Origin of the sequence: Kutzneria sp. CA-103260 (genome assembly GCF_018263855.1) — a bacterium.
Classification (GTDB): Bacteria; Actinomycetota; Actinomycetes; order Mycobacteriales; family Pseudonocardiaceae; genus Kutzneria.
Genome location: NZ_CP073318.1, coordinates 8,196,957 through 8,254,054, shown reverse-complemented (window position 1 = coordinate 8,254,054; position 57,098 = coordinate 8,196,957). Strand labels below are relative to the sequence as shown.

Sequence of the window (57,098 nt, the reverse complement as noted above, 5' to 3'; positions counted from 1 at the left end):
CGGTAGTTGTCCTTCGCTCGGGGTTCGTGTCCGAGAGACCGCCGAACAGGGTTTGGCGCTTCGGTCTCTCGGGTACTGCTGGTCGTTTCGGGTTCGACCGAGAAGCGACACTAGGTAACGGCGGCGGGAACGCCAAATGCTGAAGCGTGTGACCGTCATCACAGTAACGCGACGCAACCCGGCCCGATCCCGGGTGTTTCCGCAGGTCAGATCGTCGTTATCTGGCCGTTTCCAAGTCGAGATCGATCACCCAACGTGAGGCCTGTGTCACGTGGTTTAGGCCAAAAGCGATGGGTATTGCGCAACCGAAAAGTTGCCCGGAAACCCCTTGCGCGCCATCGGTCTGTATCGATCCAGGACGCCGCGGCGGACCGCTAGGCTCTCCTCAAGGGGACCGACGGTCGAGGGGAGGGGGCGGGCTGGATGGCGGCCGAGATCGAGTTTCGTGTGCTCGGCCCGCTCGAGGTCCTGATCGACGGCGTGCCCCGGCCGCTGCCCGCGGCCAAGCAGCGGCTGCTGCTCGGCTCCCTTCTGCTCCGCGCGAACCACGCCATCCCGGCCGCCGAGCTCATCGACGTGGTGTGGGGCGAGCGGCCGCCCGCCGGCGCCCGCAACACGCTGCGCACCTATGTCATGCGCCTGCGCCAGCAGCTCGGCCCGGCCTGCGCCCTGCGCACCGCCCAGGACGGTTACGCGCTCGACGTCCCGGCCGGCTCACTGGACGCCACCCGGTTCCGCGAACTGCTCGTCGCCGCCCGCGCGGTCGACGACGTGCCGACCAGCTGGACCCTGCTGACCGAGGCGCTGGCCCTCTGGCGCGGCCCGGTGCTGGCCGACCTGTCGCTGGATCCGTTGCGGCACAACGAGATCAACCGCCTGGCGGCGGAGCGGCTGGACGCCCGCGAGCGCCGCATCGCCGCCGGCCTCGCCCTCGGCCGGCACGAGGAGCTGCTGCCGGAGCTGCGCGAGCTGGCCGACGCCAACCCGGCCCGCGAGCAGGTCTGGGCCCAGCTGATGACCGCCCTCTACCGCTCGGGCCGCCGCGCCGACGCACTGCACATATATAGAGAGGTGTACGAGTACCTCACCGACGAGCTCGGCGTGGACCCCGGCGCCGAGTTGCTGCGCGTGCACCAGGCCGTGCTGTCCGACCATCCGAGCCTGCGAACCCCGTTGGGGGCCAAGACATCCGTGCCGGCGCAGCTGCCGCCCGAGGTGATCAACTTCGTCGGCCGGGAGGCGACCGCGGCCCTGGTCGCGGAGCGGCTGGCGCCGGCCGAGCCGCCGGCCGCCACCCCGGTGGTGGTGCTGACCGGTCCGCCGGGCACCGGAAAGACCGCGCTCGCCGTGCATGTCGCGCACCGACTGCGCGCCCGTTTCCCCGACGGACAGCTGTTCGTCGACCTGCGCGGCCACGCGCGGGGCCCGGCGCTGGGGCCGGACCAGGTGCTCGCCCGGTTCCTGCGGGCGCTGGGCGTGGCCGCCGACGACGTGCCGACCGAGCTCGACGAGCAGTCGGCGGCGCTGAGATCCCTGTTGGCCGGCAAGCGAATGCTCATCGTGCTGGACAACGCGGCCCGGCCCGGCCAGATCCGCCCGCTGCTGCCCGGCGACCCTGGCTGCGCGGTGTTGATCACCAGCCGGGACGCGCTACGCGGACTGGTCGCCGAGCAGGGCGCGAGCCGCGTGCACGTCGGCGGCCTGACCCCGGCCGAGTCGAACACCCTGCTGTCCCGGATTCTCGGCGACGAGGTGGTCCGGGTGGAGCCGGCCGCCGCCGCGGAGCTGGCCGAGTTGTGCACGCATCTCCCGCTGGCGCTGCGCATCGCCGCCGCCAACATGATCGGCGACGACCAACCCCGGCTGGCCGAGCAACTGGCCCGGCTGCGCGAGGGGAGCCGGCTGGCGGCGCTGGCCGCCGACGGGGACGAGACCGTCACCGTGCGCGCGGCGTTCGACCTTTCCTATGAGGCGTTGGACGAACCGGCCAAGCGGGCCTTCCGGCTGGTCGGCCTCGCGCCCGGCCAGGACCTCACGCCCGAGGCCATGGCCGCCCTCGCCGACTGCCCGCCGCCGCAGGCCCGCCGGCTGCTCGACCAGCTGTCGGCCGCGAACCTGGTGCAGCAGCTGACCCCCGGCCGCTACCAGGCCTACGACCTGCTCCGCGTGTACGCGCACGAGCGGGCGCTGGCCGAGCCCGAGGACCAGGCTCTTGGTCGTCTCCACACCTATTACTTGCACGCCGTCGCCGAGGCGGCCGATCTACTCGGCCCCGAGGTGCCCAGCCTGGTGCCGTTGCCGCCCCGCCCGGGGCCGGACCGGTTCGGCGACCGGGACCAGGCGCTGGACTGGATGGCCACCGAGCTGCCCAACCTGGTGCCGCTGATCCAGCAGGGCGCCGGCGAGATCGTCTGGCAGCTGGTGGACTCGCTGCGCGGCTTCTTCTACGCCCAGCGGCTGGCCACCGAGTGGCAGCTGGTCACCCAGGCCGGCCTGGCCGCGGCGGCCGCCGCCGGGGACGAGGTCGCCGAGGCGGCGATGCGCTACAACCGGGCCGCCCTGGACTGGAGCCGTGGCCGGGCCAACGAGGCCGCCGACAGCTATGCCCGCGCGCTGGAGGTGTTCCGCCGGGCCGGGCTGCGTGTCGGCGAGTACTCGGCGCTGACCAACCTGGCCATCGCACTGTCCGAGATGGGCGACCTGGACGGCGCGGCCACCCGGTTCGCCAACGCGCTGGAGATCGCCGAGGGCGACCCGACCCGGCAGGCCCCGGTGCTGTTCAACCTGGGCCTGGTGCAGGTCAGCCTGGGCGAGACCGAGGAGGGCTTCGGCTACCTGGCCCGGGCCCGGGCCATCTGCGCCGACCTGCGCATCGAGCACGGCGAGGTGACCTGCCTCAACAACCTGCTCAACTTCAGCCGGCACATGGGCCGGTTCGAGGCCGTCGAGGAGTACTTCGAGCACGGCGTGGCGCTGAGCCGCCGGCTGGGCAACCAGGAGAGCGAGTCCGGGCTGTTCAACGCGATGGCGCTGGTGCGGCTGGACTTCGGCCGGCAGGAGGAGGCCGAGCGGATGGCCGCCACCGCGCTGGAGCTGGCCGCCTCGCCGAGCCTGTTCCGGTCGCGGATCGACGCGCTGAACACGCTCGGCGACGTGGCCCTGGTCGGCCACCGGGTCGAGGACGCCATCGAGCACTACCGGCACGCGCTGGGCCTGAGCCGCCAGCGCGACCTGCGGTTCGGCGAGGTCGAGGCGCTGATCGGGCTGGCCCACGCGCTGCGCGACGACGATCAGGCGCTGGCCCACGCGGTCGAGGCGGTGGCCCTGACCGGCCATCACGAGCTGCGGCTGTCCCAGGGCCGGGCGCTGCTCGCGCAGGCGCACGTCCACCTGCGCCGCCAGCAGCACGAGGCGGCGACCGACTTCGGCGAGCGAGCGGTGGCGCTGCTGCGCAAGACCGGCCTGCGGCTGTGGGAGGCCCGCGCGCTGCGCCTGCTGGCCGACGCCTACCGGGCCGCCGGCGACGGCGAAGCGTCCACTCGCCACATTGCCGAGGCCGCCACGCTGTTGTCCGGCATGGGACTCCCGGCGTCACCGAACTAGACTGGCGGATCGCGGTAGCAAGTTCGTTTTTCGCTAGTGGACGCTCCGGGACACTCCTAGGCTGGAAGGCCACGAATGCACGGCCGAGAGGAGGCTGGCGTGTCCCCTGACATGCGCTTCCGCATTCTCGGCCCGCTTGAGGTGTCCAAGGCCGGCCGGCCGGTGCCGATCCGCGCGGCCAAGCACCGCACGCTGCTGGCCAGCCTGCTGCTGCGGGCCAACCGGGTGGTTCCGGTGGACGCTCTGGTGGAGCGGCTGTGGGCCGGCAACCCGCCGGCCCGGGCCCGCGGCACGCTGCAGACCTACGTGCTGCGGCTGCGCCAGACCCTCGGCGACCCGGCGCTGGTGCGGACCGCGCCCGAGGGCTACTACATCGACGTGCCGCCGGGATCGGTCGACCTGGAGCGGTTCCGGGAGCTGTCCGACGAGGGCACGCGGGCCGGTGACGCCGGCGACCTGACCGCCGCGGCGGCCGCGCTGGACGAGGCCCTGCAACTGTGGCGAGGTGCCCCGCTGGCCGACGTGCCGTCGGACTCGTTGCAGCGCAACGTGGTTCCGCAGCTGGTGGAGCAGCACCTCCAGGTGCTCGAACGCCGTATCGACATCGAGTTGCAGCGCGGTCGGCACCAGGCGCTGATCGCCGAGCTCCAGTCGCTGACCGCCAAACACCCGGCGCGGGAGCCGTTCTGGGGCCAGCTGATGCTGGCACTGCACCGCAGCGGCCGGCAGGCCGACGCGCTCGCCGCCTACCAGGGCGTGGCCGGCTACCTGGCCGACGAGCTGGGCATCGACCCCGGCGAGCCGCTGCGCCGGCTGCACCAGGCCATGCTGCGCAACGACCCCGAGCTGCTGGCCCCGATCGCCTCCGAGGCGACGCGGCCGGTGGTCGTGCCCTCGCAGCTGCCGGCCGACATCGCCGACTTCGTCGGGCGGGCGGAGCTGATCGACGAGCTGGTGGCCCGGTTCGAACTCGGTCCGCCGGACGGGCCGATCGCCGTGACGGGGCCGCCCGGCGTCGGCAAGACCGCCTTCATCGTGCATCTCGCCCACCGGCTGCGGCCCCGTTTCCCCGACGGCCAGCTCTACGCCAACCTGCGCGGCTACGCCCTCGGCCCGGCGCTGAGCACCGCCCAGGTGCTGTCCCGGTTCCTGCGCGCGATGGGCGTGCCGCCGGAGCAGATCCCGATCGACGTCGACCACCAGGCCGCGGCCTTCCGTTCCCTGGTGCACGGCAAGCGGATCCTGATCGTGCTGGACAACGCGGCCGCGGCCGACCAGATCCGGCCGCTGCTGCCGCCGGCCGCCGGCTGCGCGGTGCTGGTGACCAGCCGCAACGACCTGCGCAGCCGGCTGCTCGACGTGGCCACCGTGCTGCTGGAGCCGCTCACGCCGACCGAGTCCAGCCAGCTGCTCAGCGCCGTGCTCGGGCCGGAGCTCAAGGATCTGCCGGCCTCCACCGAGCTGGCCCGGCTGTGCGCGTACCTGCCGCTGGCATTGAGGATCGCCGCCGCCAACCTGGCCAAGTCGCCGCCGTCAGGACTGGCCGACTACGTCGCTGAGCTCCGCAACGGCAACCGGCTGTCGGCGCTGAGCATCGCCGGCGACGAGGGCACCGCCGTCCGGGCCGCCTTCGACCTTTCCTATACGACGCTGCAACCGCGGGCGCGGGAGCTGTTCCGGCTGCTGGGTCTGGTGCCCGGCCCGGACTTCACGCCGCAGGCCGCCGCCGCGCTGCTGGCCAGCGACACCGCCGACGCCGGGGACCTGCTCGACCAGCTCGCCGCCGTGCACCTCGTGCAGCAGGTGGTGCCGGGCCGGTTCCAGTTCCACGATCTGATCCGGCTCTACGCCGCGCAGCGTGAACACGAGGAGAACACCCGCACCGAGCGGGACATCGTGGTTCGACGGCTGCTCGACCACTACCTCTCCGGCGCGATCGGCGCGGCCCACGTGGCCTACCGGGATCTGGTGCGGCTGGTCGTCGGCCGGCAGCGGGGCCGGCAGTTCGCCACCGAGGCCGACGCCGTGGCCTGGCTGGACGCCGAGCGCCTCAACCTGATCGCCGCCTTCGGCCATGCGGCCCGGCACCACCTCTCCGAGCACGCCGTCCGGCTGGCCGACGCGCTGCGCGGCTACTTCCTGGCCCACCAGTACAACGTGGACTGGTTCGCCACCGCCTCCACCGCCGTCACCGTGGCCCGGCGGGCCGGCGACCGGCGCGGTGAGGCCGCGATGCTGTTCAACCTCGGCTCCGCGCAGTGGAACATGGACCGGCAGGAAGAGGCCATCGACAGCTTCCTGTCCGCCGCCGAGATATTCCGCGAGCTCGGCGCCGACGACGGGGCGGCCGCCTCGCTCAACAACGCGGGCAACTCGCACCTGGAACTGGGCCAGTTCGACGAGGCGGCCGCGTACTTCGACGAGGTGCTGGAGCTGGCCCAGCGGGCCGGGCTGCGGGACATCGAGGTGATCGGGCGGGCCAACATCGGCTTCGTGCTGCTGGAACTGGGCCGGCTCGGGGAGGCCATCGAGCACTGCCGGCGGTCCATCGAGCTGTGCCGGGACGCCGGACTGCGGCACTGCGAGGCCCACAGCGTGGCCAATCTCGGGGCCGCCCTGCTGGAACGGGGCCATCCCGACGAGGCCATCGAGCAGTTGACCACCGCGCTGGGCATGTTCCGGGCGCTGGGGGAGATGAACGGCGGCCTCGAAGTGCTGCACCGGCTGGCCAACGCGTACCAGATGACCGGGCAGGGCGAGCCCGCGCTGGAGCTGGCCCGGGAGGCGTTGGGCAGTGCCCGCCGCACCGGCAACCGGCGGGCCCAGGCCATGAGCCTGTCCGTGGTGGGCCTGACCCTGCACATGTCCGGCCGGTACGACGACGCCATGCGGTGCTTCGACGAGACGCTGGCCGCCATCGACGAGGTCCGGCACCTGCGCACCCGGCTGTGGGTGCTGATCGGCGGCGCGATGGCCATGAGCTCGGTCGGCCGCCTCGAGGAGGCCCTGGTCACCGGCCGGCAGGCGCTACAACTCGCCGCCCCGCTGCCGCTGTACCGGGCCCGGGCGCTGATGTTGTTGGCCCTGCTGCTGATCGGCCGCGGCGGCGAGCAGGCGATGACCGACGCCTACGCGTTCGCCGTGGAGGCACGGGGGATCTACCAGGAGGCCGGCAATCCCAATGGCTCCGCGTGGTCCCTGCACGCGATGGCGCAGGTGCGGAAGTACCGCGGCGATATCAGGGCCGCGGACGAGCTCAACCGCGAAGCCCTGCGCACCGTCGACGGCCGGGCCTGGGCGGAACGGATTCGGGCCGCCATCTCCGGCTAGATCGTGTTTCAGATGTGGCGCGGCGAGATGGTGGTGGCAGCCGAGACCATCACCATCACGGCCCTCAGCCCCTGAAACACAGCCTGGAAGTGTGGTGGCCTGGAAATGGCCAATTCTGGGTGGTCGGAGGGGTGAAGGTGGGTTCCCTTCGGCTGGATGGCGTAACTTTGTGGTTGTGTGAGCGCGCAAGTGGTGCGGCGATGATGTGAACCTTTTTCATCTTGTGGCGGGGTGGGGTGGTTTGTGCTGGTAGCGGGAGGAGTGAAGATGTCGGACATGGAGGGAAGATCATTTTGAAGAAGGGGTAAAACGCTAATCGGTTGTGGGGGGTGCCTTTTGCTGTACCCTGACGGGTAACGCGGCGGTGGGGTCCCGCGTGTTGATTACCGGCTGAGCGTCTTGCTCTCGAGAGTGGCGGTGCATTTGCCATCGGTGAGGTGTGCGATGCGGCTGAAGTGGCCCGACGGGACACTGATGGCCAGGCTGAACGAGGGGACGCAACGGGATCTGCTGATGCTTGCCGAGCCGCGAGAATGTCCGACTGGCACCGTGCTGATCAGACAGGGGGTCCCGCGGACCGATGTCCATTTGCTGCGATCGCGGCAGGTGGAGTCCTCGGTCTGCGTGAAGGTCACCGCTACCGCGCGTAACGGCGACGAGAGTCTGCTGGGTATCCGGGTCAGTGGCGACGTAGTGGGTGAACTGGCCGCGCTGCGCGACGGCAACAGGACGGCCACGGTCACCGTCTGCGCCCCCAGCATCGTGCACGCCATTCCGCATCGAGACTTCATCGAGTTTCTCAACAGTCATGTCGATGCCTGGGAAGCGCTGTGTCGAATGATCGCCGATCGGCTCGACTGGGCGAACCGTCGCCGCCTCGACTTCGCCGGCTACGACGTGCCCTGTCGGGTCGCCAGGGTTCTGCTGGAGCTGGCTGACCGGCACGGTCGGCCGGTGCTGGACGGCCATGAACTGGGAGTCCGGCTGTCCCAAGAGGAAATCGGCAAGCTCATCGGCGCGAAGGTGGACATCGTCGGCCTGGCCATGCGTCAACTGCGGACACAAGGGCTGGTGACCTCGTCCTATCGCCGTGTCATGATCAACAATATGGATGGTCTGCGAGCGTTCGCCGACCGCTGCTGACGGCTCGCGAAACCCCTGATTTTTCCGGAATCTCGCCTCAGCCGGTGTGTCAGAATCCCTCCGCCGGATCGTCCTGGTCGGACGAAACTCCGTGCTCATCACGCTTGTGAAAGGACGCCACCCTTGGTTCGCGACGCCGCCTATGGTCGTCGTCTGCTGATCTCCGTCGACGCGAAGAGCTACGGAAGCAGTGATGATCAACATCAAAGTGCGATTCAGTCCGGCCTGCTGACGGTGTTGAACCGGGCGGCCGACCGGACCGGGTTCGACCGATCCGCCTGGGACATTCAGTCCGGTGGTGATGGCGAACTGTCGGTTCTCCCGTCGGGGGAGTCGTGGATGGAACCACGGCTCGCCGGCGACTTCGCTCACGAACTGCGCAACGCCCTGCGGGACCACAATCACGAACTGCAGGACAAATACCGACTTCGCCTGCGGGTGGCCGTCCATTACGGCGTGGCCGTGCCCGCTGACAACGGATTCTCCGGCCAGGGTGTGGTTGTGGTCAGTCGACTCGTCGACAGCCGGCCCGCCAAGGAGGCGCTCAACCTCGTGCCGGGCGCCGATCTCGTGCTGATCTTGTCCGAGCGGGTCTTCAACGACGCTGTCCGGCAACGGCATGCGAGCCTGTGGGAGGCCGACTTCCGTCGCGTGCGAGTCCAGAACAAGGAATTCGACGAATTCGCCTACCTGCATCTGCCGGGCCATGACATCCACGCGGTGAGGCTGCCGGAGGACGGCTCCAGCGCGGCGGCGCCTGACGCCGGCGGTGGGAATCAGGACGCCGGCCGTGTCAGCGCCGAGCCCGCTGACCGCCGCGGGGCCACGGTGGTCACGGAGATCCATGGCGCTGTGGACGCCAGCCACGCTGTTTTCGGCATCGTCAACGGACGACAGTGATGGCCGAGGCCGCCACCAACGATTCGGAGGCCGGAGGGCCGGATGAGCACCCGCCGGAGCCGTCCGAGACCAGGGATCCCCGGCCGGACGAGGCTCCGGATCGCGACGAGCTGCACGGCACGGACTTCGAGGAGACGAAGTCCGACGCGGTGAACAGCGAAGCGCGCCGGGAACCGACCGACGAGCGCGAGAAGGTTCAACAGGTCAACTTCAACTTTCACGGTCCGGTCGATGCGTCCAGCGGGCACTTCGGCGTCGTCGGCGTCGGCGGCGCGCCACCGAAGCTCATCGGCAAGCTGAGCGACACCGAGGTCGGCGCCGCGCTCCGCAACTACGTGCCACCGAGAAGGTACGACGACGCGCTGAGCGCGCTGGCCACCGACCACGCCGTCGTGCTCGAAGGGCGGCGTGGCAGCGGCAAGCGTGCCGGGGCGATGTCGCTGCTGCGCGAGGTGACTGACGGGCCACTGGTGCGCCTCTCGCCCGCCGCCGCCGTGGAGGAACTCGCCCAACGTGTTTACGAGGCGGGCTTCGGATACCTGGTGATCGATCGTAAGGACGCCGGTTCCGCCGCGGACACCGAGTTCAGCTGGCATGCCGTTCGCAACCGGGTGCGTGACTCCCGCGCCTGGCTCGTGGTGACAACCACGGACAACTGCGTGGACGAAGGCGACAGCGTTGTCCATGTCTCTTGGGTGCAGCCGGAACTGCGCGAGCTGCTCACGGCGTGGCTGGGCGGCGAGCAACCCGACAGGATCGCCGCCATCGAGCAGGCGTTGGCCGGCGAGCACACCATGACCGACCTGGCGGCCATCGGCCGCAGGGTCGCCGAGGACGACGACATCACCACGGCGCTCAAGGAGTTTGGCCTCGCGTCGCGGGCGCAGGTGCGCCGGTGGTTCGACGGAGAGGGCGACCGCACGCGCCGCCAGCTGCTGGAAGTGACAGCGATGGCGTTCCTCGGCGGTTGCAACGAACGCTCCTTCGAGTCGCTGCTGGCCCGGTTGGAGGAGATGCTCGCGGACAGGGTGCCGGTGCCCTCACCTCCGGAGGAGGAAGCACCGCCGCGCGCCGACGACGTCCTTCCCCAGCGACGCCATGCGATGCTCGCGGAATCAGGTCTGCTGGGCGTCGAGCAGGTCATGGTTCACGGGGTGACCGGACAGGTCCTTGACTTCCGGGTCGGCACCTACCGCCGGCATGTCCTGGCCGAGCTGTGGCGTCGGATGGACGTCACGACTTTCTGGGACACCGTGCGGGAGTGGCTGCACGAGATCGTCGGGGCCGGCTACAGCGCGGTCGGCCTGGGGCACAGCGAGAGCATCGCGGCCGGCCTCGCCGAACTGGCCCGGGTCGCCTTCGACGAGGTGTGGACCTCGTACCTCAAACCCTGGTCGGAGCCCACGCAGAGCTGGGCCGGCGCAACGACCGCGATCTACACCCTCTGGTCGATGTGTTACGACGAGGACATGGCGCCGGTGGCGCTGCGCACCGCCGAGCGCTGGGTGTACTCCGGCGATTCGCGAAAGCGGTGGATGGCGACCGTCGCGTTCAGCGGCGCCCTGGGCAGCACCTATCCGATCGTGGCCACCAACCGCCTGTGGTACCTGATCAGGCAGAGTGGGCAAGGCGACCGCACGGCCCGTTGGGCGATGGCGGATCTGTTCGCCCTGCTGGCCAAGAGCACCGAGGACGCCGGCATTGTGCTTCGGGTTCTGGAGACGCGCTGGAAGACCCACGGTGCCGTGGGCGGGAACACTCAACTGCGTACGCTCGCCATTGCCACGATCAATGAGGTGGTGACCGCGCCCGGGGCCGGCTCCGGGCGGTCCTCGCTGTTCCGCTACGTGCACGCGTTTCCCGACAAGATCCCGTTGGCGGCCCGGCTGTGGGCGGTTGTGCTGTGCCATCGACCGTGCCGCCGCCGCGTGCTCGAGTGCCTGCTTGACGGCCTGTACGACCTCCACCGGGTCAGCTCCCAACCACAGTCCGTGGTGCGGGATCTCGGCGCGGCCTTCGCCGAGGCCCTGCCGCCCGACGAGCACGCCCCACTGATCCACGACCTGGCTGCCGTGCAGGCCAGACACATCCGCAGACCGGCCGTCGGGCCGGCCGCCGACCGCGCGCGAGTGATCGACGCACTGGTCCAAATCCTGTTGTCCCCCTTGACAAGCGCGATTCTGAAGCGAGAGAAAGCAGATGGCACAGGCGTATCCGATCGTTGAACAGCGTTCCCTCGGCGCGGCCCGCAAGCGCGGCCCGTTCGGGTGGGGCCGGCAGACCCGCGACGAGGGCGAGCTGCTCAAGCCGAACGCCCACGAGACCCTGGTCTACCGGGTGAACGGCCAGTACGTCGTGGACAACGCGAGGCGCGGCCTCGGGCACGAGCAGGTGGTCGAGGCTTCCCACATGAGCCTGGTCGACATGAGCCGCGACATGCCGGTGATGGTGCGGCTGGAGATCCCCTCGTGCGAGGCGAGCCCGTTCACCGTGCAGGTCACGTTCCTGTGCACGGTGAACGATCCCGTCGTGGTCGTGCGCGAGGGGCTCAGCGACGCCGAGAACGTGCTGGGCGGCTATCTGCGCCGCCATCAGCGGATCTTTGAGCTGGGCCAGGACTACCGCATCGACCAGATCAACGACGTGCGGCGTGACGTCAACGCGCAGATCACGGCGTTCACCGTGGTCGATCCGCCGATCGAGCCGGGCATGCTGATCAAGACTGCCGGCGTCGAGGTCCTCACGCCGGACGAACTGGTGGAGTTCGAGCGCCGCCGCCGGCAGCAGCGGCAGGAGAACACGATCGCGAGCGAGCGGATTCGACTCGAGCACTCGCTGGACACCGAGCGCGAGCGCAACGCCCACCACCTCAACGACGTTCGGCAGCGCAACACGAACGACCTTGAGGACGCGCGTCAGCAGCACGAGCACGAACGCGACTACCGGGAACAGCAGCAGACCTTCCTGTCCGAGGCGGACGCGCAGCGGCACAACCAGATGCTGGCCGCCGAACGCGGCGAGTTCGAGCGGGCCCAGTTCCGGGAGGTGATGGAACTGATCGGCTCGGATCCGGTGCAGGCCGTGCAACTGGCCTACGCCAACGGAACGCTGAACCCGACCGAGTTCGCCGAGCAGCTGCGCTTCTACCAGGAGCGCGAGCTCAGCCTTGAGGAAGCGCAGCAGGTCCGCGACCGGGAAGACCGTCTGGCGTTGCAGAAGCAGGAACGCGAGGACCGGCTGCTCGAGCTCGCGGCCCAGCGCGAGGAACGCGCCCTGGCCCGCGAGGATCGGCGCATCGTGGCCGAGGCGGAGCGCGAGGACCGGCGCCGCGAACGGCAGTGGCATCGGGACGACCGGCTCCGGCTGGAGAAGTCCAACCGCGAGGACCAGCAGCAGCGGGTCAAGACGAACCTGGAGATGCTGCAGAAGCTGATCGAGCGCGGCAGCTTCGACAACCTGGCGATCAACCTGGAGAAGGTGGACAGCTTCGTCAACAACGCCCTCGAGGCTGCCCAGGGCACCTCGGTCGATGCCGCGGCGCCCGACGAACTGCCAGCGCGGAGCGAGTCCGAGCAGGCCATCGACGTCGATGTGAGGGAAGAAGATGCCGGCTGACACCATCGACCTGGAGTCGCCGGTGTCGCAGCCGGACACCGGCGACCTCCCCGTCGGTCTGTACCGGCCCGTGTTGCCGGCCCGCGGCCTCGGCGCGCGGCTGCGAGGTTTCATCGGGGTCCGTGAGGACATCCTCGACTGGGTTCCGGAGGAGCGCGCGCGGTACACACGACTCGGCGCGATCGTGCTCAACACCGGCCTGATGGCCGCGTTGTCCCTGCTTGTCGCGCTGACCAGCATCACCTCCGTGCTGTGGGTTTTCCTGATCCCCGCGGCACTGGTGTGGGGCTACGTGATCGTCAGCTTCGACGGGTGGCTCATCGCGGGCACCCACGGCCTGGTCAACGCGGCGAAGCTGCGGATCTTCATCCCGCGGCTGGCCATCTCGGTGCTGATGGGCGCGGTGATCGCGGAACCGCTGCTGCTGTGGGTCTTCCAGCCGGCCATCCACAAGGAGGTGCTCGACAACCGCCAGCAGGAGATCACCGCGTACACCGGCCAACTCACCCTGTGCAACCCCGCCTCGGGCGACGTGGTCGCCACGCCGGCCTGCGGCGACTTCCATGTCAACGTCGCCGAATCGCCGAAGTCGGTGCAGGAGCAGCTCGACAAAACCCTCGCGAGCCGCGACCAGCTGCGCGCCCAGGTCGACGAGGCCAGCAGTCATCTCGCCGGCATGGAGGCCACTGCCACCAACGAGTGCGCTGGCACCAAGGGGCCCGGGCTCACCGGCGTCATCGGTGACGGCGCCGAGTGCAAGTACGACTGGAACGCCGCCAATCAGTACCGGGTGGACAGCCAGCTCGACCAGCGCCAGCACGACCTGACCGGGCTGACCAACCAGGTCACCGCGCTGACCGCGAATCTGGCCCAGGCGAAGACCGACTACGGTCGGCACGTGGCCGACGCGATCGCGGCACAGGTGCGCCAGAAGGCGGCTGACCAGGGCGACATCGGGATCCTGGACGAGGAAAAGGCGCTGGAGACCCTGTCCGGTCGGAACTTCGCAGTGTTCGCCGCGCAGTGGCTCGTCCGGCTGCTTCTGATAGCGATCGACTGCCTGCCGGCGCTGGCCAAGATGATGAGCAGCAGCACCACCTACGACGAGCTGTTGTCCCATCAGCTGGAGACCGCCCGGAACCTGCGCCACCGCTACGTCAGCATGCGGGAGCGAAGGGATTCGGCCGACAACGAGGTGCGGGTGCGGCACACCGAATACGGCCTGCACGCCAAACTGGAACGGATCAACGAGATCGACCGTCTCGACCGCGCGCAGCGCGAGGCCGACAAGCAGGCGCACATCGAGGCCCTGGCCGCCAAGTTGCGGGCCCGTCAGTCCTGATCTTCGAACCGAGGCGCCGGCCGCTGTGCGGTCGGCGCCTCGGTCAGTTGCGCCTGCCGGGGCCGTGAATCCGCCGACCGACGCCACCTGGATGGCGGTGTGGCGGATGAGTCGGGACCGTCGATAAACGTCGGAAATGGGGGTGTTCTGCGAGGAGGAGCCATGCAACTCCTGGTGGGGGTGCTGGGAGCCGTGCTCGGGGCGCTGGTCGGTGGCGTGGTCGCTTACTTCTCGACGCGATCGCGCATACGGCTTGAGGTGGAATACGCGCACGACCAGACGCTGCGAGACAAGAGACTGGAGCACTACCAGCGGCTGTTCCACATATCGCGGTGCCTGCCCCGGTACTGGCGCGCGGTGGAGCAGCCGGCGAGAACCGAATTGCTGACGTTCCGCGAGGAGTTCCACAACTGGTACTTCGGCGAGCAGGCCGGCGGGCTGTTCCTGACGCCCCGGTCGAAGGCGCTGTACCTGGAACTCCAGAACGCGTTGTGGGCGGCGGCACGGCCGGATCAAGATCAGGAAGACCAGGCGGTGAGCGAGCTTTCGGCGGAGGAGTCGAGACGGTTGCGGACGTTGGCCAGTGAGCTGAGACATCAACTGGCCGAGGACGTCGGGGCCGCCCACCCGCCCCGGCTGCGGTGGACCAGGCTGGGACCAACAGCCCCGCCGTCGATGTTGGAGAAAGTCGATCCCACCGAAGATCGTGGCCAGTCCCGGGTCTAGCCACCGGCATTCAACGTCATGAAGGGCCCCATCGTGACGTCTTGGGTTCTAGTGGTGGTTGCAACACCTGACCTGTGCAGGGGTTGCAGTGTTCGAGATCCGCAAGGACCGGGTCCCCCAGGGCCGTAAGAAGTTGCTCGCCGAGCGCCAGCACTACCGTGATCTTGTGGCGCACGGAGTAGGCACCATCGAGGCATGCCGAATCGTCGGGATCAACCGCCGCACCGGGCACCGGTGGCGGTTCGGCCGGGCCAGCACGGCGGGGCGGACGACCAGCGCGTCGTTCGCCCCGCCGGGCTGTCGGCCTCCTGCCCGACCGGAGGTGTCCTCACGGTTCCTGTCGGTCGACGAGCGGATCGTGATCGCTGACCTGCGCCGGGCCGGGACCGGGGTCCGGGCCATCGCGGCCGAGCTGGGCCGCAGCCCGTCCACGATCAGCCGCGAGCTTGCCCGCAACAGCCACCCCGGCAGCGGGGACTACCGGCCGCACGCGGCCCAGGCCCGCGCCGAGAGCCGCCGGCCACGCCCGAAGACCGGCAAACTCGCGGCCTGCCCCGAGTTGCGGGAGCGGGTGCAAGGCATGCTGGTCGAGCGGTGCAGCCCGGAGCAGATCGCCCACCGGCTGCGCCGCGATCACCCCGACCGGCCGGAGCTGCACGTGACCCACGAGACCATCTACCAGGCCCTCTACGTCCAAGGACGCGGCGAGCTGCGCCGCGAGCTCACTCGCGCTCTGCGCACCGGACGCGCGGTGCGCGCACCCCGCCGCCAGTCCGATCAGCGCCAGGCCCGGTTCACCACGCCGATGGTCATGATCAGCGAACGCCCGGCCGAGGCCTGCGACCGCGCTTATCCCGGGCACTGGGAAGGCGATCTGATCATCGGCCTGGGCAACGCGTCCGCGATCGGCACCCTGGTCGAGCGCGCGACCCGCTACGTGATGCTGGTCCACCTGCCCGGACGACGGGACGCCCAGACCGTCCGCGACGGGTTGATCGCCACCATGGCCACCCTGCCCGCCCACCTGCGCCGGTCGTTGACCTGGGACCAGGGCGTGGAAATGGCGCGGCATCACGAGTTCAGCATGGCCACCGGCATGCCGGTCTACTTCTGCGACCCGCACTCCCCGTGGCAGCGCGGCTCCAACGAGAACACCAACGGTCTGCTGCGCCAGTACTTCCCCAAAGGCAGCGACCTGTCCGTGCACACGCCCGAGGACCTGACCGCGGTCGCCGCCCAGCTCAACCGCCGGCCACGCAAAACGCTCGGCTGGGACACCCCAGCCGAGCGTCTGGCTAAGCTCCTGACCGACGCCAGTTGATCACCTGTGTTGCAACGACCCCTGGAATCCGCCCGTTCAACGAGAGGATGGGGCCCTTCATGACAGCAGCCTAGCCGCCGGCGAAGGGCGGCAGCACGTCCAGCTCGACGCCACCGCCGACCCGGATTCCCGTGTCCCGCACGGCAATTCCGTCCAGCAACAGGCTGGAGGCGGTGAGCACGCGGGCCAGACCCTCGCCGTGCCGGTCCCGCACCAGCCGCAGCACGTCGTCCACTGTGGACTCCGGGGTCAGGGTCAGCTGCTCGTCGCCGACCCCGGCGGCCGCCTTGGCCCCGGCGAAGTAGCGGATGGTCAACACCACGCGGTCAGCCTCCGATCGCGCTCATCGGACGGTCCGGCTGCGCGAATCCGTCGTCGTTGATGCCGTGCCCCTTGGCCTTGCCCCACATCGCGGCCCGCCACAGCTGGGCCAGCTCCTCGTCGGAGGCGCCGGCGCGCAGCGGCCCGCGCAGGTCGGTCTCGGTGGTGGCGAAGAGACAGGTCCGCAGCGCACCGTCGGCGGTCAGCCGGGTCCGGTCGCAGGCGGCGCAGAACGGCCGGGTCACCGAGGCGATCACGCCGACCGTGGCCGGGCCGCCGTCGACCAGCCACCGCTCGGCCGGCGCGGCGCCGCGCCGGGCCGGTTCCGGGGTCAGGGTGAACTTGGCGCTGAGCCGGTCCAGGATCTCCTCGGCGGTGATCATCTTGTCCCGGTCCCACTCGTGCTGGGCGTCCAGCGGCATCTGCTCGATGAACCGCAGCTGGTAGCCGTGGTCCAGGCAGAACTGGAGCAGGTCCGGCGCCTCGTCCTCGTTCACGCCGCGCATCAGCACCGTGTTCACCTTCACTGGCGTCAGCCCGGCGTCGTGGGCCGCGGCCAGGCCGGCGAACACGTCGTCGAGGCGGTCCCGGCGGGTGATCGCGGCGAACCGGTCCGGCCGAAGTGTGTCGAGGGACACATTGATGCGGTCCAGTCCGGCCAGGGCCAGCTGGTGGGCCTTGCGGGCCAGCGACACCGCGTTGGTCGTCAACGACATGCGGGGCCGCGGGCGCAGTTCCGCCGCGGCCGCGAGGATCTGCGGCAAATCCTTGCGCAGCAGCGGTTCCCCACCGGTGAAGCGGAGCTCACGGACGCCGAGTTGGCCCACGGCGACCCGGATCAGCCGGATCAGCTCGGCCCCGGTCAGCAGATCCTGGCCCGGCAGCCACTCCAGGCCCTCGGCCGGCATGCAGTACGTGCACCGCAGATTGCACCGGTCGGTGAGGGAAACCCGCAGGTCAGTGGCGACGCGGCCGTAGGTGTCGATCAAGTCCGGCCGATCGGGACGCGTCGAGGTGTCGGGGGTGCTCCGCACGCCCGGAATGCCTAGCTCGACGGGTGTCATCACGATCAGGGTAGTCGCTGGACGCCCTAGTCTTGACCGCCGCGGAACAGCGTTCGGCGGTTATGATTTCTTTAGGACCGAGTGTCTTAGCAAGTAAGCGGGTTGAGGTGGTGGCGATGTCCGAGACGGCCGAGGCCAAGGCGGTCTACCCGGTCAGCGACGAGGAGCTGGAGCGCTTCTCGTGGCTGGGGCGGGACAGCAGCCTGGTGACGGTGATGTTCCATGCCCGCATCGCCGAGCAGCTCGGGCTGTCCGCCACCGACCACAAGTGCCTGGACCTGGCCGCCCGCGGCGGCGAGCCGATGACCGCCGGCCGCATCGCCGAGCTGTCCGGGCTGTCCACCGGCGCGGTCACCGGCGTGATCGACCGGTTGGAGCGGGCCGGCTACGTGCGCCGCGTCCGCGACCCGCACGACCGGCGCAAGGTGCTGGTCGAGGTCACGCTCAGCGACCGCGACCCGGAGCGGTTCGGCGTGCTGTTCAAGGGCGTGTCGGAGATGATGGCCCGGGTCCTGTCGCACTACACGCCCGAGCAGCGCGAGCTGCTCTACGCCTACGGCAGCGAGATCCTGGTCGAGATGCGCAAGGAGATCGCCAAGATCGCCGCCAAGGATTGAGCCGATCGGTTAACAAATCCTTATCTGCGGAGCTATCGCTCTTCTCGTGCCGCACCAGCGGAGCTAGCCTCGGCGCGTGACTCGACCCGAAGCGCCCACCTACCGGGTGTCCGAGGCCGCCGTGCTGCTTGGCGTGAGCGATGACACGGTGCGCCGCTGGCTGGACGCCGGCCAGCTCACCGCGGGCGTCGACGCCGCCGGCCGCAAGGTCGTCGACGGCGCCGAGCTCGCCGTGTTCGCCCGGGCCCAGGCCAACGCCGTGCCCGACCCGTCCGGCGTCGGCCGGTCGGCCCGCAACCGGTTCGTCGGCCTGGTCACCGAGATCGTCGAGGACAAGGTGATGGCCCAGGTCGAGATCCAGAGCGGGCCGCACCGCGTGGTGTCGCTGATGAGCACCGAGGCGGTCCGGGAACTGGGCCTGACCCCCGGTGTGCTGGCGGTGGCCGTGGTCAAGTCCACCCAGGTGATCGTCGAAACGCCGGGAGGCATGTCGTGAGGAAACTCGTTGTCGCCATCGGGTCGGCCGCGCTGCTGCTGACCGCCTGCGGTGGTGGGTCGGCGTCGTCGTCGGGTGCGTCGACGACCAGCAGCGCGCCGGCCGAGTCGGGCACCCTGACCGTGCTCGCCGCGGCCTCGCTGACCACCTCGTTCAACAAGCTCAAGGACGAGTTCCAGGCCGCCCACCCCGGCGTCACCGTGAAGATCACCTACGACGGCTCGTCCACGCTGGTGCAGCAGATCACCAACGGCGCCGCCGCCGACGTGTTCGCCTCGGCCGACACCGCCAACATGGGCAAGATCACCAAGGCCGGGCTGAACGACGGCACGCCCCAGGTGTTCGCCCGCAACAAGCTGGAGATCGCGGTCCCGCCGAGCAACCCCAAGAAGATCGCCGCCTTCGCCGACCTGGCCAAGCCCGGCACCGTGGTCGTGGTGTGCGCCGACGCCGTGCCCTGTGGGGCGGCGGCGTTGAAGGTCGAGCAGGCCACCGGCGTCACGATCACCCCGGCCAGCAAGGAAACCGCGGTCACCGGCGTGCTGTCCAAGGTGGAGTCCGGCGACGCGGATGCCGGTCTGGTCTACCTGACCGACGTCAACTCGGCCGGCAGCAAAGTCAAGGGCATCGCGTTCCCCGAGGCCGACAAGGCGATCAACGACTACCCGATCACCGTGCTGAAGAACTCGCAGCAGTCGGCCATCGCCAAGCAGTTCGTCGACTTCGTGCGCGGCGACGCCGGCAAGAAGGAGCTCGGCGCGGTCGGCTTCCAGCTTCCGTGAGACGGTCCGTCCCGGTCCTGCTCTGGATCCCGGCGGCGCTGGCGCTGGCCCTGGTCGTGCTGCCGGTCATCGGTCTGGTGGCCCGCAGCGACCTCGGCCAGCTGCCGGCGCTGGTGGTCAGCCCGGCCGCGCTGGAAGCCCTGTGGCTCTCGGTGCGGACGGGTGTGGCCGCCACGCTGCTGTCGCTGGTGTTCGGCGGTCCGCTCGCGGTCGTGCTGGCCCGCGGGCGGCTGCCGGGGCTGCGGCTGCTGCGGGCCATCGTGCTGCTGCCGCTCGTGCTGCCGCCGGTCGTCGGCGGCCTGGCGCTGCTGTACCTGTTGGGGCGTAACGGATTCGGTGGTCAGGTGCTGGGCCTGTTCGGGCTGCGGCTGCCGTACACCACGGCCGCGGTGATCATCGCCCAGACGTTTGTCGCCATGCCGTTCCTGGTGATCGGCCTGGAGGGCGCGCTGCGCAACGCTGGCGAGCGCTACGAGGCCGTGGCCGCGACGCTCGGCGCCGCGCCGTGGACGGTGTTCCGGCGGGTCACCGTGCCGTTGTTGTTGCCATCCCTGGGATCCTCGCTGGTGCTGGCGTTCGCCCGGTCGCTGGGAGAGTTCGGGGCCACCATCACCTTTGCCGGAAACCTTGAGGGCACAACGCAAACCCTGCCACTGTTGGTCTACGAGCAGTCACAGTCCGATGTGGATGCCGCCGTCGCGGTGTCGCTGCTGCTGGTCGTGCTGGCGATCGTGGTGATCGCCGTGGCCCGGCCGAGGTCGATCGAGGGCCGCCTGTGAGCCTCGATCTCGACCTCACCGTTCGCCGCGATTCCTTTGCCCTGTCTCTACAACTGTCCGTAGCTGACGGCGAAGTGGTGGCGGTGCTCGGCCGCAACGGCGCCGGCAAGTCCACCCTGCTGTCGGCGCTGGCCGGGCTGCTGCGCCCCGACGAGGGGCGGATCGAGCTCGGCGGCCGGGTGCTCAACGACGCCGCCAAGGGTGTGCACGTGCCGCCCCACCTGCGGGGAATCGGCCTGCTGGCGCAGGATCCGCTGCTGTTCCCGCACCTGACCGTCGCCGCCAACGTCGCGTTCGGACCGCGTTCCCGGGGCGTGTCCCGGCATGACGCCAACGCCCTGGTTTCGCAGCTTTTGTCCGATGTGGACGCCGCCGAGTTCGGTGCGCGACGGCCCAGCCAGCTTTCCGGCGGGCAGGCCCAACGCGTCGCCGTCGCCCGGGCACTGGCCTCCGAGCCGGAACTGCTGCTGCTCGACGAACCCTTTGCCGCGCTTGACGTCGACGCCGCCCCAGCGCTGCGGGCCATGCTCCGGCGGGTACTCCGAAACTCGTCCCGCACGGCCTTGCTCGTCACCCACGACCCGTTGGACGCCCTGGTGCTGGCCGACCGGGTCATCGTGCTCGCCGACGGTCGGATCGTCGAGCAGGGCGAGACCCGGGCCGTGCTCGGCCGGCCCCGCACCGCCTTCACCGCCCGGATCGCCGGCCTCGACCTCGTGCCCGGCGTCTACGGGCCGTCCGGGCTGGTCGCCGAGGACCTCGTCCTCAGCGGACACGTCCCCGAGCCCATCGACGAGGGCTCGCCCGCCGTCGCCGTCTTCGCGCCGGCCGCGGTCGCCGTGCACGTCGAGCCACCCGCCGGCAGCCCCCGCAACGTGTTCGGCGCGGTCGTCGGCGGCCTGGAGCCGCACGGCGACCTGATCCGGCTGCGTGCCGCCCGCGCCGTCGACGGCCCGTTGTGGGTGGACGGGCTGGCCGCCGACCTGACCGCCGCCGCCGTCGCCGACCTGGGCATCGAGCCCGGCACCCGGATTTGGCTCGCCGTCAAGGCGGCCGAGGTGGCCCTGCACCCGGTCGCCGGGGGATCATGACGTCCATGGCCTGGAACTACCTGATGGACATGGACGGCGTGCTGGTCCACGAGGACCACATCATCCCCGGCGCGGACCAGTTCCTGGAGGAGCTGCGGGACCAGGAGATCCCGTTCATGCTGCTCACCAACAACTCCATCTACACCGCCCGCGACCTGCGGGCCCGGCTGCTGCGCACCGGCATCGACGTGCCCGAGTCGGCCATCTGGACCTCGGCGCTGGCCACCGCCAAGTTCCTCGACACCCAGCGGCCCGGCGGCTCGGCCTACGTCATCGGCGAGGCCGGCCTGACCACCGCCCTGCACTCGATCGGGTACGTGCTGACCGACAGCGACCCCGACTACGTCGTGCTGGGCGAGACCCGGACCTACAGCTTCGAGGCCATCACCAAGGCCATCCGGCTGGTCGACGCCGGCGCCCGGTTCATCGCCACCAACCCCGACGAGACCGGCCCGTCCCGGGAGGGCCTGCTGCCGGCCACCGGCTCGGTGGCCGCGCTGATCGCCCGGGCCACCGGCCGCGAGCCCTACTACGTCGGCAAGCCCAACCCGCTGATGATGCGGTCCGCGCTGCGGGCCATCGGAGCGCACTCCGAGAGCACCCTCATGATCGGCGACCGGATGGACACCGACGTGCGGTCCGGCCTGGAGGCCGGCCTGCAGACCATCCTGGTGCTGTCCGGCATCTCCGGGGCCGACACCGCCGAGCGCTTCCCGTACCGGCCGACCATGGTGATCGAGTCCATCGCCCAGCTCGTCGGCAGCGCCGCCGACCCCTTCAAGCACGCACGGTGACCACCCGCCTGCGGTCCGTTCGAAACCAAGAATCCCCAGCTCACGGAGATCATTTCGATACGCTCCGGTGACCGGTCCGCCCGGCGGCCGACGGGTCCGACCGCCTATCGTGGCCACCGTGGGCGACGACGAACGGGATGAGTCGGTGTTCGTGGTCGGTGACGTGCATGGCCACCTCTCCGAGCTGATCACCGCACTGCACACCGCCGGGCTGACCACCCCCGAGGGCCAGTGGTCCGGCGGCCGGCACCGCCTGTGGTTCCTCGGCGACTTCGTCGACCGCGGGCCCGACGGCATCGGCGTCATCGAGCTCGTCATGCGCCTGTCCGACCAGGCCGACCGGGCCGGCGGCTTCGTCGGCTCCCTGCTCGGCAACCACGAGGTCCTGCTGCTCGGCATGCACCTGTTCGGCGACACCCCGGTGCCCTCGGACTACGGCTTCCGCAGCTTCGCCCGCAGCTGGCACCTCAACGGCGGGCAGCTGTCCGACCAGACCCGGCTCACCGACCGCCACGTCCGCTGGCTCACCGACCGCCCCGTCGCCGTGGTCGTCGACGAGCACCTGCTGCTGCACTCCGACACCACCGCCTACCTGTCCTGGGGCGACTCGGTCGACGAGGTCAACGCCGCCGTCAAGGCCATCATGCAGGGCCGCGAGCTCACCTCCTGGTGGGACTGCTGGCACAAGATGACCACCCGCTTCGCCTTCCGCGGCGCCACCGGCGCCCAGACCGCCGACGAGATCATGGGCAAGTTCGGCGGCAAGCGCATCGTGCACGGCCACAGCATCATCGCCGACCAGCTCGGCATCGAACCCGAACAGGTCGAGGGCCCGCTCTCCTACGCTGACGACAAGGTCCTCGCTGTCGACGGCGGTCTGTTCGACGGCGGCCCCTGCCTGGTCGTCGAGCTCTAACCGAGCAGCCGGTCGTAGCTGATGAAGCCGCGAAAGGCGGCCATCTTGTCGTAGAGCGCGCGGGCTGGCTCGTTGTCCTGCTGGGTGTGCCAGTAGAGACGGGCCGCGCCCCGGTCCCGGGCCACCCCGGCGACGTGCTCGATCATCGCCCGCGCCGCTCCATGGCCCCGCGCGGCCTCGTCCACGAACAGATCCTGCAGATAGCATGACGCCGGCGCCCATGGGTTGGCCTGGAACAGGTAGTGGACGATGCCGATGACTTGCCCGTCGCCGAGCCGGGCGGCACTGCCGAACACGTCCTCGGCCCGCAGCAGCCGCTGCCAGGTCCGCTCATAACCCTCGTCGGACACCTCGGTCCGGTAGAACCGCTTGTATCCGCGCGCCAATGCCTCCCAGCGGGCGCGATCCTCCGACCGTAGTGGACTGACCTCGATCATTCCTCGATTATCGCGCGTGCTCTGACCGGCCTACCCCCGCTCGGGGGTGGCAGTGGCGCCCGTCACAGGCGAGGATGGGCCGCATGGTCGCACTGCCCGCATACGCCTCAGGAACCTCGGACGTGTCGCTGCTCGGCGACACCATCGGCGACAACCTGGACCGCACGGTCGCCCGGGTCGGCGACCGGGACGCGCTGGTCGAGCGGGCCTCCGGTCGGCGGTGGACGTACGCGGAGCTGGCGGCGGACGTGGACGCGGTGGCGCTCGGCCTGCGGGCTCTCGGCGTGGCCAAGGGCGACCGGGTCGGCATCTGGGCCCCGAACTGCGCCGAGTGGGTGCTGGCCCAGTACGCCACGGCGAAGCTGGGCGCGATCCTGGTCAACATCAACCCGGCCTACCGCGTGCACGAGCTGGAGTTCGTGCTCAACCAGGCCGAGGTGGCCACGCTGATCGCCACGCCGACGTTCAAGACCTCCGACTACGAGGCGATGATCAACGAGGTGCGGCCGAACTGCCCGGCCCTGGCCACGGTCCTGCTGATCGGCCGTCCGGAGTGGACGGAGCTGGTCGAGACCGGCAAGCGGGCGGATCGCGGCGCGCTCAAGGAGATCCGGCTCTCGCCGGACGACCCGATCAACATCCAGTACACCTCGGGCACCACCGGCTTCCCCAAGGGCGCGACCCTGTCGCACCACAACATCCTCAACAACGGCTTCTTCGTCGGCGAGCTCTGCGGCTACACCGAGCAGGACCGGGTCTGCATCCCGGTGCCCTTCTACCACTGCTTCGGCATGGTGATGGGCAATCTCGGCGCGACCACGCACGGCGCCTGCATGGTGATCCCGGCGCCGGCGTTCGACGCGAAGTCCACTTTGGACGCCGTGCAGGCCGAGCGCTGCACGTCGCTCTACGGCGTGCCGACGATGTTCATCGCCGAGCTGGCCCTGCCCGACTTCGCCGACCACGACCTGTCCAGCCTGCGCACCGGCATCATGGCCGGCTCGCCGTGCCCGGTCGAGGTGATGAAGCAGGTCATCGACCGGATGGGCATGACCGAGGTGACCATCTGCTACGGCATGACCGAGACCTCCCCGGTGTCCACCCAGACCCGCGCCGACGACTCGGTGGACCGCCGGGTGGCCACGGTCGGCCGGGTGCACCCGCACCTGGAGGTCAAGATCGTCGACCCGGTCACCGGCCTCACCGCGGCCCGCGGCGAGCAGGGCGAGCTGTGCACCCGCGGCTACTCGGTGATGCTCGGCTACTGGGGCCAGCCGGACAAGACCGCCGAGGTGATCGACGCGGCCCGCTGGATGCACACCGGCGACCTGGCCGTGATGGACGACGACGGCTATGTCGCGATCACCGGCCGGATCAAGGACATGGTCATCCGCGGCGGCGAGAACGTCTATCCGCGTGAGGTGGAGGAATTCCTCTACACCCACCCGGATGTGTTGGACGCGCAGGTGATCGGCGTGCCCGACGAGCGCTACGGCGAGGAGTTGATGGCCTGGATCCGGCTGCGCCCCGGGGCCGAGCCGATCACTGTCGAGGCGATGCGCGCGTACTGCGCCGGAAAGCTGGCCCACTACAAGATTCCCCGCTACGTGCACGTGGTCGACGAGTTCCCGATGACGGTGACCGGCAAGATCCGCAAGGTCGAGATGCGGGAACGGGCAGTGGAGATCCTCCGGGCGAACCAGACGAACGGCGGGTAGTCAGGCGCACATACCGTGTCGGTATGGTTACGCGGCGCCATTCCGATGTGAGGAGCCGCCATGAGGCCACGCGCCCTGATCCGCATCGCCGCCGGAGTCGCCGCACTGCTGCTCGTCGGATCCGCCTCCGCGGCCGCCGGCGACGACACGCCGGTGATGTGGAGCGTGCCGGTCACCGGTGACCAGGTCAACCAACTCGTCGCCGCCGGCTTCGACGTGGCCGAGACCGGTGGCGACGGCGTCGCCTACGTGACCGGCACCAACCAGACCGCGCAGTCGTTGCGCGACTTGGGATATCGGCCGACCGAGTTCGACACGATCTACAAGGACCTGCCCGCGCAGCGCTCCCTGGCCGCCGGCACCTTCTACGGCGGCTACCGGACCGTGGCCAGCCAGGAGCAGCACCTCAGCCAGGTCGCGAGCGCGCACCCGGACCTGGCCACGGTGTACGACATCGGCGACTCGTGGCTGAAGGCCAAGGGCAAGGGCGGCCACGACATCGAGGCCATCTGCCTGACCAAGAAGAAGACCGGCGACTGCGCGCTGTCCACCACCTCGCCCAAGCCCAAGTTCACGCTGATGGCCCAGATCCACGCCCGTGAGATCTCCACCGGCGAGCTGGCCTGGCGCTGGATCGACTACCTGGTCAACGGATACGGCTCCGACAGCACGGCAACGTCCATTCTGGACACCACCGAGGTGTGGGTGATCCCGATCGCCAACCCGGACGGCGTCGACGCGGTGGCCTCCGGCGGCAACTCGCCGAAGATGCAGCGCAAGAACGAGGACAACAGCCACGGCTCGTGCACCGGCACCGACGTGGGCATCGACCTCAACCGCAACTCCACCTTCAAGTGGGGCGGCGACTCCAGCGACCCGTGCGCCGAGACCTACCAGGGTCCGGCCAAGGGCAGCGAGCCGGAGGTCACCGGGCTGGAGAAGTTCTTCCGGTCCATCTACCCGGTGCAGCGCGGCAGCGGGGACAACGACCCGGCGCCGGTGACCGCCCGCGGCACGATGATCACGATGCACAGCTACGGCAACGACATCATCATTCCCTGGGGCTGGACCGACAAGACCTCGCCCAACGACGCGCAGTACCGGGTGCTGGGCAAGAAGATGGCCGCCTCCAACGGATACACCGTCGACACCAACGGCGGCACCGTCGGCTACGAGACGCCCGGCACCACCGACGACTTCACCTACGGCACGCTCGGCGTGGCCAGCTTCACCATCGAGGTCGGCGCGGCCAGCGGCACCTGCGGCGGCTTCTTCCCGAAGTACTCGTGCGTGGACAGCAAGTTCTGGCCGGACATGAAGGGCGCCTTCATCGTCGCGGCCCAGGCGGCCGCCGCCCCGTACAAGCAGTAAGTCGCGTTGTCGACAAAGCGGCCTCCGGCGCGTCCCGCGTCGGGGGCCGCTCACTGTCCGAAGTGGAATGATCACCCGATCTAGCGATACAGGTGCGGCTGCCCTCTCGGCCGGAGTACACCATGATCACCGTGTGACTCATCGGGAACTGCCAGCCAGCGGTCGAGGATGCTTCGCCGCGGTGGTGATCGCCCCCATCGCCGCCTTCGCCGGCCTGACGGCGCTCACCACCCTGCTCATCGGCCACGACGACCCGGCGGCCGGACCGTCGTTCGGGTTGCCGCACCTGACCAGGGCCAGCGAGACGGCGGCGCTGGAAACCGAGGAGAGCTCGACGGAGCCGCCCGGCAGCACGATCGCCGAGCAGCCGCTCGCCCTCCGCAAGCCCGACACCGGCAAGCCGGCTGCGCCGAAAACGACCACCACCGTCACCGTGCCGGCGACCGTGGTGGCTGCGTCGTCGACGCGGGCCGCCGGAACGTCGACGCAGTGCACGGGCCGGACCAAACCCGAGGCGACAACCACCACCACGACAACGCCGCCGAAGACCACGACTACGGCTAGCAGCACGACGTCGCCGACGACCACCACCCCGTCGTCGACGACAACCGTTGCCACGACGACAAAGCCGCCTACCTCAACGGGTAATGCCGGTGTGCCCAAGCGAGTACCGCCCCGGAAGGGGCCACACGCATAGCCCGTGCGGCTGGTTGCCGACCGGGATCTTCTTGAGCAGCGATCCGTCCTTTGTGGACAGAACGTAGACGACGCGGTCGTAGCGGCCGGACAGCCACAGCTGGGAGCCGTCGGCGGTCACGTTGCCCATGTCCGGGCTGCCGCCGCCGGGGATCTTCCACTTCGTCTGCACCGCGCCGGTGTACGAGTCGAGCACGCTGACCGAGCCCTCGTGCCGGTTGGTGACGTACAACTGCTTGGCGTCACGGGAAAGGTAGAGCCCGTGCGCGCCACCGCCGGTCGGGATGAAGCGCAGCACCTTCGTCGCCGCGCCGTCGAGCACCCACAGGCCGTTCGCGTCCGAGTCGGCGATGTAGTAGACGGAGCCGTCCGGCGCCAGCTTGATGTCCTGCGGCCCCATCACGGTGTGCCGCTGTGGCATGTCGATCATCCGGAGCAGCTTGTGCGAGGCGATGTCGACGACCGCCACCCGGCCGGCGAACTCGCAGGTGAACACCGCGGTGCGGCCGTCGGGGCTGAAGTCGGCGTGGTCGATGCCGGCGCAGTCCGGCGCCGCCGTCTCGTCCTGCTGCTTCCAGGTGTTCGGGTCGTACCAGACCAGCTTGCGCAACCGCTCGGCCACCGAGATGGCGAACTTGCCGTCCGGCGTGAAGTACATGTTGTACGGGTCGACGACCGGGATCTGCTTGCCCGGCTTGCCGGTCCGCGGATCGAACGGCAGCAGGTGATCGCCCTCGTCGTCGGTGGCGTACAGGGTGCGCATGTCGAACGAGGGCACCACGTGCTGCAGTTCCCTGCCCGCCGGGTACTTGGCGACCACCTGGAACGTCGCCGGGTCGATCACCCACACGTCACCGGATCCGCTGTGCGGCACGTAGACCAGCGGCTTGTCCTGCTTCACCGAGTCCAGCACCATGTTCGGGCCCGCGTTGGCGTAGACGTTGTGCGGGTCGGACACCGGCGGCATGCCGGTAAGACTGTCCACAAGGGACTTCGGTGTGGTCGTGGTTGTCGTCGGCGGCGCGGCCGAGGTGGCCGAGGTCGCGGTCGACGCCGACGACATGGCGGGCGTCGTGGGCGCGGTGGACGGAGATTCGTCGGCGGCGGTGGCCGACTTGCACGCCGTCAGCGACGCGACGAATGCGAGCGCGAGCAGCGCCCGAGCAGGGATGCGCAACTTCTCACCTCAGCAGTTCGGTCGCGGTCACCGGCGTCAGGCCCCGGTTCGCGAGATCGGTCAGGATGCCGGGCAGCGCCTGCACCGTGCCGGGATGGCCCAGGTGCATGCTCACCACGCTGCCCGCCTCGGCGGCGGCCGTCGCCCGCCGGATCGCGACCGCGCCGGGATCCGTCCAGTCCAGCGAGTCCACGTCGTAGGACAGTGCTGTCGCATAGCCCGCCTTGCCGGCCGCCGCGAGCTCACGCGCCGTGGCGTGCTGGCCCTGCGACTGGCGGAAGAACGTGCCCGGCGTTCCGACCACTTTGGACAGTGCGTCCCGGCAGCGCTCGATCTCGGTCAGCATCGGCGCCGGCTGGTAGCTCTCCAGGTCCGGGTGGCTCCAGGTGTGGTTGCCCAACTCGTGGCCGCCGTCCCGGACCATGCGCGCCCCGTCCGGGGTGTCGGTCAGCCAGGTGCCGACCGCGAACACCGTGATCTTGGCGTTGTGCTGGGCCAGCAGCGCCATGACCTGGCGGGTGATCTCCAGCGGGCCGGCGCCGTGGAAGGTCAGCGCCACTTCCGGCCGGCCGCTCGTCGCCCGGACCACCTCCACCGCCGGACTACCCGGGGCGCGCGTGGTCGTTGTTGTTGTGGTCGTTGTCGTCGTGACTGGCGGCGTTGTCGTCACGCGCGTGGTCGTGCTGGAACTGGGAGCGGCGGTCGGCGGTCCGGCGCATCCGGCCAGGGCGGTGGTCGCGGCGATTCCGAGCGCGGCTCGACGAGTGATACGCCGGGTCACGTCGTAAGTATGGCCAGTGCCACGTTGAGAGCGATCACGACCCCGGCGATCAGCCCTGCTACCGCTGTTGTTCCCGGCCGGTTCACCGCGTCGCCCATCACCGTGCGCTTCGCCGTCAACACCACCAGTGGCACCAGCGCGAACGGGATCCCGAACGACAGCACCACCTGCGACGCCACCAGCGCCTTCGTCGGATCCGCGCCCAGCGCCAGCACCACGATCGCCGGCAGCAGCGTCGCCACCCTCCGGGCCAGCAACGGAACCCGCTTGCGCAGCAGGCCCTCCATCACCACCGCGCCCGCGTAACAGCCGACCGATGTGGACGCCAGGCCCGAAGCCAGCAGACCGACCGCGAACAACAGCGCCACCCCAGCCCCGAGCGCGTCACCCACCGCCGTGTGCACCCCGTCCAGCGAACTCGCGTCCGTGTGGCCGCCCAATGCCGTCGCCGCCAACAGCACCATCGCCAGGTTGACCGTGCCCGCCAGCACCATCGCCAGGCCCACGTCCGCCTTCGTGACCCCCAGCTTTCCCTTGTCCGCCCCGAACCTGTCTCGGGCCAGCGCGCTGTGCAGGTACACCACGTGCGGCATCACCGTCGCCCCGAGCATTCCCGCCGCCAGCACCAAACTGTCGACTCCGTCGAACCTCGGCACCAGCCCCTCGAGCACCTTCGCCGGCTCCGGCGGCGCCACGAACAGGCCGGCCACGAACCCCACCGCGATCACCAGCAGCAGTCCCGTGATCACTCGCTCGAATCTGGACTGGCCCGCCCGGTTCTGCACCGCCAGCAGTGCTGTGGACACCGCCCCCGTGATGATTCCGCCCAGCAGCAACGGCAGTCCGAACAGGATGCTCAGCGCGATCGCCCCGCCCAGCACCTCCGCCAGGTCCGTCGCCACCGCCACCAGCTCCGCCTGCGCCCAGTAGAGCACCCTCGTGCCTCTGGGCAGCCTCTCCCGCAGTAGCTCCGGCAACGACCTCCCCGTGACCAGTCCCACCTTCGCCGACAGGTACTGCACCAGCCCCGCCATCGCGTTGGCCGCCGCCACCACCCACACCAGCAGGTACCCGTATTTCGCCCCTGCCTGCGTGTTCGTCGCCACGTTGCCCGGATCCACATAGGCGATCGCCGCCACGAACGCCGGCCCCAGCAACCCCGCCCGCTCCCGCAACCGGTCCGCGATCGACACCATTACTGCAACTTACTTGCATTAATCACGCTCGGGCCAGTACCCGCCAGCGTCACACTTGCGCCAGCACCGCCGCGTCCTCGTCCCCGAACTGGTCCTCCAGTCGCTCCGGCGTGTAGTCCAGGTCGATCTTCGCCACGTCCGCGCCGCGGGCGGACTCGATCGCGCCGAGGCGCCGCTGCGCGCGATCGCCGGCGTAGCTGACGAACTCGGTCACATCGAGGTCGAAGGCGGTCGGGTCGACGTGGTCGAGCACCCACTCGATGGCCGCCAGGGCATGTGGCACCAGCTCGCCCATGCGCTGGGTGACGGTGTCCCAGTTGGAGTCGTCGGCGGCGACGTGCCGGCGGCAGGTGAAGGTGCCCCAGGCCATGTGCCGGCGCTCGTCGTCGCCGATGCGGCGGACCAGCTCCTGCATGCCGGGCAGGATGCCACGGCTCTTGCACACCTTGTTCCACGCGTAGTAGCCGGTCAGCGCGAGCGTGCCCTCGACGATGTGGTTGTAGGTGACGCTGGCCCTGATCTGCGCCGTTGGGCTGTGGTCGTGCTCCAGCAGTCGTAGCGCCTCCGGCAGCTCCTCGTAGAAGATCTTGCGGTAGCCCGGGTTGTCGGCGACGTAGGAGTGCAGGTCCCCGGTCAGGCCGACGGCGTCCATCCAGCGCCGGAACACCTCGGTGTGCCGGGCCTCCTCGAACGCGAACTGGGTGAGATACATCTCGTCGCCGATGCGGCCCTCGGCCGCCATGGCCCGCATGAACGGCTGGATGTCCTCGGTCACGGCCTCCTCGCCGGCGACGAACATGGCGACCAGATAGGTGGCGTTGGCCCGCTGCGCGTCGGTCAGCTCGGCCCAGTCCCGGGCGTCCTGGCTGAAGTCGATGTCGGCCGGATTCCAGAACTTGACGTTGCCCTTGGCGAACAGCCGTAGCGGCAGGTGGTCCCAGTTGAAGCCGCCGCGTAGTGAGTGGAATCCGGTCCGGTGCAGGTTGTCCGCGGTCATCGGGGTGCCTCCGGGATCAGTCGGCGCATCAGGGCGGTGATGGTGGCGACGGCCTCGTCGACCGTGCTGGTGGGGGTCAGCAGATGGCTGACCGTCAGCCGCATGCCGGTCTCGGCGAGCAGCCGGATCTCCGAATCGGGCAGCCATGGCATACGCACGAGCCACAGCTGGGCGAGCAGGTCGACGGCCGGCAGCAGCACCGGCCGGCCCTTGGTGGTCAGCAGCGGCAGCAGATCCTCGGCGTCGGTGCCGGTGAGGATGGCGTTGACGAGCCGGTTCTCCGCCGCGTGGGTCAAGGTGTGACGCACTGCTGCAGAGATGCCGCTTTCGACATCGGGTGCGTCCATGAAGCGCTGCGCCACCCCTTGCAGGAACTCCGCGACCGTCTGCGCGGCGACGGCGTTGACCAACGCCTCCTTGGTGCCGAACTCGTTGTGCACGGTCTGCCTGCTCACGCCGGTCGCCGCCGCCACGTCGGCCATTCGCATGCCACGAAAGCCCCGGTCCGCGAGCAGCTCCGCGGCCGTGGCGATGAGCTGCGCCCGCAGAGATTCGCGCACGCGCTCGACGAATGGTGTGACCTGGCTCATATCTTTAGCTTGACATGATTGGCTCTGGTGTCAAGGCCCTGGACATATGCCGATTCATGTCAACGAAGCAGACACGCGCTGATGGATGACTAGCGAGAGAACATCCACCTGCTGGCGACCGCCGTCTGGACACAACCTTCTGGGCGACACGTCCCTGGACGCCAAGCTGTCGGCGACAAGCACTTGGACACCAGACCAGAGATGTCAAGCAGCTGGACATTTAGTCGCAGATGACAAGCTGGTGGACAACCTGCCCTCGACGACAAGAAGTGGACCTTCAGCCCCGGGCGGCCGGCGGGCGGGCCCAAAAACGCCTGGTGTCAGCGGTTAGGGTCGGTGGTGTGGCGCTGACAGTGGGCTTCGACCTCGACATGACCCTCATCGACGCCAGGCCCGGTGTGGCCGCGGCCATCGACCAGGTAGGCGCCGAATTCGGCGTGGCACTCGACGGCTCGGACTTCGCGTCCCGGCTCGGCCCGCCGTTGCAGGACATGTTCCGCGACGCCGGCATGGACGAGGCGATCATCCCCGCGCTGATGGACCGGTACCGGGCCCTCTATCCGACCGTGGTGATCGCCACCACCGTCGCCATGCCCGGCGCCGAGGAGGCGATGGCCGCCGTCCGCGACCTGGACGGCCGCGTCGTCGTGATCACCGGCAAGTACGAGCCCAACGCCCGCCTGCACGTCGAGGCCCTCGGCTGGCAGATCGACCATCTCAAGGGCGAGCTGTGGTCGTCCGCGAAAGGCACCGTGCTGCGCGAGCAGGGAGCCGCCATCTACGTCGGCGACCACGTCGGTGACATGCGCGGGGCGCTGGAAGCCGACGCCGTGGCCGTGGCCGTCACGACCGGCCCCTGCGACCGCCGCGAACTTGTGGACGCCGGTGCCGAGGTCGTGCTGACCAGCCTGAAGGAGTTCCCGGCCTGGCTGGCCGACAACGCCGACCGGTTCACGCAACCGATGGCCGGCTGAGTTGTCCACAGGCCGCGCCCAACCAAGATCGACTAGGCATCCCCGCAGGTAGACTGGCAGCGGGGCCGGCCCCCTGGGTCGGGTGGGGGTGTGATGTTGGGCGGCACTCCGGCAAGTCGAACTGCGAACTGCGGGTGAGCGTGGCACGCCTGGGGGCGCGTCAACGCGCGCGCCTGGTGGCGAGCCTGCGCGGCAGCAGGCGGCTGGCCGGCTACACGGCCACAGTCGCGAGGCCCGGCTCGCTACCCAGAATCAGCCCCTGAGCAGCGGAAACATACTTCGCGATCCGTGGGGAGCGGTCGTCAGGAGCGGCGGCGGTTTTGCAGGAAGACGGCGACCAGGCCCATGGCCAGGCCGATCGGGGTGAGCAGGACGCCGGGCACGTTCAGCCACAGGGGCAGATCGCGGGCGCCGCTCGCGTAGAGGCTGAAGATGACTGCGAGGGCCACCAGGCCGAGCGCGAAGACCACCATGGACAGCGTCATCAGCTTGCCGCCGGGCACCGACCTCGTCATGCCCTCAGCGTAACTCGACATCACCCCAGTCCCGCCGCCGATGCCCTACCCTTGAGGTTCGCGCCCAGGGCACGTCCCCGGGCGCGTTCGTTGTGTGCAGCGGAGAGGTGAGCACAGTGCCGACCGGCAGGGTCAAGTGGTACGACACGGAAAAGGGATTCGGCTTCGTCACCCAGGACGGTGGCGAAGACGTCTACGTTCGTGCGTCCGCACTGCCGCCCGGGCTTGAAGGACTCAAGACCGGCCAGCGCATCGAGTTCGGCATGGCCGAGGGCCGGCGCGGACCGCAGGCGCTGTCGGTGCGGCTGGTCGACGCCCCGCCCTCGGTGGCGGAGGCCAAGCGCCGTCCCGCCGAGGAGCTGCACGGCCTGATCGAGGACATGATCAAGGTGCTGGAGGCGAAGATCCAGCCGGACCTGCGCCGCGGCCGCTACCCGGACCGCAAGACGGCGAAGCTGATCGCCGAGCTGGTCCGCGGCGTCGCCCGGGACCTCGACCCGTAGATCGATCGGTGATGTCGGAGCAGACGAGCAGGATGCTCGCGATCGCCCGGCGGGAGGCCCGCGCTCAGGTGAGCAGCGGTCACCTCCTGCTGGGCGCGCTCCATCCGGACGGCGACGACGTGCTGCGCCGCATCGATCTCGACGTCGACCTGGACGAGATCCGTGAGCACGTGCGCGTGCTCACGGACGGGCCGTCGGATCCGCACGCCCGGCTCAGCGCTCGTGTGAAGCGCGTGCTCACCGAGCACGGGTCTACTCGGGACGTGCTGGTGGCGCTGCTCGACGACCCGGAGTCCACGGCGGCGCGGGCACTGGTCCGCGCTGGGCTGGACCTCACGGACCTGTGCGAACGCGTGTCGGCGCTGTCGGGCAAACGCAAGGCGACCAAGGTCGCTCGTCAGCTGAAGTACAGCGACCGTCAGCCCTTCTGACCGGCGACCGACAGCACCCAGGTCGCGCCGACCACGAACTGCGGCTCTCCGGTGTTCGGGTCGAGCGTCAGGACGCCGGCGTAGCGCTGCACCTCGGCGGTCTCCAGCTGGGCCGCGCCCGGCAGCTCAAGCGTGTAGGCCAGCCGCTCGCCCGCGCCGAAGACCGCGGTGCGGCCCTCCTGCTCCTGGCCGTTCTGCTTGAACTTGAACGTCACCTGCCACGCGGCGTTGCCGATCTCGGTGGGCACGGAGATCTGCACCGGCTTGTTCGGCGGCACCGCCAGCGTCGCGCCGGCCGCCGGGTCGGCGGCGCACTTGTTGACCTGGAGGTCGCAGTACTCGGACGGGCCAGTGGCCACGGTGGTGTTCACCGCGAAGAAGGTCACCTGCGGCAGCGGCGGCGCCGAACACGCCGAGGCCAGCACACCCGCGCCGACCAACACCAGCGGGACAAGGCGTTTCGCGCTCACATCCGACGAGCCTACGGTGGCAGGTCAGGCCCACCGGCCCCGGGGCCAGTGGTGATCGGTTGAGGTGGCCCGGGGTGTGCGGGCGGCAGGCGGTGAACCCGCATCGGCGCAGCCGGCGCGGGTTCAGGGCGATGACCCCGGCGCGGTGGCGCCCGGGGCTGGGCGGTGGTGGTTGGGGCGGGTCACCGGGTCCGACTTCAGCGGACGGCGGCGGCCCAGCCAGGGCAACAGGGTGCTGTCCCGGTTGACCATGACGGTCTGGGCCAGGCCGGCGGCCAGGAACAGGCCGACGACGGCGAAGCCGATCCAGTACTGGGCCGGCAGGAGCACGCCGAGGGCGCCGCCGAAGACCCAGCCGAACTGGAGGATGGTCTCGGACCGGCCGAAGGCCGAGGCCCGGGACTCCTCGGGGAGGTCGTCCTGGATGGTGGCGTCGAGACTGATCTTGGCCAGGGCGCTGCCGACGGAGCCGACGAGGGCGAGCGCCACCACAGTGGGGACGCCGGGAATCAGGGCGGCGACGACGGTCATGCCCAGGATCGCGCTCAGGGCGCTGATGATCACCTGGTCGGGGCGGCCGAACTGCAGGCGGGCGCCGATGCCGTTGCCGAGGAAGTTGCCGAGGCCGGCAGCGGCGCCAATGACACCGAGCAGCACCAGCTGCTCGACAGGGGCGTGGTCGCGCTCGGTCTGGGCCTTGATCACGAAGGCGGCGAACAGCGTCAGGAACCCGGTCAGCACCCGGATGGTGCCGTTGCCCCACAGCGCCATCACGACCTGACGGCCGAGCGGCTGCCGGGTCTTCTGCCGCGGCTCGGCGCGTAGAGACGTAGGCACCTCGCCTTCGGTGACCTCGACCCAGGCCGGGATCCGCAGGCACAGGACTGCGTTGGCCACGCACAGGATGGCGGTGAACCACAGCGCGCCCGGCGAGTTGAACAGCTTGGCGAAGCCGGCGGCCAGGGCGCCGAAAACACCGGCCGCGGCCAGGCCGAACACGGTGAGCCGGGCGTTGGTCTTGACCAGCGTGATGTCGGGCGGCAACACCCGTGGCGTGACGGCGGCCTTGAGCACGTTGAACGACTTGGACAGCACCATGGTGCCCAGCGCCGCCGGATAGAGACCCCAGTCGTCGAAGTGCAGGGCCATCACCACGGCCAGCAGCGCCTGCCCGAAGCAGGACACGGCCAGCGCGAGCCGCCGGCCGTGCTGGATCTTGTCCAGCGCGGGCCCGATGACCGGGGCGATCACCGCGAACGGCGCGACGGTGATCAGCAGGTACAGCGCGACCTTGCCCTGGCTCTCGCCGGTCGCGGCCGAGAAGAACAGCGTGTTGGCCAGCGCGACGGCCAGCGTGGCGTCGGTGGCGTAGTTCATCATCACAGCCCAGGTCAGTGAGGCGAGCCCGGACTGGTCGGCGCCGTCGGCGTGCAGGGCGCGCTTGAACGCGTCGACGCCACGCTGCCCCAATTGCCGGCCGCGGTACATCGCGACCCTGGTCACAGTCAGTTTCCGGGGCGTGCGCGGCCCGCTGCTCGGCTGCTCGGGCGGCACGAACCGGTGCTCCTGGGCCGGGGGGCTCTCCCAATAGGTCGGGTCCTCGCGATGCGGAGGCGGCGGGTTCTCCCGACGGGTCGGCGGGTCCTCGCGGTAGGTGGGCGGGCTGTCCCGATACGTGGGTGGGTCCACGCGACGAGTCGGTGGGGGAGCCGTGCGGTAGGTCGGCGGCTCCTCTTCCTGCTGCCAGGGGTACCGCTGCATCGGCCGGGTCTGCGGCTTGGGCGCACGTGACCACTCGGCGACCAGGTCCGGGTCGTTCTGCACGGACTGCTGGCGCCGTCGGCTGGCCCCGCTCCAGCCGCGACGGGCGGAGCCAGGGTCGGAGTGGTCGGCGGACACACCTCAATCCTGCCGCACTACGAGCCGTCGTGTGTGAACCTCACCCGGTAGACCAGCGGCCAGCGCTTGCCGGTGACCAGGTACTCGCCCGGATCCGGCGCCACCGAGATGCCGTTGAGCACGTCGTCAGGGGTGGTGTCGTCGGCCGGGCCGAGCGCGGACAGGTCGGCCACGCCCTGCACGGCGCCGCTGGCCGGATCCACCCGAATGATCGTTTTCGTGGGGTACACGTTCGCCCACACCGAGCCGTCGGCGCACTCGAGCTCGTTCAGCTGGCCGTCGTAGTCGACCTGCACGTGCCCGAGCACGGCGAACGTCTTCGGGTCGCGGAACGTCAGCAGAGCGGTGCCGTCGCTCATCACCAGACGGTTGCCGTCGTAGCAGAGCCCCCAGCCCTCGTCCTGGAATGACGCAGTGCTGATGAGCTGCAGCGTTGCTCGATCGCGCACCATCGCGACGTTCTGCTGCCACGTCAGCTGCCAGATCTTGTCGCCGACCACGGCGATGCCCTCGCCGAAGTAATCCTTCGGCAGGTCGACGCTGTGGAGCACACGGCCGGTGCGCGGGTCCTCGGCGCGCAACGTGGACGAGCCCTGCAGCCCGGTGCTCTCGTACAGCACGCCGTCGGCCAGTTCGTAACCTTCCGTGAAGGCGGACGTGTCGTGGGGCAGCGTGCCGACCACTTCCACCCGCAGGTGCGGGGGCCCACCTGGGGCGGCGCAGCCCGCGAGCAACGCCACGGCAAGTAACAGCAAGGCTGCGCGCATCTCAAGAGCGTGACACGTGTGCGTCGGCGTTCCTCGCGTGCGGCACAATCGTCGGGTGACCGCACCGACCACCAGTGAGCAGCCTCCGAACCCGGTCCTCGCATCGGTTGTCGAACTGGCCCGGGCCGCCGCCCAGCAGGAGGCCGGCGACGAGCCGATCGGCGCGCACGCCGGCGTACTCGGCGAGGACGAGTCGTCGGTCACTCACCTGTTCGACGCGGCCCACCCCGGCTACGACGGCTGGCGCTGGGCCGTGACCATCGCGACCACCGGCGGCGACGACCCGGTGACGATCAGCGAGGTCGTGCTGCTGCCCGGCCCGGACGCGCTGGTGGCGCCGGACTGGGTGCCGTGGGGCGAGCGGGTCCGCGCCGGGGATCTGGGTGTCGGCGACCTGATGCCGACCACGCCGGACGACCCTCGGCTGGCGCCGGGCTACCTGGAGTCCGAGGACCCGGCGGTGGAGGAGGTCGCCCGTGAGGTCGGCCTTGGCCGCGTGCGGGTGCTGTCCCGGTTCGGCCGCCTGGAGTCGGCGCGCCGCTGGGAGGGGGGCGACTTCGGTCCGCGCAGCGACATGGCGCGTAGCGCGCCCGCCTACTGCGGCACCTGCGGCTTCTACCAGCAGCTCGCCGGCAGCCTGGGCGCCGCGTTCGGTGTGTGCACGAACGAGATCACGCCGGCCGACGGCCATGTCGTGAACGTCGAGTACGGCTGTGGCGCGCATTCCGAGGCCGAGGTCGACATGGGCTCGACGGTGCCGGTGGCCGAGCTGGTGTACGACGACACCGAACTCGAAGTCGAGCAGTGAGCGATTTCGGCGTCACAGACCTGCGTACCTCCGTCCTGCAGGCCTGGCGTGGCTCGCCGACCCGATTTCGTGAGGACGCCAACGCCGAGGAGGACCTGCGCCTCGGCGGTTACCGTGACCGGCTGCTCGTGGAGCTGGCGCAGAACGCGGCGGACGCCGCCGGCTCCGGCGGTGTGCTGCGGCTGTCCGTTGTGGACGGCGAGCTGCGGGCGGCGAACACCGGCGCGCCGCTGACCGAGGCCGGGGTGGCGGCGCTCGCCTCGTTACGAGCATCGGCCAAGCGCGGCACCGGCACGATCGGTCAGTTCGGCGTCGGCTTCGCCGCCGTGCTGGCGGTCACCGACGAGCCGCGCGTGGTGTCCACGACCGGCGGCGTGGCGTTCTCCGCCGCGCGCACCCGGGAACTGGTCGGCGACCTGCCCGAGGTGGCCGAGCGGGACGGCGCGGTGCCGGTGCTGCGGCTGGCGTGGCCGGTGCCGGACGACGAGCCGCCGGTGCCCGAGGGCTTCGACACCGAGGTGCGGCTGCCGCTGCGCCCGGAGGTCGACGCCGCCGAGCTGCTGGCCGAATGTGCCGCCGAGACACCGGATCTGCTGCTCGCCCTGCCCGGGCTGAGCCGGATCGAGGTCGGCGAGCACGCGTGGTGGCGTGAGGACAACGAGGACGGCACAGTCGTGCTGCACGGCCCGACCGGCCGTGTGCGATGGCTGCTGCGGCGCGCGTCCGGCGAGCTGGACGCAGCCGTGGTCGAAGGACTCGGCGTCGAGGCGCGGCAGCGCTCGGAATGGTCCGTGTGCTGGGCCGTGCCGATCGACGACGAGGACGTGCCGCGTCCGTTGGACGAGGACGTCCTGCACGCGCCGACGCCCACCGATGAGCGACTTTCCTTGCCGGCACGGCTGTTGGCCACGATCCCCGTTGAAGCCTCCCGCCGGCGGCTGATGCCGGGCGCCGCCACCGACGCGGTGCTGGCCGAGGCGGCGAGGGCGTACTCCGAGCTGGTGTTGGCGGTACGGCCGGAACATCGGACGCTGCTGGTTCCGCTGCCGGACTTCCCCAAGTCCGAAGTGGATGGTCAGCTGCGGGCGCTGGTGACGTCCGAGCTGCGCACCTCGGTCTGGCTTCCGTTGCAGGAGGGCGGTTTCGGCACCCCGGCCCGTTCGCGGGTGTTGGATGTGCTGGCCCCGGAGCTAGCCGACATGCTCGCCGACATCGTGGGCGGCTTGGCCAAGGCCGAGCTCTCCGGCACCGCACACGCCCGACAGCTTGCCGCGCTTGAGGTGCCGCGGCTGCGGCTGTCCGAGATCGTGGCGATCGTTTCCGGCCAGGACCGCGACCCGGCGTGGTGGGCCAGGCTGTACGCGGCGCTCGATCCCGTGGCGGAACAGGATTCCACCGCCCGTGAGGAGCTCGGCGGCCTGCCGGTGCCGTTGATCGACGGTCGGACCGTCACCGGTCCGCGGGACGTGCTGCTGCCGGACTTCGACCAGGAGACCCTGGCCGAACTGTCCACAATGGATGTCACTGGGCTGCGGGTCGCGCACCCCGATGCCGTGCACCGGTTGCTGGAGCGGCTCGGCGCGCGATCGGCCGGTCCGGCCGATCTGCTGGACGCGATGCGGACCGCCGTCGAGCGCAGCATGGACGACGCCGAGTCCGGTGTGGACACCACGTCGCTGGTGGATTTCGTGCTGTGGCTTACGGAATCGACCGGGGCGCGACGCGGTGAACGGCCGTGGCTGGGCACCCTGGCGCTGCCTGACGCCGACGGCGAGTTCCGCCACGCCGACGAGCTGATCCTGCCGTCGAGTCCACTGCGTGAGGTGTTCGCCGAGGACATGATCGGCAAGGACGCGCCGCTCGGCGTGCTCGCCGACGAGCTGGCCTCGCGGTGGACGCCGGACGTGCTGGCCGCGGTCGGTGTGATCGACTCGTTCGTGGTCGTCTTCGACGACTCGCCCGGCGGTCCCGATCACGAGCTGGCCGACGAGGAGGCGTGGTGGACGGCCGTCGACGGCGACCTCGACCCGCCGTCGACGTTCGCCGGCGTCCGCGATCTCGATCTTGTCGCCGATGACAAGTGGCCGGCCGCGTTGCGGCTGCTGGCCGCGGAACCCGAGACGTGGCAGGCGATTCTGCGGCCCGGCGGCTACACCTCGTGGTGGCTGGCCCGGCACGCGCGGCTGGCCGGTGCGTCGCCGCGGTCGTGGCGGCTGCCCGACGCCGACGCCCTGGCCGGCGTCTATGACCCGATCCCTGACGTCGGCGTGCGCACGGATCTGTTGGCCGCCATCGGTGTTCGCGCCTCGCTGGTCGTCACCGATGCTGCCGACGTGACGGATGTGTTGCAGCGCCTCGGTGATTCCACACGGGCCGTGCCGCCCGGTGTCGCGATGCGGGCCCATGGCGCGCTGGCCGAGGCCGTTCGCTCCGGCGCCGTCGAGGCCGGCGACGTCGAGCTCGACGAGCATGTCCGGGCCCTGAGCGGCGCTTCCGTCTCCGGCGAGCAGGTCGTCGTGCTCGATTCTCCTTGGCTCCTCGCCGCCTTCGCCCCGGACCAGGTCGTCGCGGCCGACCCCGACGACGCCGAGCCGTTGGCCGAGCTGCTCGACCTGCCCCTCGCCGCCGACGAGGTCGACGCCGATGCCCTCATCGGCGACGGGCAGCCCGTCAGCTGGTCCGACCTCGGCGCCGTCGTCGCCGCCAGCGAACTGCTCGACCGTCCCGTGCCCGACGGTCTTGTGGTCGTCTACGACGAGCTCTCCGTCCGGCGCGGCGACACCCGGTACCGCGTTGCCTGGTGGGTCACCGAGGACGGCGTCGTGCATGCCGAGGACACCCCCGCTGGGCTCTCCCGGGCCCTCGCGTGGGCCGTCGACCGCTGGCACGACCGCCACCTCCTCGCCGCCCTCCTCGACGACCCCACCGCGGCGACCTACCTGTCCTGACCAGCTCGTTCTCGGCTATCCACAGGTTGCCACCTGTCCACATGTGGATCTTGCCTCGCCTCGGGGACGGCCTTCGCTCGATAGACTGGAGCGGGGCCGGCCCCCGGGACGGGTGGGGGCTGCTCAGATGTAGCCAATGGGGCCGCCGGTGTAGTTGTGGGCCTTGTCGGCGACAGCCAGTTCCTGGGTCAGGGCGAAGCGGGTGACCAGGTCGGGGTTGGCGATGAAGTGCCGGGCGAACGACACGGCGTCGGCGAGATCGGATTCGACGGCGGCGGAGGCGGTGTCGGGGGAGAAGCCGTTGTTGGCGATGAGGAAGCCGTCGAAAAGCTTGCGGTAGCGGGAGAAGGCGTCGAGGTCGAACGACGCCGGGCCGCGAAGGTGTAGGTAGGCGGGGGAATCGAGCCGGCGGACGAGATCGTCGTAGTGGGAAAGGGTTTCCTCGTCGGGAAAGTAGTCGGGGCACGGGGGTGCGCTGTCGGTGGGGGACCAGTAGGGGGAGAGGCGGACGCCGACGCGGGCGCCGGTGGAGTGGACGGCGTCAAGGATGTCGAGCAGGAGGCGGGGAAGCTCACCGTAGGCGTCGGTGCGGTGGTTGAGACGGGGATTGAGGAACTGGGCGATGAGATACGTCCCGTTGGCGGCGATCTCGACGCCGTCGAAGCCGGCGCGGAGGGCGTTGGCGGCGGCGGTGCGGTAGTCGGCGATGGTCGAGGTGACCTCCGACGAAGGGAGAGGTCGAGTACCGGCGTGCCAGAGCTGGACGAAGATCCGGCCGCCGAGGGAGTGCACGAGGTCGGTGACCCGTCGCCAGCCGGCTACCTGAGCAGTGGTGAAAAGGCCGGGCACGTTGGGGAAGGGAACGTCCTGCGGACTGATCAGGGTGCCCTCGGCGATGATCAGCCCGGCGGATGCCCGGCGGGCGTAGTGCAGGGCGTGCAGATCCGACGGCACGCTGCCGCGGCAGCGGGTGGTGGGGGCCATCACGACCCGGTTGGGTAACACCAGGTCACCCAGGATCGCGGGGCGCAGCAGGGGGTTACCCTGGCTCATCAGCTCCAACTCCTCATCGCGTCGGTCAGGTCGGTGGCACGACACAGACGGATCGCGACGGGGAAAGGTGACCGATGCCCGAGAACAACCGGCTCGCGGAGCGGTTCGAGGCGCACCGACCGCTGCTGCGGGCGGTGGCCGGCCGGATGCTGGGCTCGACCGCCGAGGCGGACGACGCGGTGCAGGAGACCTGGCTGCGGCTGACCAAGACCGACGGCGTCGAGAACATGGAGAGCTGGCTGCGCACGGTCGTCTCGCGGATCAGCCTGGACATGCTGCGCAGCCGCAAGGCCCGGCGCGAGGAGCCCATCGACTGGCACCCGCCGACCGAGGTCGACGGCCCCGAGCACGAGACCGTGCTGGTGGACGAGGTCGGCCGGGCGATGCTGGTGGTGCTGGACCGGCTGGGGCCGGCCGAGCGGGTGGCGTTCGTGCTGCACGACATGTTCGCGGTGCCGTTCGACGAGATCGCGCCGGTGCTGGGCCGGACCACGGCGACGACGAAAAAGCTGGCCAGCCGGGCCCGCCAGCGAGTCAGAGGCGCTCAACCGCCTGAGACCAACGAGCAGAAGCAGGTCGTCGAGGCCTTCCTCAAGGCATCGCGGGAGGGCGATCTCGACGCCTTGCTGGCCGTACTCGCGCCGGACGTCGTCCGCACGGCTGATGCCGCGGCGCTGCCGAAGGGACGAAGCACGCTGGTCCGCGGCCGGGAGGCGGTGGCGAGGGAGATGCTGGTGCTGGGCAAGCGGGCGAGGTTCGCGGAGCCGGCCCTGGTGGACGGCAAGACGGGCGCGGTGGTCGCGCCGAACGGGCAGCTGCGGCTGATCCTGGCCATCGAGATCCGGGACGGCCAGGTCGCCGGGTACGAGGTGATCGCGGAGCCGGCGAGGCTCGAAAGGGCCGGGATCTCGATCCTCTAGACGCGTTTTCCGCATCGCGACCTGGTAGCCAGGAAACCGCATGACTGCCGAGATGGCTCTGGCGTGCGGTTCCAGGCCCCGGGCAGTCTCGGTGCGAGTGGCAAGATGTTGTGACAAACTCGGCACATGAGGACGGCCCATTACGGCGTGTCGCACACCCACACCCAGCGATCACGACGCTAACGTTGTGACAACATGTACCCGAAGGTGAAGCGAGTCCGTCGCGGCGGCCGCGTGTACGAGTACCTGGAACTGGTGGAGGGCCACCGGGTCGACGGCCAGGTACGGCAACGTGTTGTGGCAAAACTCGGCCGACTGGACGAGCTGACCGCCTCGGGCCGGCTGGAGCACCTGGTCGCAGGCCTGGCGCGACTGGACTCACCCCCGATCGGCACCCGCCGCGACGTCGGCCCGCTGCTACTGGTCACGCACTACCTGGACCGGCTGGGACTGGCCAAGATCGTTGACGACGCCGCGCCGATGCGGGGACGAGCCTCGGCCACCCACGGCGAGATCATCACCGCGCTGGTGGCCAACCGGCTCTGCGGGCCGGCCCCGCTCTACGACGTGGCCGGGTGGGCCTCCTCCGCAGCGGTGGCCGAACTGATCGGCGTGCCGGCCCTGCTGCTCAACGACGACCGGCTGGGCCGGGCGCTGGAAGCGCTGGCGCCAGAAGCCGAACGGGTCCGCAGCCGGCTGCTGGTCCGCACGGTCGAGACCTTCGCCGTGGCCGACGCCTCCCGACTGCACCTGGACCTGACCGCGGTCCGATTCGCCGGCCGGCACACCGACTCCACGCTGGTGGCCAAGGGATGGGCCGCCGATCGCAGCTTCGGCCGGCAGGTCAAAACCCTGCAAGCCACCACGACAACCGGGGTGCCGCTGTACTTCCGGCCGCACAAGGGCTCAGCAGGCGAGCTCCCCGCGTTCACCGCGGCCCTGGACGCGCTGCGCGCCCAACTCCCCGCCGGACTCGTCGCGATCGCCGATTCCGGCCTGGGCTACCTGAGCACCCTCTGCGCGCTCGACGCCGCCGCAACCCGGTTCGTGGTCCCGTTGCGCGCCGACACCGGCTGGGCCGGGCGCTTCCGCGCCGATGTGGGCACCCTGGACGCCCTGACCCACCTCGATCACCACTCCCGGCGCGAACAACACCTGCCCGCTGACCGCCGAACCGTCTACCGGGGGCTACTGCGGCCATTCCAGGTCACCGACCCCGACACCGGCCACCACCAGCTACGCGTGGCCTACATCCACTCCAGCGAAGAAGCCGCCTCCATCGCTGCGGCCCGCGAACGCGCCCTGACCCAGGCCGAAACCGCGCTGACCAAAATCCGCAACGGACTCGGCGGCCGCCACTACAAGACCAAACACCAGGTCGACACCCGCGTCGCGAAGATCATCGGACCCCACATCGCCGACCTGATCACCGTCACCACCGGACCCGCCCGCCACGGCAAACCCAGCATCGGCTGGCAGCGCAACCCCGACGCCATCGCGGCCGCGGCCGAGTTGGACGGGCTCTACGCCCTGGCCACCAACCTGCCCGATCCACCCGGCCGTGAACTGGCCACGCTCGACGTGCTCACCGTCTACAAAGACCAGTGGATCGTCGAGCAACGCCACCGCGACCTCAAGCAAACACTCAAAGTCCGCCCGCTGTTCCTGCACAACGACGACCGGATCGAAGCCCTCATCGCGATCATCGGGATCGCGCTGCTCATCTACGGACTCATCGAAGCCGAACTCCGCCACTGCCTTGGCCCTGACACCCCGCTACCCGGCCTGCTGCCCGAACACCGAGCCGCGATCCCCACCAGCCGAGCCGTCCTCGCCGCCTTCCACGGCCTCCAGCTGACCTACACCCCGACCGGTCCGCACCTGGACCGGCTGACCCGTGTCCAACGCACCATCCTCGCCCACCTCGACATCCCCCTGCCCTGGCCCGAAAACGCCAACTAGCCCGTCATGCCCGACAGAGGTAGCCGTCCAACGATGCGGAAAACGCGTCTAGAGCAGACCCTCCTGGGCGGTGCGCGAGCCCCGGCGGGCGGCAGAGCGCTGCCAGCGGAACACGCCGTAGCCGACAAAGCCCAGGCCGAAGCCGGCGAGGCAGGACCAGGTCCACTCCGGCGGCGCGCCGACCAGGAGCATGACGACGAACGCCACCAGGAAGGCGAGGGTGCCGACCACCACCACGGGGACGGGGTCGGTCAGGGACCGCGGCAGCGGCGGCGGGGTGCGCCCGGTAACCAGGTCGTTACCGTGCTCCTCTTTGGACATCTCGGCCACGTCAGGCAGGCTACCGCGCCATGAGGGCAGCAGCGCTGGACCGGTTCTTCAAGATCAGCGAACGGGGCTCGTCGATCGGGCGGGAAGTCCGCGGCGGGTTGGTGACATTCGTCGCGATGGCCTACATCGTGGTGCTGAATCCGTTGATCATCGGCAGTTTCTCGGCATCGGACCCGGGCGCGCACAAGGACGTGCTCGGCGACATCCTGCCGGTGCCGCAGGTGGCGGCGGTCACCGCCCTGGTCGCGGGCGTGATGACCATCCTGATGGGCCTGCTGGCCAACTACCCGTTCGCGCTGGCCACCGGCCTTGGCCTGAACAGCCTGGTGGCGGTGACCATCGCCCCGCAGGTGACCTGGCCGGAGGCGATGGGCCTGGTCCTGGTCGAGGGCCTGATCATCGTGCTGCTGGTGTTCACCGGCTTCCGCACGGCGGTGTTCAACGCGGTGCCGGCCGAGCTGAAGTCGGCCATCGCGGTCGGCATCGGCCTGTTCATCGCGCTGATCGGCCTGGTGGACGCGGGCTTCGTGCGCCGGCTGCCGGACGCCGCCCACACCACCGTGCCGGTGGGTCTGGGCATCAACGGCTCGATCGCGTCCTGGCCGACGTTCGTGTTCGTGATCGGCCTGGTGCTCACCGGCATCCTGGTGGCCCGCAAGGTCCGCGGCGCGATCCTGATCGGCGTGCTGTCCTCGACGGTGCTGTCCATCGTGGTGGAGGCGATCTTCCACGCCGGCCCGTCCAACGGCACCAACCCGCTGGGCTGGGACCTGGGCTACCCGGCGCTGCCGCAGCAGATCTTCGGCCTGCCGGATCTCTCGCTGGTCGGTCACGTCTCGTTCGGCGCCTGGACCCGGCTGCCGGCGATCACCGTGCTGCTGCTGGTGTTCACGCTGGTGCTGGCCGACTTCTTCGACGCCATGGGCACCATGACCGGCCTGGGCAAGGAGGCCGGCCTGCTGCGCGCGGACGGCCAGCTGCCGCAGGTGGGCCGGGCGCTGTTCGTGGAGGGCCTGGCCGGCGCGGCCGGCGGCTTCGGCTCGGCCAGCTCGAACACGGTGTTCGTGGAGTCGGCGTCCGGCATCGCCGAGGGGGCCCGCACCGGCCTGGCCAACCTGGTCACCGGCGTGCTGTTCCTGCTGGCGATGTTCCTCACGCCGCTGTACCAGGTGGTGCCGGTGGAGGCGGCCGCGCCGGCGCTGGTGATCGTCGGCGCGCTGATGATCCGGCAGGCCAGCGGCATCGACTTCACCGACTTCCGGATTGCCCTGCCAGCCTTCCTGACCATCGTGGTGATGCCGTTCACGTACTCCATCGCCAACGGCATCGGCGCCGGCTTCATCAGCTACGTGCTGCTGGCCGTGGCCACCGGCGGCGGGCGCAAGGTGCACCCGCTGATGTGGGTGGTGGCTGTGGCGTTCGTCGCGTATTTCGCGGTCGGGCCGATCGAGTCCGCCCTGGCAGGTAGTTAGTGAGGTATGCTAACTACATGGCGGAACCCGAGTCGACCGAGCCTGGGCTGGCCAGCCGTCTGCGGCTGGCCGTCGTGCGGCTCAACCGTCGGCTACGGGCTCAGCGCACCAACTCCTCGGTCACGCTGACCCAGGTGTCGGCCCTGTCCGCGCTGCGCAAGTGCGGACCGCTGACGCCGGGTGAGCTGGCCGCCAAGGAGGGTGTCCAGCCGCCGTCGATGACCAGGGTGATCTCGGCGTTGGAGGACTACGGCTTCGTGTCCCGGCGCCCGCACCCCACCGACGGCCGGCAGGCCATCGTCGAGCTGACCGAGCAGGGCGCGGCCTATCTGCGCGCCGAGGTCTCGGCCAGGGAGGCCTGGCTGGACTCGCGGCTGGCGGAGTTGGACGAATCGGACCGGGAGTTGCTCGCGCAGGCGGCGGAGATCATCGACCGGATGGCGGGCCAGTAAAGGGGGCGGCGGACGAGTGCCGGCATACGCGGGGAGCACCGGAGCAGAACAGAAGCACACCTCGGCAACCCCGCGCACGACCGGAATGTTCGGTTCGCTGCGTGAACGCAACTACAGACTCTTCGCCAGCGGGCAGATCGTCTCGCTGATCGGCACCTGGATGCAGCGCGTCGCCCAGGACTGGCTGGTCCTGGAGCTGTCCGGCAAGGACCCGATCGCCCTGGGCATCGCCGCCGCCCTCCAGTTCTTACCGACGCTGTTCCTCTCGCTGTGGGCCGGCGTGCTCGCCGACCGGATGGACAAGCGCCGGCTGCTGATGCTGCTGCAGGCCTCGATGGGCATCTGCGCGCTGGGCCTGGGCCTGTTGGACGTCACCGGCATCGCGCAGCTGTGGCAGGTGTACGTCTTCTGCTTCGTGCTGGGCTGCTTCTCCGCGGTGGAAACCCCGGTGCGCCAGTCCTTCGTGGTCGAGATGGTCGGCAAGTCCCAGGTCACCAACGCCGTCGCGCTGAACTCGATGACCTTCAACCTGGCCCGGATCGTCGGCCCGGCCATCGCCGGCGTGCTGATCACGCTGATCGGCACCGGCTGGGTGTTCCTCGGCAACTTCGTCAGCTTCGCCGCCGTGCTCACCGGCCTGGCGCTGATGAACCCGTCCCGGCTGCACCGGGGCACGCCCGCGCCACGCGAGCGGGGCCAGCTGCTGGAGGGCCTGCGCTACGTGCGCGGACGCCCCGACCTGGTGCTGCTGATGGTGCTGGTGTTCCTGGTCAGCACCTTCGGCATGACCTTCTTCACCACCCTCGCGGTCGCCGCGGCCAACGTCTTCCACCAGGACGCCGACGGTTACGGCCTGCTGTCCACCATGCTCGCCGTCGGCACCCTGTCCGGCGCCACCATGGCCGCCCGGCGCAGCACCCGCGGCCGGCCTCGGCTGCGCATGCTGTTCATCGGCGGGCTCGTGTTCGGCGTGCTGGAGATCGTGCTCGGCGTGATGCCGACCTACCTGGCGTTCGGGCTGATGCTGATCCCCATCGGCGCGGCGTTGATGACCTTCACCACCACCGCCAACAGCACCGTGCAGCTGTCGGTGACGCCGCAGATGCGGGGCCGGGTGATGGGCCTGTACATGCTGGTCTTCCTGGGCGGAAACCCGATTGGCGGGCCGCTGACCGGCTGGCTGGCCGACGCTTTCGGCGGCCGCGCCCCGTTCATCGCCGGCGGCATCGTGTCCGTGGTCGCGACCGCCGTCTGCGCTCTGATCCTGATGCGCCGGGCCGACATCAGCCTGCGGTCCCTGCTGCGCCGTCGAACGGTTCCGGAGGCTGCGTGACGCTGTGAAGGGGTCCTTCCTGGCGTTGAACGCGAGGAAGGGCCCCTTCCTGACAAGGTGGACGGGTGATCTCGAACTCGGCGGGATGGGTGCCGCTGCTGATCGTGTGCGTGGTTTTCACGGCGGCGGCGGCGTTCGTGGTGAAGGTGGGGCGGCTCTGGGAGCCGTGGCCGATCCTGCTGGCGGCGGGGCGGGCGGCCCTCCAGCTGGCGGTGGTGTCGGCGGTGATCACGGCGGTGTTGGCCTCGCTGGGGCTGACCGGAGGCTTCCTGCTGCTGATGGCCGTCGTGGCGACGGCGACGTCCGCGTCGCGGACGGGGGTGGGCTGGCGCGGGGCGTGGGTGGGGCTGGCGATCGTGGCGGGGGTGATCCCGGCGCTGGCGTTGCTGCTGGGCACGGGACTGCTGCCGCCGACGGGCCTGGCGCTGGTGCCGATGGGCGGAATCCTGATCGGCGGGGGCATGACGGCGACGACGTTGTCGGTGCGCCGGGTGCTGGACACGCTGCGGCAGCGGCACGGGGAGTACGAGGCGGCGCTGGCGCTGGGCTTCACGGAGCCGGTGGCGATCCGGGAGCTGGTGCGCAAGCCGGCGGCGGACGCCCTGTTGCCGGCGCTGGATCAGACCCGCACGGTCGGCCTGGTCACCCTTCCGGGTGCTTTTGTCGGCATGCTGCTCGGCGGCTCGCCGGTGTGGCTGGCCGGGGCTTTGCAGCTGGTGGTGCTGCTCGGCCTGCTGGCGGTGGAGGCCCTGGCGATCGTGATCGTGGTGGAGCTGGTGGCGCTCGGCCGGGTCCGAGGGGTTGACCCTCGGCAAAGGTAAGGCTAACCTAATATCAACCGCTTCGTGGTGGGAGCGGCAGTCAGTTCGGGAACAGGAGAGGCCCCGGGTCCGGCAGACCCGGGGCCTCTTCGCGTCCGGGATCAGGCCAGGGCGCGGGTCAGGAACTCGGCGGCCTGGTTGATCGCGGCGTCGGCGGCGTGGGTGCCGCGCAGCGCGTTGAGCATCACGAAGTCGTGGATGACGCCCTGGTAGCGCACGGCGGTCACGGGCACACCGGCCTCGCGCAGCTTGGCGGCGTAGGCCTCGCCCTCGTCCCGCAGCACGTCGGCCTCGCCGGTGATGACCAGGGCCGGCGGCAGGTCCTTCAACTGCTCGATCGAAGCCCGCAGCGGCGACGCGGTGATCTCGGCCCGCTGGGCCTCGTCGGTCGTGTACTGGTCCCAGAACCACTGCATGGCGTCGCGGCGCAAGAAGTAGCCCTCGGCGAACTGGTGGTACGACTCGGTGTCGAACGAGGCGTCGGTCACCGGGTAGAACAGCACCTGCTGCTTGAAGCTGAACTCGCCGGTCTGCTTGGCCATCAGGGTCAGTGCGGCGGTCATGTTGCCGCCCACCGAGTCGCCAGCCACCGCGACGCGGGTGGCGTCCAGGTTGTGCTCGGCGCCGTGCTCGAAGACCCACTTGGCCACGGCGTAGTTCTGGTTGATGGCGACGGGATAGCGGGCCTCGGGCGACAGGGTGTAGTCGGGGAACACCACGGCGGCCCCGGTCTTCACGGTCAGTTCGCGCACCAGTCGGTCGTGCGTGTGCACGCCGCCGAACACCCAGCCGGCGCCGTGGATGTAGATGATCACCGGCAGCGGCCCGGTCGCGCCGAGGGGCCGGGTGACCCGCACCGGCACGCCGTCGACGGTGTGCTCCTCAATGGCGACCTCGGGCTTGTCGGCCTCGCCGGCCTGCACCTCGTCGACGGCCTCGCGGCCCTTGGCGGGACCCAGGTCGAACAGGTACGGCGGGTTGGCGGTGGCCTCGGCGAACTCCTTGGCGGCCGGCTCCAGCACGACGCTCATGGCTTTCTTCCTCCTGCTCGCTCCTGCTCTGACACGGAGAACGCTAGTCCACGTTTAGATTGTGCACAACTTAAGTTGGCAAGTTATGATTGTGGTATGAACGACACGAGCAACCCGTTGCTGCTCAGGGACCAGCTGTGCTTCTCGCTCTACGCGGCCAGCCGGTCGGTCACCGCCCTGTACCGGCCGATGCTGGACGAGCTGGGCCTGACCTACCCGCAGTACCTGGTGCTGCTGGTGCTCTGGGAACACGGCACCGTCCCGGTCAAGGACGTCGGCGCCGCGCTTCAGCTGGACTACGGCACCCTGTCGCCGCTGCTCAAGCGGCTGGAGGCGAACGGCCTGGTGCGCCGGACCCGTCGGGCCGACGACGAGCGGTCGGTGGCCGTGGCGCTCACTGAAGAGGGGGAGGCGCTGCGCGACCGCGCGCTGTCGGTGCCGCCGGTCATCGGCACCGCGATGGGCCTGCGCGAGGAGGAGTTCGAGACGCTGCGCGGCCTGCTGAGCAAGCTCACCTCGTCGGTGCAGGCCTACACGGCCTGAAGACGCACCGAGACCCCGCCGTGACCGACGGGGCCTCGGTTTCTCCTGGCAGCTCGGCTTGTCGGAGCATCCACTGCCGGGTTCAGTTGGCCAGCCGCAGGCCGTTCTCGCCGGCCCGCGCGGCCTCGAAGCGCTCGTTGACGTCGGTCCAGTTCACGACGTTCCACAGCGCGGAGATGTAGTCCGCCTTGAGGTTGCGGTACTGCAGGTAGTACGCGTGCTCCCAGATGTCGAAGGCCAGCAGTGGCGTGGTGGCGATCGACAGGTTGGAGTGGTGGTCCTTGAGTTGCTGGGTGATCAGCCGCTGACCCACCGGCTCCCAGGCCAGGATGCCCCAGCCGGAGCCCTGGATGGTGCTCGCGGCCGCGTTGAGCTGGGACCGCAGCCCGTCGAAGGAGCCGAAGAACTCGTCGACGGCCGCCGCCAGCTCGCCGGTCGGCTTGTCGCCGCCGTTCGGGCTCAGGTTCTTCCACCACACCTGGTGCAGGGCGTGGCCGGCCAGGTGGAAGGCGAGCGTGGTCTCCAGTCCGACGATGGAGCCGAACGCGCCCTTGTCCCGCGCCTCGTCGATCTGCTCGATCGTGTCGTTGGCGCCCTTGACGTAGGCGGCGTGGTGCTTGCCGTGGTGCAGCTCGTTGATCTCGCCGATGATCGCCGGCTCGAGCGCGCCGTAGTCGTAGTCGAGGTCGGGCAGTACGTACTGGGCCATAGATGCCACTATCTAGCAATTGCCAGATAGTGGCAACTAGGACCTGTGAGGTGCTGCCGATCGACCTACCAGACCGGCCAGGTGTGCACCGGGTTGCCGGAGTGCATCAGGTCGACGTACCGGCGCAACATCCCGATCAGCGCCGCCTCGCGGTCGGCGCCGCGCTGCTCCAGCTGCGAGACGGTCTCCCGCTGCCACGACGAGCCGGTGCGCCGGGCCACGCAGCGCTGCTCGATGATGCCGAGATAGCGCTCCCGGGCCGCGTCCGAGACGCCCAGTTCGCGCAGGCCCTCGTGGGCCATCGGCAGCAGCCGTCGCAGCACGAGCTCGTCCGGCGGCACCCAGCCGATGCCGGGCCAGTACAACTGGGCGCCCATGCCGTGCCGCGCGCCCGAGTAGAGGTTTTCCTCGGCCGCCTGGAACGACATCTGCGTCCATAGTGGACGATCCTGGGTAGCCAGCGCCCGTTGCGCGCCGTAGAAGAACGCGGCGTTGGCCAGAATGTCCACAATGGTCGGACCGGCCGGCAGCACCCGGTTCTCCACACGCAGGTGCGGCACGCCGTCGACCAGGTCGTACACCGGGCGGTTCCACCGCCACACGGTTCCGTTGTGCAGCCGCAGTTCCGACAGCTGCGGCGCGCGGCCGGCGGCCAGCTCGGCGATCGGGTCCTCCTGGTCGATCACCGGTAGCAGGCCCTGGAAGTAGCGCACGTTCTCCTCGAACAGATCGAAGATCGAGGTGATCCAGCGCTCGCCGAACCAGACCCGTGGCCGCACGCCCTGGTTCTGCAGCTCCTGCGGCCGGGTGTCGGTGGCCTGTTGGAACAGCGGAATCCGGGTCTCGTGCCACAACGCCTTGCCCAACAGGAAAGGCGAGTTGGCGGCCAGCGCCACCTGCACGCCGGCCAGGCACTGCGCCGCGTTCCAGTGCGCGGCGAAATGGTCCGGCTGCACTTGCAGATGCAGCTGCACCGAGGTGCAGGCCGCCTCCGGCAGAATGGACTCCGCGTAGCTGCGCAGGCGTTCCGGCTCGCCGCCCGGCATCGGCGGGCCTTCCATGTGCAGCACCATCTCTTCGCCGCGGGCGGCGAAGATCTCGTCGTTGAGCACCGTGTAGCGCCGGTTGCTGGTCAGCCAGCGCGGGTCGAAGTGCTCGCGCCGCAGCGTCGGCAGCACCCCGATCAGCACGATCGCCGAGCCCGCGTCCTTCGCCTTGGCGTCCGCGTTGTCGAACGTCTGGCGCAGCTCCCGTTCCAGGTCAACGGCCTCGTTGCCGGCCAGCGGCCGCGGTGGCACGTTGATCTCCAGGTTGTGCTGGCTGAGTTCGGTGGTGAAGGAGGGATCGTCGATCTTCTCCAGCACCACGGAGTTCGTCATCGCCGGTCGCAGCTTCTCGTCGACCAGGTTCAGCTCGATCTCCAGCCCCATCTGCTGTTGGGGGAACGAAAACACGTCATCCGTGAGCATTCTGGCCAACGCGTCGAGACAGCGCTGCACCTTCTCGCGGTAACGCTGGCGGTCCTCCCGGCTGAATGTTCGGTCGGACACGTCCTTGCCCATGCCGCCTCCCACTTCGGTCTGCCCGGATCCTCGGGCGCCTGAAGCGAATGCCCACCGTGACACAACGGGTTTGGCCTGCCCATCGGCCAAAACGGTGCACTCTGTCACATTGGCATAACTTCCGGTGAGAATGCGCTGGTAGAGGGCTTGGGTTTACCACTCCTGGCAACGCCGAAACATGGTATGGGCGAACAGTGAGAGACTGCGTCCGTGCCGCAGGTGATCGAGATCGACGACCCCTCGGACACCAGGCTGGACGACTTCCGCGACCTGTCGACCGCCGACCGGCGGCCGGACCGGCCCGGCGGGCGCGGCCTGGTGATCGCCGAGGGTGTCATCGTCGTGCGCAGGCTGCTGGACTCGCCCTATCCGCTGCGCGGCCTGCTCGGCATCCCCCGTCGGATCGAGGAGCTGGTCCCTGATCTGGGTGATTTCGACGGCCCCGCCTACGCGGTGTCGGCCGACGTGATGGCCCGGGTTGTCGGCTTTCACCTGAATCGCGGGGTGCTGGCGGCGGCCGATCGCGCACCGCAACCGGATCCGGTGGCGCTGATGCGGGACGCCCGGATGCTGGCCGTGCTGGAGGGCGTCGGCGACCACGAGAACCTCGGCGCGCTGTTCCGCAACGCCGCCGCGCTGAGCGTTGACGGGGTGCTGCTCGGGGCCGGCTGCTCGGATCCGCTGTACCGGCGCAGCGTGCGGGTGTCGATGGGGCACGTGCTGCGGGTCCCGTTCGCCGACCTGCGACCGTGGCCGCAGGGGCTGGACCTCTTGCGGGCCAACGGCTTCACCGTCGCCGCCCTGACGCCCCGGGCCGACGCCGTCGACCTGCGGGAATGCAAGCTCCCGGGGGAGAAGGTGGCGTTGTTGCTGGGGTCCGAGGGGCCGGGGCTGACCGATGAGGCCATCGACGCCGCCGACGTCGCGGTGCGCATCCCGATGGCCGATGGTGTGGATTCCCTGAATGTCGCCACCGCGGGCGCGGTGGCGTTTCACGCCCTGGGGGTGTCGTGAGTACCGTCGAGCAGGCAGGTGCCGACCGGTCGGAGGGGACATCCGTGCAGCTTCACGCCCGAGGCGGCCGCGCCGTGCTGGTCGGCCACGACGGCACCCAGATGCGTGAGGTCGACCCCCGGTCACTCGCGTTGCCGGCGGAGCTCACCGCGGCCCTGCACGAGTGGGCCGAGGTCGCGCACGCGCTCGTGCCCAACGACCATGAGCCGGTCGGCGGCACGGCCGGTGACCTGGTCACCCGACGGGGCCGGCAGCTGGCCGGCCGGCTGGCCACCGAGCTGGGGCTGCCCATCGACTACGCCGACCCGGTGACCGGCGAGGTGCACGAGATCGAGCCCGCCGTCGCCGTCGCCGCGCCGGTGGAGTCCGACGACGTCGAGGCCGACTTCCCGGCCCGGGAGCCGACGCCGTGGGCCACCGGCCTGACCGTGACGGTCGTGGTGGCCCTGATGATCGTGGTGGCGGTGACCTCGCTGTCGTTGGCCCTGGCCCAGGCCAGCCTGTGGCTGGCGGTCATCGCCAACGTGGTGATCATCGGCGGCCTGTCGCCCTCGGTCTGGCTGGCCCGCGACGTCCCGGTCTGGCGCTGGGTCGCCCTCGGTGTGGCCAGCGGCCTAGGCCTGGCCTGGATCGCCCTCCTCCTGAGCCTGCTGGGCCCCGCCACCAGCTGAACCCCCGCGAGTCCCGCTCTCAGGCAACCATGTGTCGAGTTCGAAACTCGACATTCAGGTGCCCGAGAGCGGGACTCGCGGGTTATCAGGCCAGGGACTCCAGCCAGGCCTCGTGCAGCTTGGCGAAGCGGCCGTGCTGGCCGATGAGGTCGGCCGGGGAGCCGTCCTCGACGATGCGGCCGCCGTCGACGACCAGCACCCGGTCGGCGATCAGCACGGTCGACAGCCGGTGCGCGATGATCACCGCCGTGCGCTCGGCCAGCACCGTCTCCAGCGCCGCCTGCACCGCCCGCTCGGTCGGCACGTCCAGACTGGACGTCGCCTCGTCGAGCACCAGCACCGACGGGTCGGCCAGCAGCGCCCGGGCGAACGCCACCAGCTGCCGCTGGCCCGCCGACAGCCGGCCGCCGCGCTTGCGGACGTCGGTGTCGTAGCCCTCCGGCAGGGCGCTGATGAACTCGTGCGCCCCGACCGCGGCGGCTGCCCGCCGCACGTCGTCCGGGGTGGCGTCCGGCCGGCCCATCGCGATGTTGTCCGCGACCGACCCGGCGAACAGGAAGTTCTCCTGCGTCACCATGGTCACCGCCGAGCGCAGGTCGACGTCGGCCACGTCCCGCAGGTTCACGCCGTCCAGCGACACCGTGCCGGCCGACGGGTCGTAGAACCGGGCCACCAGCTTGGCCAGCGTCGACTTGCCGGCGCCGGTCGCGCCGACCACCGCGATGGTCTGCCCGGCCGGCACGTGCAGGTCGAACTCCGGCAGCACCACCGGCGTGTCCGGCCGGTAGCGGAACTCCACCCGGTCGAAGCGGATCTCGCCACGCCGTCCCTCGCGGGGCAGCGGCTTCGGCTCGGCCGGCTCAGCCACCGCCGGCTCCTCCTCCAGCACGCCGGAGATCTTCTCCAGCGCGGCCACCGCGGCCGAGTAGGAGTTCGCGAACATGGCCAGATCATCCAGCGGGTCGTAGAAGCGCCGCAGGTACAACGCGAACGCTGCCAGCACGCCCAGTTGCAGGCTGCCGTCGACGACCCGCAGCGCACCCCAGGCCAGCACCACGGCCATGGTCAGGTTGCCGACCAGGCGGACCGTGGCGGTGAACCGGGCCATCACCTTGAAGGCCCGGTTGTTGGCGTCCCGGTACTCGACGTTGACCTCGTGCAGGATCTGCTCGTTGCGGCCGTGCCGGCGGTAGGCCTGCACCGCGCGGATCCCGTTCATGGTCTCCACGAACTGCACGATCACCTTGGCCACGGCGGTGGTGGTGGCCCGGTACGCCTTGTGCGAGGCGCGCCGGAACCAGCGGGCCACGATGAGCACCGGGATGAAGCCGGCCAGCACCACCAGGGCCAGTCGCAGGTCCAGCACCAGCAGCGTGACCGCGATGCCGACCACGGTGAACAGCGAGCTGAGCAGCCCGTCCAGGCCCATGTCGAGCAGGTCGTCGATGGACTCCACGTCCGAGGACAGCCGGGAGATGATCTTGCCCGAGGTGTAGGACTCGTGGAACGACAGGGAAAGCCGCTGCACGTGCCGGAACACCCGGTGCCGCAGGTCGAGCAGCAGGTCCTGGCCGACCCGGCCGGACAGCCGCACGAACCCGAACTTCGCGCCCGCGCTGGCCAGGCCGCACACGGCGTAGCCGAGCACGCACCAGGTCAGGGTGGCCGGGTGGCCGGCGACCACACCGGCCACGCCGCGGTCGATGGCCGCCGCGACCAGCAGTGGGCCGGCCAGCTGGGCGCCGTTCTCCAGCACCACGTAGACCAGCGCCAGCGCCACGGACCACTTGTGCGGCCGCAGCAACGACACCAGCAGCCGGCGCGACCGCGCCTGCAGCTTGGCCGTCACGGCCTTGCCGACGTCCTCGATGTCCTCGGCGGCGACGCCGCGCCAGTCGGTAGCGGTCGGCGCGCTCATCAGACCGCCACCTCCTCGTCCTCGTCCAATGTGGACAGCAGTCGCCGGTACTCGGCGTTGTCGGCCAACAGCTCGGAATGCGTGCCCACGGCGGCGATCCGGCCGTCGACCAGCATCGCCACCCGGTCGGCCAGCTGCACCGTGCTCGGCCGGTGGGCGACCACCAGCGCCGTCACGTCGTGCAGCACG

The 57,098-nt window shown here is 70.1% G+C and carries 53 protein-coding genes (1 of these 53 only partly in view); 32 read left to right on the top strand and 21 right to left on the bottom strand.

Annotation, left to right across the window (positions count from 1 at the left end):
* The first annotated feature begins 423 nt into the window (after window positions 1-423).
* Window positions 424-3,603 (top strand): AfsR/SARP family transcriptional regulator, encoded by a 3,180-nt coding sequence (locus tag JJ691_RS36250; protein ID WP_211764043.1) that lies wholly within the window; start codon window positions 424-426, stop codon window positions 3,601-3,603.
* 99 nt (window positions 3,604-3,702) lie between these two features.
* The gene (locus JJ691_RS36245; RefSeq protein WP_211764042.1) at window positions 3,703-6,933 is read left to right on the top strand and encodes an AfsR/SARP family transcriptional regulator; all 3,231 of its coding nucleotides are present in this window, start codon (window positions 3,703-3,705) and stop codon (window positions 6,931-6,933) included.
* A gap of 8 nt (window positions 6,934-6,941) precedes the next feature.
* On the opposite strand, the gene JJ691_RS36240 is transcribed toward JJ691_RS36245, so the two are convergent.
* Window positions 6,942-7,211 carry a hypothetical protein gene (locus JJ691_RS36240; protein ID WP_211764041.1) on the bottom strand — a complete coding sequence of 90 codons (270 nt, stop codon included), beginning with the start codon at window positions 7,209-7,211 and terminating at the stop codon, window positions 6,942-6,944.
* 166 nt (window positions 7,212-7,377) lie between these two features.
* On the opposite strand from JJ691_RS36240, the gene JJ691_RS36235 reads away from it, so the two are divergent.
* The 7 genes from JJ691_RS36235 to JJ691_RS36205 all read left to right on the top strand — a co-directional run bounded on the left by JJ691_RS36235 (window position 7,378) and on the right by JJ691_RS36205 (window position 15,980).
* Window positions 7,378-8,076 (top strand): Crp/Fnr family transcriptional regulator, encoded by a 699-nt coding sequence (locus JJ691_RS36235; protein ID WP_211764040.1) that lies wholly within the window; start codon window positions 7,378-7,380, stop codon window positions 8,074-8,076.
* Window positions 8,077-8,199: 123 nt separating this feature from the next.
* Complete coding sequence (locus JJ691_RS36230) at window positions 8,200-8,976, top strand: hypothetical protein (protein ID WP_211764039.1); 777 nt, start codon at window positions 8,200-8,202, stop codon at window positions 8,974-8,976.
* Window positions 8,976-11,201: a hypothetical protein gene (locus JJ691_RS36225; RefSeq protein WP_211764038.1), complete on the top strand. Its 2,226-nt coding sequence runs from the start codon at window positions 8,976-8,978 to the stop codon at window positions 11,199-11,201. The genes JJ691_RS36230 and JJ691_RS36225 overlap by 1 nt, the downstream gene beginning before the upstream one ends.
* Window positions 11,176-12,591, top strand: coding sequence for a hypothetical protein (locus tag JJ691_RS36220; protein WP_211764037.1), 1,416 nt, complete (start codon window positions 11,176-11,178; stop codon window positions 12,589-12,591). Before JJ691_RS36225 ends, JJ691_RS36220 begins: the two co-directional genes overlap by 26 nt.
* Window positions 12,581-13,933 carry a DUF4407 domain-containing protein gene (locus JJ691_RS36215; RefSeq protein WP_249227238.1) on the top strand — a complete coding sequence of 451 codons (1,353 nt, stop codon included), beginning with the start codon at window positions 12,581-12,583 and terminating at the stop codon, window positions 13,931-13,933. Before JJ691_RS36220 ends, JJ691_RS36215 begins: the two co-directional genes overlap by 11 nt.
* 162 nt (window positions 13,934-14,095) lie before the next feature.
* Window positions 14,096-14,659, top strand: a complete 564-nt coding sequence (locus JJ691_RS36210) for a hypothetical protein (protein WP_211764036.1) — start codon at window positions 14,096-14,098, stop codon at window positions 14,657-14,659.
* Between the two features lie 166 nt (window positions 14,660-14,825).
* A complete protein-coding gene (locus tag JJ691_RS36205) occupies window positions 14,826-15,980 on the top strand; it encodes an IS30 family transposase (protein ID WP_442912793.1) in 1,155 nt (384 codons plus the stop codon).
* 70 nt (window positions 15,981-16,050) lie between these two features.
* Here JJ691_RS36205 and JJ691_RS36200 read toward each other — a convergent pair whose 3' ends face one another.
* Together JJ691_RS36200 and moaA are read right to left on the bottom strand one after the other, a co-directional pair.
* Window positions 16,051-16,302, bottom strand: coding sequence for a MoaD/ThiS family protein (locus JJ691_RS36200; RefSeq protein WP_211764035.1), 252 nt, complete (start codon window positions 16,300-16,302; stop codon window positions 16,051-16,053).
* Between the two features lie 4 nt (window positions 16,303-16,306).
* Window positions 16,307-17,365, bottom strand: a complete 1,059-nt coding sequence (moaA, locus tag JJ691_RS36195; RefSeq protein ID WP_211764034.1) for a GTP 3',8-cyclase MoaA — start codon at window positions 17,363-17,365, stop codon at window positions 16,307-16,309.
* A 116-nt stretch (window positions 17,366-17,481) separates the two neighbouring features.
* On the opposite strand from moaA, the gene JJ691_RS36190 reads away from it, so the two are divergent.
* From JJ691_RS36190 to JJ691_RS36160, 7 genes are all read left to right on the top strand, one after another.
* Entirely contained in the window at window positions 17,482-17,982 is a 501-nt protein-coding gene (locus JJ691_RS36190; protein ID WP_211764033.1) for a MarR family winged helix-turn-helix transcriptional regulator, read from the top strand.
* A gap of 106 nt (window positions 17,983-18,088) precedes the next feature.
* Window positions 18,089-18,478 (top strand): TOBE domain-containing protein, encoded by a 390-nt coding sequence (locus JJ691_RS36185; protein ID WP_211771925.1) that lies wholly within the window; start codon window positions 18,089-18,091, stop codon window positions 18,476-18,478.
* Window positions 18,475-19,260 (top strand): molybdate ABC transporter substrate-binding protein, encoded by a 786-nt coding sequence (modA, locus tag JJ691_RS36180; protein ID WP_211764032.1) that lies wholly within the window; start codon window positions 18,475-18,477, stop codon window positions 19,258-19,260. The genes JJ691_RS36185 and modA overlap by 4 nt, the downstream gene beginning before the upstream one ends.
* A complete protein-coding gene (locus JJ691_RS36175) occupies window positions 19,257-20,039 on the top strand; it encodes an ABC transporter permease (protein ID WP_249227237.1) in 783 nt (260 codons plus the stop codon). Before modA ends, JJ691_RS36175 begins: the two co-directional genes overlap by 4 nt.
* Complete coding sequence (locus JJ691_RS36170; RefSeq protein WP_211764031.1) at window positions 20,036-21,130, top strand: sulfate/molybdate ABC transporter ATP-binding protein; 1,095 nt, start codon at window positions 20,036-20,038, stop codon at window positions 21,128-21,130. The genes JJ691_RS36175 and JJ691_RS36170 overlap by 4 nt, the downstream gene beginning before the upstream one ends.
* Complete coding sequence (locus JJ691_RS36165; RefSeq protein ID WP_211764030.1) at window positions 21,127-21,924, top strand: HAD-IIA family hydrolase; 798 nt, start codon at window positions 21,127-21,129, stop codon at window positions 21,922-21,924. The genes JJ691_RS36170 and JJ691_RS36165 overlap by 4 nt, the downstream gene beginning before the upstream one ends.
* Before the next feature lie 118 nt (window positions 21,925-22,042).
* A complete protein-coding gene (locus tag JJ691_RS36160; protein ID WP_249227236.1) occupies window positions 22,043-22,840 on the top strand; it encodes a metallophosphoesterase in 798 nt (265 codons plus the stop codon).
* Here the strand turns inward: JJ691_RS36160 and JJ691_RS36155 are convergent.
* Window positions 22,837-23,277, bottom strand: coding sequence for a GNAT family N-acetyltransferase (locus JJ691_RS36155; RefSeq protein ID WP_211764029.1), 441 nt, complete (start codon window positions 23,275-23,277; stop codon window positions 22,837-22,839). The genes JJ691_RS36160 and JJ691_RS36155 overlap by 4 nt on opposite strands.
* Window positions 23,278-23,351: 74 nt before the next feature.
* On the opposite strand from JJ691_RS36155, the gene JJ691_RS36150 reads away from it, so the two are divergent.
* A complete protein-coding gene (locus tag JJ691_RS36150; RefSeq protein ID WP_211764028.1) occupies window positions 23,352-24,995 on the top strand; it encodes an AMP-binding protein in 1,644 nt (547 codons plus the stop codon).
* Window positions 24,996-25,055: 60 nt separating this feature from the next.
* Window positions 25,056-26,366 carry a M14 family zinc carboxypeptidase gene (locus JJ691_RS36145; protein WP_211764027.1) on the top strand — a complete coding sequence of 437 codons (1,311 nt, stop codon included), beginning with the start codon at window positions 25,056-25,058 and terminating at the stop codon, window positions 26,364-26,366.
* Between the two features lie 138 nt (window positions 26,367-26,504).
* Here JJ691_RS36145 and JJ691_RS36140 read toward each other — a convergent pair whose 3' ends face one another.
* The 6 genes from JJ691_RS36140 to JJ691_RS36115 are packed head-to-tail and all read right to left on the bottom strand — an operon-like array spanning window position 26,505 to window position 31,803.
* Window positions 26,505-26,984, bottom strand: coding sequence for a hypothetical protein (locus JJ691_RS36140; protein WP_211764026.1), 480 nt, complete (start codon window positions 26,982-26,984; stop codon window positions 26,505-26,507).
* Window positions 26,985-27,003: 19 nt separating this feature from the next.
* Window positions 27,004-28,239 (bottom strand): YVTN family beta-propeller repeat protein, encoded by a 1,236-nt coding sequence (locus tag JJ691_RS36135; protein ID WP_249227235.1) that lies wholly within the window; start codon window positions 28,237-28,239, stop codon window positions 27,004-27,006.
* A 4-nt stretch (window positions 28,240-28,243) separates the two neighbouring features.
* Complete coding sequence (locus JJ691_RS36130) at window positions 28,244-29,020, bottom strand: polysaccharide deacetylase family protein (RefSeq protein ID WP_211764025.1); 777 nt, start codon at window positions 29,018-29,020, stop codon at window positions 28,244-28,246.
* A complete protein-coding gene (locus tag JJ691_RS36125) occupies window positions 29,017-30,216 on the bottom strand; it encodes an Nramp family divalent metal transporter (RefSeq protein WP_211764024.1) in 1,200 nt (399 codons plus the stop codon). The genes JJ691_RS36130 and JJ691_RS36125 overlap by 4 nt, the downstream gene beginning before the upstream one ends.
* Window positions 30,217-30,265: 49 nt before the next feature.
* A complete protein-coding gene (locus tag JJ691_RS36120) occupies window positions 30,266-31,213 on the bottom strand; it encodes a R2-like ligand-binding oxidase (protein WP_211764023.1) in 948 nt (315 codons plus the stop codon).
* Complete coding sequence (locus JJ691_RS36115) at window positions 31,210-31,803, bottom strand: TetR/AcrR family transcriptional regulator (RefSeq protein WP_211764022.1); 594 nt, start codon at window positions 31,801-31,803, stop codon at window positions 31,210-31,212. The genes JJ691_RS36120 and JJ691_RS36115 overlap by 4 nt, the downstream gene beginning before the upstream one ends.
* Before the next feature lie 341 nt (window positions 31,804-32,144).
* Here JJ691_RS36115 and JJ691_RS36110 point away from each other — a divergent pair, with 341 nt between their 5' ends.
* Entirely contained in the window at window positions 32,145-32,777 is a 633-nt protein-coding gene (locus JJ691_RS36110; RefSeq protein WP_211764021.1) for an HAD family hydrolase, read from the top strand.
* A 302-nt stretch (window positions 32,778-33,079) separates the two neighbouring features.
* On the opposite strand, the gene JJ691_RS36105 is transcribed toward JJ691_RS36110, so the two are convergent.
* Window positions 33,080-33,292: a hypothetical protein gene (locus JJ691_RS36105; RefSeq protein WP_211772277.1), complete on the bottom strand. Its 213-nt coding sequence runs from the start codon at window positions 33,290-33,292 to the stop codon at window positions 33,080-33,082.
* A 116-nt stretch (window positions 33,293-33,408) separates the two neighbouring features.
* Between JJ691_RS36105 and JJ691_RS36100 the strand changes: the two genes are divergently transcribed.
* Both JJ691_RS36100 and JJ691_RS36095 read left to right on the top strand, forming a co-directional pair.
* Window positions 33,409-33,795: a cold-shock protein gene (locus tag JJ691_RS36100; RefSeq protein ID WP_211764020.1), complete on the top strand. Its 387-nt coding sequence runs from the start codon at window positions 33,409-33,411 to the stop codon at window positions 33,793-33,795.
* An 11-nt stretch (window positions 33,796-33,806) separates the two neighbouring features.
* A complete protein-coding gene (locus tag JJ691_RS36095; protein ID WP_211764019.1) occupies window positions 33,807-34,226 on the top strand; it encodes a Clp protease N-terminal domain-containing protein in 420 nt (139 codons plus the stop codon).
* On the opposite strand, the gene JJ691_RS36090 is transcribed toward JJ691_RS36095, so the two are convergent.
* From JJ691_RS36090 to JJ691_RS36080, 3 genes are all read right to left on the bottom strand, one after another.
* The gene (locus JJ691_RS36090; RefSeq protein WP_211764018.1) at window positions 34,214-34,696 is read right to left on the bottom strand and encodes a DUF2771 family protein; all 483 of its coding nucleotides are present in this window, start codon (window positions 34,694-34,696) and stop codon (window positions 34,214-34,216) included. The genes JJ691_RS36095 and JJ691_RS36090 overlap by 13 nt on opposite strands.
* Before the next feature lie 123 nt (window positions 34,697-34,819).
* Window positions 34,820-36,457 (bottom strand): MFS transporter, encoded by a 1,638-nt coding sequence (locus JJ691_RS36085; RefSeq protein WP_211771921.1) that lies wholly within the window; start codon window positions 36,455-36,457, stop codon window positions 34,820-34,822.
* Window positions 36,458-36,612: 155 nt separating this feature from the next.
* Window positions 36,613-37,350: a glutaminyl-peptide cyclotransferase gene (locus tag JJ691_RS36080; protein ID WP_306291328.1), complete on the bottom strand. Its 738-nt coding sequence runs from the start codon at window positions 37,348-37,350 to the stop codon at window positions 36,613-36,615.
* Window positions 37,351-37,417: 67 nt separating this feature from the next.
* On the opposite strand from JJ691_RS36080, the gene JJ691_RS36075 reads away from it, so the two are divergent.
* Window positions 37,418-38,170 (top strand): DUF3027 domain-containing protein, encoded by a 753-nt coding sequence (locus JJ691_RS36075; protein ID WP_249227234.1) that lies wholly within the window; start codon window positions 37,418-37,420, stop codon window positions 38,168-38,170.
* Entirely contained in the window at window positions 38,167-41,118 is a 2,952-nt protein-coding gene (locus JJ691_RS36070; RefSeq protein ID WP_211764015.1) for a sacsin N-terminal ATP-binding-like domain-containing protein, read from the top strand. Before JJ691_RS36075 ends, JJ691_RS36070 begins: the two co-directional genes overlap by 4 nt.
* Before the next feature lie 123 nt (window positions 41,119-41,241).
* Here the strand turns inward: JJ691_RS36070 and JJ691_RS36065 are convergent, their stop codons facing one another.
* Window positions 41,242-42,171, bottom strand: coding sequence for an oxidoreductase (locus tag JJ691_RS36065; RefSeq protein ID WP_211764014.1), 930 nt, complete (start codon window positions 42,169-42,171; stop codon window positions 41,242-41,244).
* 74 nt (window positions 42,172-42,245) lie between these two features.
* Here JJ691_RS36065 and JJ691_RS36060 point away from each other — a divergent pair, with 74 nt between their 5' ends.
* Both JJ691_RS36060 and JJ691_RS36055 read left to right on the top strand, forming a co-directional pair.
* Window positions 42,246-43,091, top strand: a complete 846-nt coding sequence (locus JJ691_RS36060; protein ID WP_211764013.1) for a sigma-70 family RNA polymerase sigma factor — start codon at window positions 42,246-42,248, stop codon at window positions 43,089-43,091.
* A gap of 207 nt (window positions 43,092-43,298) precedes the next feature.
* Entirely contained in the window at window positions 43,299-45,053 is a 1,755-nt protein-coding gene (locus JJ691_RS36055; protein WP_211763247.1) for an IS1634 family transposase, read from the top strand.
* A 48-nt stretch (window positions 45,054-45,101) separates the two neighbouring features.
* On the opposite strand, the gene JJ691_RS36050 is transcribed toward JJ691_RS36055, so the two are convergent.
* Window positions 45,102-45,374 carry a DUF2530 domain-containing protein gene (locus JJ691_RS36050; protein WP_211771920.1) on the bottom strand — a complete coding sequence of 91 codons (273 nt, stop codon included), beginning with the start codon at window positions 45,372-45,374 and terminating at the stop codon, window positions 45,102-45,104.
* 29 nt (window positions 45,375-45,403) lie between these two features.
* On the opposite strand from JJ691_RS36050, the gene JJ691_RS36045 reads away from it, so the two are divergent.
* The 4 genes from JJ691_RS36045 (at window position 45,404) to JJ691_RS36030 (ending at window position 49,461) form a co-directional block, all read left to right on the top strand.
* A complete protein-coding gene (locus tag JJ691_RS36045; RefSeq protein ID WP_211764012.1) occupies window positions 45,404-46,855 on the top strand; it encodes an NCS2 family permease in 1,452 nt (483 codons plus the stop codon).
* 17 nt (window positions 46,856-46,872) lie between these two features.
* Window positions 46,873-47,307 carry a MarR family winged helix-turn-helix transcriptional regulator gene (locus JJ691_RS36040; protein WP_211764011.1) on the top strand — a complete coding sequence of 145 codons (435 nt, stop codon included), beginning with the start codon at window positions 46,873-46,875 and terminating at the stop codon, window positions 47,305-47,307.
* 85 nt (window positions 47,308-47,392) lie between these two features.
* Entirely contained in the window at window positions 47,393-48,640 is a 1,248-nt protein-coding gene (locus JJ691_RS36035; protein WP_211764010.1) for an MFS transporter, read from the top strand.
* A gap of 65 nt (window positions 48,641-48,705) precedes the next feature.
* Complete coding sequence (locus JJ691_RS36030) at window positions 48,706-49,461, top strand: ABC transporter permease (protein WP_306291327.1); 756 nt, start codon at window positions 48,706-48,708, stop codon at window positions 49,459-49,461.
* Window positions 49,462-49,562: 101 nt separating this feature from the next.
* Here JJ691_RS36030 and JJ691_RS36025 read toward each other — a convergent pair whose 3' ends face one another.
* Window positions 49,563-50,492, bottom strand: coding sequence for an alpha/beta hydrolase (locus tag JJ691_RS36025; protein ID WP_211764009.1), 930 nt, complete (start codon window positions 50,490-50,492; stop codon window positions 49,563-49,565).
* 96 nt (window positions 50,493-50,588) lie between these two features.
* On the opposite strand from JJ691_RS36025, the gene JJ691_RS36020 reads away from it, so the two are divergent.
* Window positions 50,589-51,035, top strand: coding sequence for a MarR family winged helix-turn-helix transcriptional regulator (locus tag JJ691_RS36020; protein ID WP_211764008.1), 447 nt, complete (start codon window positions 50,589-50,591; stop codon window positions 51,033-51,035).
* 82 nt (window positions 51,036-51,117) lie between these two features.
* On the opposite strand, the gene JJ691_RS36015 is transcribed toward JJ691_RS36020, so the two are convergent.
* Together JJ691_RS36015 and JJ691_RS36010 are read right to left on the bottom strand one after the other, a co-directional pair.
* The gene (locus JJ691_RS36015; protein ID WP_211764007.1) at window positions 51,118-51,744 is read right to left on the bottom strand and encodes a superoxide dismutase; all 627 of its coding nucleotides are present in this window, start codon (window positions 51,742-51,744) and stop codon (window positions 51,118-51,120) included.
* 65 nt (window positions 51,745-51,809) lie between these two features.
* Window positions 51,810-53,306 (bottom strand): glutamate-cysteine ligase family protein, encoded by a 1,497-nt coding sequence (locus tag JJ691_RS36010; protein WP_211764006.1) that lies wholly within the window; start codon window positions 53,304-53,306, stop codon window positions 51,810-51,812.
* A 210-nt stretch (window positions 53,307-53,516) separates the two neighbouring features.
* On the opposite strand from JJ691_RS36010, the gene JJ691_RS36005 reads away from it, so the two are divergent.
* Window positions 53,517-54,320 carry a TrmH family RNA methyltransferase gene (locus tag JJ691_RS36005; RefSeq protein WP_211764005.1) on the top strand — a complete coding sequence of 268 codons (804 nt, stop codon included), beginning with the start codon at window positions 53,517-53,519 and terminating at the stop codon, window positions 54,318-54,320.
* A gap of 44 nt (window positions 54,321-54,364) precedes the next feature.
* A complete protein-coding gene (locus JJ691_RS36000) occupies window positions 54,365-54,991 on the top strand; it encodes a DUF2537 domain-containing protein (RefSeq protein ID WP_211764004.1) in 627 nt (208 codons plus the stop codon).
* 85 nt (window positions 54,992-55,076) lie between these two features.
* On the opposite strand, the gene JJ691_RS35995 is transcribed toward JJ691_RS36000, so the two are convergent.
* Both JJ691_RS35995 and JJ691_RS35990 read right to left on the bottom strand, forming a co-directional pair.
* Entirely contained in the window at window positions 55,077-56,909 is a 1,833-nt protein-coding gene (locus JJ691_RS35995; RefSeq protein ID WP_211764003.1) for an ABC transporter ATP-binding protein, read from the bottom strand.
* Window positions 56,909-57,098, bottom strand: the 3' end of a protein-coding gene (locus JJ691_RS35990; RefSeq protein WP_211764002.1) for an ABC transporter ATP-binding protein. It continues 1,595 nt past the right edge of the window; only the last 190 of its 1,785 coding nucleotides appear in the window; its start codon lies off the right edge, out of view — the gene reads right to left on this strand; it ends in the stop codon at window positions 56,909-56,911. The genes JJ691_RS35995 and JJ691_RS35990 overlap by 1 nt, the downstream gene beginning before the upstream one ends.

Bases quoted from the DNA above. Each gene is read 5' to 3' on its own strand.
- JJ691_RS36250 (WP_211764043.1), top strand. From the start codon at position 424: ATGGCGGCCGAGATCGAGTTTCGTGTGCTCGGCCCGCTCGAGGTCCTG.
- JJ691_RS36240 (WP_211764041.1), bottom strand. From the start codon at position 7,211: ATGTCCGACATCTTCACTCCTCCCGCTACCAGCACAAACCACCCCACC.
- JJ691_RS36235 (WP_211764040.1), top strand. From the start codon at position 7,378: ATGCGGCTGAAGTGGCCCGACGGGACACTGATGGCCAGGCTGAACGAG.
- JJ691_RS36225 (WP_211764038.1), top strand. From the start codon at position 8,976: ATGGCCGAGGCCGCCACCAACGATTCGGAGGCCGGAGGGCCGGATGAG.
- JJ691_RS36220 (WP_211764037.1), top strand. From the start codon at position 11,176: ATGGCACAGGCGTATCCGATCGTTGAACAGCGTTCCCTCGGCGCGGCC.
- JJ691_RS36215 (WP_249227238.1), top strand. From the start codon at position 12,581: ATGCCGGCTGACACCATCGACCTGGAGTCGCCGGTGTCGCAGCCGGAC.
- JJ691_RS36210 (WP_211764036.1), top strand. From the start codon at position 14,096: ATGCAACTCCTGGTGGGGGTGCTGGGAGCCGTGCTCGGGGCGCTGGTC.
- moaA (WP_211764034.1), bottom strand. From the start codon at position 17,365: ATGACACCCGTCGAGCTAGGCATTCCGGGCGTGCGGAGCACCCCCGAC.
- JJ691_RS36190 (WP_211764033.1), top strand. From the start codon at position 17,482: ATGTCCGAGACGGCCGAGGCCAAGGCGGTCTACCCGGTCAGCGACGAG.
- JJ691_RS36165 (WP_211764030.1), top strand. From the start codon at position 21,127: ATGACGTCCATGGCCTGGAACTACCTGATGGACATGGACGGCGTGCTG.
- JJ691_RS36155 (WP_211764029.1), bottom strand. From the start codon at position 23,277: ATGATCGAGGTCAGTCCACTACGGTCGGAGGATCGCGCCCGCTGGGAG.
- JJ691_RS36150 (WP_211764028.1), top strand. From the start codon at position 23,352: ATGGGCCGCATGGTCGCACTGCCCGCATACGCCTCAGGAACCTCGGAC.
- JJ691_RS36145 (WP_211764027.1), top strand. From the start codon at position 25,056: ATGAGGCCACGCGCCCTGATCCGCATCGCCGCCGGAGTCGCCGCACTG.
- JJ691_RS36125 (WP_211764024.1), bottom strand. From the start codon at position 30,216: ATGGTGTCGATCGCGGACCGGTTGCGGGAGCGGGCGGGGTTGCTGGGG.
- JJ691_RS36120 (WP_211764023.1), bottom strand. From the start codon at position 31,213: ATGACCGCGGACAACCTGCACCGGACCGGATTCCACTCACTACGCGGC.
- JJ691_RS36115 (WP_211764022.1), bottom strand. From the start codon at position 31,803: ATGAGCCAGGTCACACCATTCGTCGAGCGCGTGCGCGAATCTCTGCGG.
- JJ691_RS36105 (WP_211772277.1), bottom strand. From the start codon at position 33,292: ATGACGAGGTCGGTGCCCGGCGGCAAGCTGATGACGCTGTCCATGGTG.
- JJ691_RS36095 (WP_211764019.1), top strand. From the start codon at position 33,807: ATGTCGGAGCAGACGAGCAGGATGCTCGCGATCGCCCGGCGGGAGGCC.
- JJ691_RS36085 (WP_211771921.1), bottom strand. From the start codon at position 36,457: ATGCAGCGGTACCCCTGGCAGCAGGAAGAGGAGCCGCCGACCTACCGC.
- JJ691_RS36065 (WP_211764014.1), bottom strand. From the start codon at position 42,171: ATGAGCCAGGGTAACCCCCTGCTGCGCCCCGCGATCCTGGGTGACCTG.
- JJ691_RS36060 (WP_211764013.1), top strand. From the start codon at position 42,246: ATGCCCGAGAACAACCGGCTCGCGGAGCGGTTCGAGGCGCACCGACCG.
- JJ691_RS36050 (WP_211771920.1), bottom strand. From the start codon at position 45,374: ATGTCCAAAGAGGAGCACGGTAACGACCTGGTTACCGGGCGCACCCCG.
- JJ691_RS36045 (WP_211764012.1), top strand. From the start codon at position 45,404: ATGAGGGCAGCAGCGCTGGACCGGTTCTTCAAGATCAGCGAACGGGGC.
- JJ691_RS36040 (WP_211764011.1), top strand. From the start codon at position 46,873: ATGGCGGAACCCGAGTCGACCGAGCCTGGGCTGGCCAGCCGTCTGCGG.
- JJ691_RS36035 (WP_211764010.1), top strand. From the start codon at position 47,393: ATGTTCGGTTCGCTGCGTGAACGCAACTACAGACTCTTCGCCAGCGGG.
- JJ691_RS36025 (WP_211764009.1), bottom strand. From the start codon at position 50,492: ATGAGCGTCGTGCTGGAGCCGGCCGCCAAGGAGTTCGCCGAGGCCACC.
- JJ691_RS36020 (WP_211764008.1), top strand. From the start codon at position 50,589: ATGAACGACACGAGCAACCCGTTGCTGCTCAGGGACCAGCTGTGCTTC.
- JJ691_RS36015 (WP_211764007.1), bottom strand. From the start codon at position 51,744: ATGGCCCAGTACGTACTGCCCGACCTCGACTACGACTACGGCGCGCTC.
- JJ691_RS36010 (WP_211764006.1), bottom strand. From the start codon at position 53,306: ATGGGCAAGGACGTGTCCGACCGAACATTCAGCCGGGAGGACCGCCAG.
- JJ691_RS35995 (WP_211764003.1), bottom strand. From the start codon at position 56,909: ATGAGCGCGCCGACCGCTACCGACTGGCGCGGCGTCGCCGCCGAGGAC.